The 45,874-nt window shown below is 60.1% G+C and carries 36 protein-coding genes and 1 tRNA gene; 19 read left to right on the forward strand and 18 right to left on the reverse strand.

All coding sequences use genetic code 11. From position 1 onward, the window contains the following. Positions 1 to 60: 60 nt before the first annotated feature. Both AC1D06_RS27700 and AC1D06_RS27705 read left to right on the forward strand, forming a co-directional pair. On the forward strand, positions 61 to 1,323 hold the full coding sequence (locus tag AC1D06_RS27700; protein ID WP_477989028.1) for a Glu/Leu/Phe/Val family dehydrogenase: 1,263 nt from the start codon (positions 61 to 63) through the stop codon (positions 1,321 to 1,323). Positions 1,324 to 1,655: 332 nt separating this feature from the next. Further along, complete coding sequence (locus AC1D06_RS27705; RefSeq protein WP_477989029.1) at positions 1,656 to 2,864, forward strand: hypothetical protein; 1,209 nt, start codon at positions 1,656 to 1,658, stop codon at positions 2,862 to 2,864. 36 nt (positions 2,865 to 2,900) lie between these two features. Here the strand turns inward: AC1D06_RS27705 and AC1D06_RS27710 are convergent, their stop codons facing one another. Next, the gene (locus AC1D06_RS27710) at positions 2,901 to 3,752 is read right to left on the reverse strand and encodes a UDP-2,3-diacylglucosamine diphosphatase (RefSeq protein ID WP_477989031.1); all 852 of its coding nucleotides are present in this window, start codon (positions 3,750 to 3,752) and stop codon (positions 2,901 to 2,903) included. 153 nt (positions 3,753 to 3,905) lie between these two features. Here AC1D06_RS27710 and AC1D06_RS27715 point away from each other — a divergent pair, with 153 nt between their 5' ends. Together AC1D06_RS27715 and AC1D06_RS27720 are read left to right on the forward strand one after the other, a co-directional pair. Beyond that, complete coding sequence (locus AC1D06_RS27715; RefSeq protein WP_477989032.1) at positions 3,906 to 4,991, forward strand: DUF2865 domain-containing protein; 1,086 nt, start codon at positions 3,906 to 3,908, stop codon at positions 4,989 to 4,991. Between the two features lie 193 nt (positions 4,992 to 5,184). After that, complete coding sequence (locus AC1D06_RS27720; protein WP_477878414.1) at positions 5,185 to 6,378, forward strand: glycosyltransferase family 4 protein; 1,194 nt, start codon at positions 5,185 to 5,187, stop codon at positions 6,376 to 6,378. Positions 6,379 to 6,390: 12 nt separating this feature from the next. On the opposite strand, the gene AC1D06_RS27725 is transcribed toward AC1D06_RS27720, so the two are convergent. From AC1D06_RS27725 to AC1D06_RS27745, 5 genes are all read right to left on the reverse strand, one after another. Next, positions 6,391 to 7,902 (reverse strand): tetratricopeptide repeat protein, encoded by a 1,512-nt coding sequence (locus AC1D06_RS27725; protein WP_477989034.1) that lies wholly within the window; start codon positions 7,900 to 7,902, stop codon positions 6,391 to 6,393. Next, positions 7,899 to 12,923, reverse strand: a complete 5,025-nt coding sequence (locus AC1D06_RS27730; RefSeq protein WP_477989035.1) for a tetratricopeptide repeat protein — start codon at positions 12,921 to 12,923, stop codon at positions 7,899 to 7,901. Before AC1D06_RS27730 ends, AC1D06_RS27725 begins: the two co-directional genes overlap by 4 nt. A gap of 100 nt (positions 12,924 to 13,023) precedes the next feature. Continuing rightward, positions 13,024 to 13,413, reverse strand: coding sequence for a DUF6165 family protein (locus AC1D06_RS27735; RefSeq protein WP_477878417.1), 390 nt, complete (start codon positions 13,411 to 13,413; stop codon positions 13,024 to 13,026). 164 nt (positions 13,414 to 13,577) lie between these two features. Further along, entirely contained in the window at positions 13,578 to 18,863 is a 5,286-nt protein-coding gene (locus AC1D06_RS27740) for a beta strand repeat-containing protein (RefSeq protein ID WP_477989037.1), read from the reverse strand. A 179-nt stretch (positions 18,864 to 19,042) separates the two neighbouring features. Continuing rightward, complete coding sequence (locus AC1D06_RS27745; protein ID WP_477989039.1) at positions 19,043 to 20,620, reverse strand: caspase family protein; 1,578 nt, start codon at positions 20,618 to 20,620, stop codon at positions 19,043 to 19,045. Between the two features lie 247 nt (positions 20,621 to 20,867). Between AC1D06_RS27745 and AC1D06_RS27750 the strand changes: the two genes are divergently transcribed. Continuing rightward, entirely contained in the window at positions 20,868 to 22,277 is a 1,410-nt protein-coding gene (locus AC1D06_RS27750; protein WP_477878420.1) for a M10 family metallopeptidase, read from the forward strand. A 150-nt stretch (positions 22,278 to 22,427) separates the two neighbouring features. Here AC1D06_RS27750 and tig read toward each other — a convergent pair whose 3' ends face one another. Further along, positions 22,428 to 23,918 (reverse strand): trigger factor, encoded by a 1,491-nt coding sequence (gene tig, locus AC1D06_RS27755; protein ID WP_477989040.1) that lies wholly within the window; start codon positions 23,916 to 23,918, stop codon positions 22,428 to 22,430. Between the two features lie 312 nt (positions 23,919 to 24,230). Next, positions 24,231 to 24,314: transfer RNA gene (locus AC1D06_RS27760), tRNA-Leu, on the reverse strand. A 922-nt stretch (positions 24,315 to 25,236) separates the two neighbouring features. Between AC1D06_RS27760 and AC1D06_RS27765 the strand changes: the two genes are divergently transcribed. The 3 genes from AC1D06_RS27765 (at position 25,237) to trmFO (ending at position 27,612) form a co-directional block, all read left to right on the forward strand. Continuing rightward, positions 25,237 to 25,380 carry a DUF1127 domain-containing protein gene (locus AC1D06_RS27765; protein ID WP_477878422.1) on the forward strand — a complete coding sequence of 48 codons (144 nt, stop codon included), beginning with the start codon at positions 25,237 to 25,239 and terminating at the stop codon, positions 25,378 to 25,380. 473 nt (positions 25,381 to 25,853) lie between these two features. After that, positions 25,854 to 25,997 (forward strand): DUF1127 domain-containing protein, encoded by a 144-nt coding sequence (locus AC1D06_RS27770; protein WP_477878423.1) that lies wholly within the window; start codon positions 25,854 to 25,856, stop codon positions 25,995 to 25,997. A gap of 202 nt (positions 25,998 to 26,199) precedes the next feature. Next, a complete protein-coding gene (gene trmFO, locus AC1D06_RS27775) occupies positions 26,200 to 27,612 on the forward strand; it encodes a methylenetetrahydrofolate--tRNA-(uracil(54)-C(5))-methyltransferase (FADH(2)-oxidizing) TrmFO (RefSeq protein WP_477878424.1) in 1,413 nt (470 codons plus the stop codon). A 91-nt stretch (positions 27,613 to 27,703) separates the two neighbouring features. Here the strand turns inward: trmFO and AC1D06_RS27780 are convergent, their stop codons facing one another. Continuing rightward, positions 27,704 to 28,630, reverse strand: a complete 927-nt coding sequence (locus tag AC1D06_RS27780) for a carbohydrate kinase family protein (protein WP_477989041.1) — start codon at positions 28,628 to 28,630, stop codon at positions 27,704 to 27,706. A gap of 119 nt (positions 28,631 to 28,749) precedes the next feature. Then, positions 28,750 to 29,208, reverse strand: coding sequence for an iron-responsive transcriptional regulator RirA (gene rirA, locus AC1D06_RS27785; RefSeq protein ID WP_477878426.1), 459 nt, complete (start codon positions 29,206 to 29,208; stop codon positions 28,750 to 28,752). A 176-nt stretch (positions 29,209 to 29,384) separates the two neighbouring features. On the opposite strand from rirA, the gene AC1D06_RS27790 reads away from it, so the two are divergent. Next, positions 29,385 to 30,407, forward strand: coding sequence for an extracellular solute-binding protein (locus AC1D06_RS27790; protein WP_477989043.1), 1,023 nt, complete (start codon positions 29,385 to 29,387; stop codon positions 30,405 to 30,407). 113 nt (positions 30,408 to 30,520) lie between these two features. Further along, positions 30,521 to 30,913 (forward strand): GFA family protein, encoded by a 393-nt coding sequence (locus AC1D06_RS27795; RefSeq protein WP_477989044.1) that lies wholly within the window; start codon positions 30,521 to 30,523, stop codon positions 30,911 to 30,913. Between the two features lie 83 nt (positions 30,914 to 30,996). Here AC1D06_RS27795 and AC1D06_RS27800 read toward each other — a convergent pair whose 3' ends face one another. Then, positions 30,997 to 31,449: a hypothetical protein gene (locus AC1D06_RS27800; protein ID WP_477989045.1), complete on the reverse strand. Its 453-nt coding sequence runs from the start codon at positions 31,447 to 31,449 to the stop codon at positions 30,997 to 30,999. 148 nt (positions 31,450 to 31,597) lie between these two features. After that, the gene (locus AC1D06_RS27805) at positions 31,598 to 33,817 is read right to left on the reverse strand and encodes an OmpA family protein (protein ID WP_477989047.1); all 2,220 of its coding nucleotides are present in this window, start codon (positions 33,815 to 33,817) and stop codon (positions 31,598 to 31,600) included. Positions 33,818 to 34,131: 314 nt separating this feature from the next. On the opposite strand from AC1D06_RS27805, the gene AC1D06_RS27810 reads away from it, so the two are divergent. From AC1D06_RS27810 to AC1D06_RS27845, 8 genes are all read left to right on the forward strand, one after another. Next, positions 34,132 to 34,908, forward strand: coding sequence for an ABC transporter substrate-binding protein (locus tag AC1D06_RS27810; RefSeq protein WP_477989049.1), 777 nt, complete (start codon positions 34,132 to 34,134; stop codon positions 34,906 to 34,908). A gap of 111 nt (positions 34,909 to 35,019) precedes the next feature. After that, the gene (locus AC1D06_RS27815) at positions 35,020 to 35,889 is read left to right on the forward strand and encodes an ABC transporter permease (RefSeq protein WP_477989051.1); all 870 of its coding nucleotides are present in this window, start codon (positions 35,020 to 35,022) and stop codon (positions 35,887 to 35,889) included. Next, positions 35,886 to 36,716: an ABC transporter permease gene (locus AC1D06_RS27820; RefSeq protein ID WP_477878433.1), complete on the forward strand. Its 831-nt coding sequence runs from the start codon at positions 35,886 to 35,888 to the stop codon at positions 36,714 to 36,716. Before AC1D06_RS27815 ends, AC1D06_RS27820 begins: the two co-directional genes overlap by 4 nt. A gap of 156 nt (positions 36,717 to 36,872) precedes the next feature. After that, positions 36,873 to 37,139, forward strand: coding sequence for an usg protein (locus AC1D06_RS27825; RefSeq protein ID WP_477878434.1), 267 nt, complete (start codon positions 36,873 to 36,875; stop codon positions 37,137 to 37,139). A 61-nt stretch (positions 37,140 to 37,200) separates the two neighbouring features. Continuing rightward, entirely contained in the window at positions 37,201 to 38,028 is an 828-nt protein-coding gene (locus AC1D06_RS27830) for a class I SAM-dependent methyltransferase (RefSeq protein WP_477878435.1), read from the forward strand. Positions 38,029 to 38,153: 125 nt separating this feature from the next. Then, the gene (locus AC1D06_RS27835) at positions 38,154 to 39,023 is read left to right on the forward strand and encodes an NAD(P)-dependent oxidoreductase (RefSeq protein ID WP_477878436.1); all 870 of its coding nucleotides are present in this window, start codon (positions 38,154 to 38,156) and stop codon (positions 39,021 to 39,023) included. Between the two features lies 1 nt (position 39,024). Further along, positions 39,025 to 39,384: a cell envelope integrity TolA family protein gene (locus AC1D06_RS27840; RefSeq protein WP_477989052.1), complete on the forward strand. Its 360-nt coding sequence runs from the start codon at positions 39,025 to 39,027 to the stop codon at positions 39,382 to 39,384. 3 nt (positions 39,385 to 39,387) lie between these two features. Then, positions 39,388 to 40,080 (forward strand): DNA alkylation repair protein, encoded by a 693-nt coding sequence (locus AC1D06_RS27845; RefSeq protein ID WP_477878438.1) that lies wholly within the window; start codon positions 39,388 to 39,390, stop codon positions 40,078 to 40,080. 3 nt (positions 40,081 to 40,083) lie between these two features. Here AC1D06_RS27845 and AC1D06_RS27850 read toward each other — a convergent pair whose 3' ends face one another. The 6 genes from AC1D06_RS27850 to AC1D06_RS27875 all read right to left on the reverse strand — a co-directional run bounded on the left by AC1D06_RS27850 (position 40,084) and on the right by AC1D06_RS27875 (position 44,663). Further along, entirely contained in the window at positions 40,084 to 41,898 is a 1,815-nt protein-coding gene (locus AC1D06_RS27850) for a hypothetical protein (RefSeq protein WP_477989053.1), read from the reverse strand. Between the two features lie 185 nt (positions 41,899 to 42,083). Continuing rightward, positions 42,084 to 42,686, reverse strand: a complete 603-nt coding sequence (locus tag AC1D06_RS27855; protein ID WP_477989055.1) for an ATPase — start codon at positions 42,684 to 42,686, stop codon at positions 42,084 to 42,086. Further along, positions 42,687 to 42,896: a hypothetical protein gene (locus AC1D06_RS27860; protein WP_477989056.1), complete on the reverse strand. Its 210-nt coding sequence runs from the start codon at positions 42,894 to 42,896 to the stop codon at positions 42,687 to 42,689. Positions 42,897 to 42,951: 55 nt separating this feature from the next. Then, positions 42,952 to 43,440 carry an Lrp/AsnC family transcriptional regulator gene (locus tag AC1D06_RS27865; protein WP_477878442.1) on the reverse strand — a complete coding sequence of 163 codons (489 nt, stop codon included), beginning with the start codon at positions 43,438 to 43,440 and terminating at the stop codon, positions 42,952 to 42,954. A 63-nt stretch (positions 43,441 to 43,503) separates the two neighbouring features. Then, entirely contained in the window at positions 43,504 to 44,109 is a 606-nt protein-coding gene (locus AC1D06_RS27870; protein WP_477878443.1) for a uracil-DNA glycosylase family protein, read from the reverse strand. Further along, positions 44,106 to 44,663 carry a thermonuclease family protein gene (locus AC1D06_RS27875; protein WP_477989058.1) on the reverse strand — a complete coding sequence of 186 codons (558 nt, stop codon included), beginning with the start codon at positions 44,661 to 44,663 and terminating at the stop codon, positions 44,106 to 44,108. Before AC1D06_RS27875 ends, AC1D06_RS27870 begins: the two co-directional genes overlap by 4 nt. A 137-nt stretch (positions 44,664 to 44,800) precedes the next feature. Between AC1D06_RS27875 and AC1D06_RS27880 the strand changes: the two genes are divergently transcribed. Continuing rightward, the coding region (locus AC1D06_RS27880) for a sensor histidine kinase (RefSeq protein WP_477989059.1) at positions 44,801 to 45,874 on the forward strand (1,074 nt) is incomplete at its 3' end.

Genomic DNA, 45,874 nt, shown 5'->3' on the forward strand with positions numbered 1-45,874 from the left:
ACCGTGGGATTGCCGCCTCCCCGGTCGCGTCGAAATCACCAAGCGGCATGAGGAAACGGAATGTCCAGCATCTATACGGGTCCAGTCTTCGAAATGGCCCGCAAGCAATTCCAGCACGTCGCCGACTATCTTGAAATCGAGGATGGCAAGCGCGATCGGCTGCTTTATCCGAAGCGCGCCATCGCCATTTCCTGCCCGATCAATCTCGACAATGGCGAGACCGCCGTGTTCCAGGGCTACCGGGTGCAGCATCACCTGACGCTTGGGCCGACCAAGGGCGGCACGCGGTTTGCGCCCAGCGTCGATATCGGCGAGGTGTCGGCGCTGGCAATCTGGATGAGCTGGAAATGCGCGCTCGCCGGCCTGCCCTATGGCGGCGCCAAGGGCGGCATCACGGTCGATACGTATTCATTGTCAAAGCGCGAGCTCGAAAGCCTGTCGCGCCGCTATATGCAAGAAATGATCCCCTTCGTCGGCCCCTATGTCGACGTCATGGCGCCGGACATGGGTACGAACGAACAGGTGATGGCCTGGTTCATGGACACCTATTCCATGTATCAAGGACGCACGGTCAACGAAATCGTCACCGGCAAGCCGGTCTCCTCCGGCGGCACCGAGGGCCGGCGCGAAGCAACGGGTCTGGGCGTCGCGCATCTCATCCAGCGCGTCATGGAGCGGCTGCAACTGAGCCCGCGCAACGCCACGGCGATCATCCAGGGCTTCGGCAATGTCGGCTCCTACGCCGCGCTGGAGCTCGCCCAGCAAGGCGTGAAGATCATCGGCGTCTCGGATCACACGGCCTGCTATTTCAATCCCAGAGGTTTCGATGTCGACGCCCTGCTTCGCCATGCCGGCGAGCATGGATCACTGAAGGGTTTTTCGACCGAACTCGCCTTCGACCCCAACCAGTTGCTCGTTCAGCCCTGTGACATCCTCGTGCCTGCGGCGATCGAGCGGGTGATCGACGCCGATGTCGCGGCCAAACTCCAGTGCCGCATCCTCGCCGAAGCCGCCAACGGCCCGACCACGCCCGAAGCCGACCTGGTGCTCGACCAGCGGCGCAACGAGATCTTCGTCATTCCCGACATCCTCTGCAATTCCGGCGGCGTGATCGTCAGCTATTTCGAATGGGTGCAGGACCTGCAGCAATTGTTCTGGCGCCGCACGGAAGTCATTGGCCGGCTCAAGGATCTGCTGGACAATGCTTTCGGCCGGGTGATGGAGCGGGTGGAAAAGGATGCGATCTCGCATCGCGTCGCCGCCATGGCGATCGGCGTCGACAAGGTGGCGCAGGCCAAGGCGACGCGCGGGCTGTTCCCGTGAGATGAGCTCGCCGGACGGCGAATATGACGTGGCGGGAATTGCCTCGCCGCGTCCATTGCTTGGCGAGCGGACACGCCATCGCGCATCCCCTGGCCATTTCCGTCGATGTCGTCCGCGAAGGCTTGGCTGATATAGTCGTGATCGCTTATTTAGTTCAGTTGCACAGACAAAGCACATCTGTTAACTTTTGTCGGCGAGGAAATACTAAAGACGAAGCCTTCCCTCATCTTTCTGCAGTTTCGACCATCACTGATGTAGATGGGCTACGACTGCAGCAATGACACCATACCTGCTGAGAATTGCTGTTCATCCCAAGCCACGGAGACGAGCCAATGGCCGACTTCACCATCAAGGGTACCAAGCATTCCGTCACCAATCTCAATCAGTCCGACAGTACCTGGACAGTCCTTGCGAGCGCCACGATCGACGTCAGGAACAATTCAGCGTTTTTTGAAGATTCCGATGTGTCGGGCAATACGCTGGTCAACAACGGCCACGTAACCGCCAACAACGGCGAGCACACGATCACGTTCTTTCTGGACGGCGAGGGAACCAACGTCACCAACAGCAAGAGCGGCGTCATCAATGGCTTGACCGGCGTCCGGCTGGGCGGCGATCAACAGACGATGGTCAATGACGGCCTGATATCCACGAGCGAAGAGGGAATAATGATCTTTGGCAAGAGGAGCCATGTGACCAATCACGGCGATATCGTCACCGGCGGCACCTCCATCGACCTGATCGATTGCAACCATTCCATCATCGACAATGCGGCCGACGGCAAAATCAAGTCCACCGGCGGCACCGGCATTTCCTTTTCCACGGATCCGGGCACATCGATTACCTTCAGGAATGAAGGCGTTGTCACATCGAAATTCGATGCCATTTCCGGATCGGATGGCAACGACAAGGTCATCAACCACGGCACGATCAACGGAAATGTCAGCCTCGGCAACGGCAACAACCTTTTCGACACGCGCGGCGGCACCTTTACCGGCACCTTCACGGCCGGCGACGGCGACGACACGCTGATCACCGACAATGCGGCCATCGGATTTTCCAATACCTCAGCGGATGACGGCACGGATACGGTCAAATCGACCGTGTCCTACACGTTGAGCGCCAATGTCGAAATTCTGCGCCTGCTCGGTCATGGCAATATCAACGGCACCGGCGCCAGCGGCGCAGAGGGACAGGAGATTTTCGGCAATTCCGGCAACAATGTCATCAAGGCTTTGGGGGTCGACAACACTCTGTCCGGCGGCCGAGGCGACGACACTTTATCCGGCGCAGCGTTTTCGTCCGATACCTTCCTGTTTGCGACAGGCGACGGCAAGGACACCATAAAGAACTTCGTCGAGGGCCAGTTTGCGGATCATCTCGACGTCTCCAAGTGGAGCGCGATCACCGATTTCAACGACCTCATGGATCATCACGTCAAGGACGTCCATGGCGGCGTCATGATCTTCGCCGGTCAGGACAGCGTGCTGCTCCAGGGGCTCGAGAAAGCCAATCTCACCGAGGATAATTTCGTGTTCTGACGAACAGAAAGAGCCGAGTCAAAGCCAGGACAGGCTCTACGCCGCCTGCGGCTCCTTGATCGGCGCGGTCAGCAGGCGGATCGGCACGAGCGGGCCGTCGGTCGGATTGACATTGCCTACATTCTGCCAGCGGATCAGTTCCATGCTGCCATCGAAATGCTCGACGATGGCCGTGCAGCTTTCCACCCAATCCCCCGTGTTGATATAGGTGGTGCCACCTATATCCTCGATAATCGCGTGATGGATGTGGCCGCAGATGACGCCGTCGACCTGATGGCGGCGAGCTTCTTCGGCGACAACGTTCTGGAACTCGCCGATGAAGTTGACGGCCCGCTTGACTTGCTGCTTGGCCCAGGCCGAAAACGACCAATAGGGCAGGCCAAGAACGCGGCGCACCTTGGCGATCCAGACGTTGAGCAGCATGGCCATGTCATAGGCCCAGTCGCCGAGATGAGCGATGAATTTTGCGTTGCGGACGACGACATCGAACTCGTCGCCGTGCAGCACAAGGTAACGCTTGCCGTCGGCCGCCTCGTGGATGATGTTCATCTCGACTTCGATACCGCCGAAATGCACGCCCGGATAATCGCGCATGAAGCTGTCATGATTGCCCGGGATGTAAACGATACGGGCGCCCTTGCGGCCCTTGCGCAACAGCTTCTGGACGACGTCGTTGCAGTTCTGCGGCCAGTGCCACGAGCGCTTCAGCCGCCAGCCATCGACGATGTCGCCGACCAGGATGATCGTCTCCGCATCATGACAGCGCAGGAAGTCCAGGAGGAAGTCCGCTTTCGCCGCCTTCGATCCGAGATGGAGGTCCGAGAGGAAGATGGTGCGAAACCTGCGGGCCTCGACATTGTCAGCGTGGGTTTCTGCTTCTTCGGACATAGCCTGCCTCACGAAAATCTAGCCTCTCGAAAATCAGACTCCTGTATCAGCTTTATGACAGGCCGAGATTTACCCTTGCCATTAAGCCGGCCTTCACGGTTTTCGGGCATGTTTTGAGCTCGAAACGACATTTTTGCCGCTGAAGACCAAGCCATGACCGCTTATCTGAGAACGACCGCCGCGGCGTTGCTGCTCGGGCTTTTGCCGACGGCTCATGCAGTCGCCTCCGATAGCTGTGATCAACTCCGCTTTCAGTTCGCCACGCTGACGGACAATGATGAGCCCAATGTCGAGGCGGAAAAATATGCCCGCGCCATCAATGCGCAGAAGCAGAGCCTTGCCGTGCTCGAACTCACTTTGCGCAAGGTCGGATGTTCCTCCGGCAGCCTGATGGTGATCGGCGGACCGAATGCCATGAAATGCGAACATCTCGGCGCCAAGCTGGACCGGATGAAGCGCAATCTCGAAATCCTCGAAAACAAGCGCGTGTCGCTGACATCGGAAGGCGGCATCAACAAGCGCCAGCAGATCATCGACGCGCTCAAGCAAGAGCGCTGCAACGAGGAGCCGCAACTGGTGAGCACGCCAAGCGAGGACGGCACGGAGCCTTTGGTGCGCGACGATCCCAATGGTTTCGAGACGATCCGCGTGCCCTCGGGTGAACCGGACTACCACGGCAGCCAGTTCGTCGATCTCGGCGGCACGGCGACGAACGGCACCCTGCGTACCATGTGCGTACGGACCTGCGACGGCGCTTACTTTCCTGTTTCGTCGAATGCCTCGCCGCTGAATTTCCAGCGCGACGCACAGGTCTGCTMGATGATGTGCCCCGGCACCGAGACGGAACTCTATTACCATCCGCTGATGTCGGAGAGTTCCGAAATGCGCTCGGCGGTGACGGGCCATCCCTATTCGGACCTGCCGACGGCCTATAAATTCCGCGTGGAAAAGCCGGGGAGCCAACCGCAATGCGGCTGCAACTTCTCACTCTATTACAAGGAGATGATGAGGCGGCAATCCTATGTCGACGATCCCGCGAGCATCCCTAAGAAGGAAAGCGCTATCGTCTGGGTCAAGCCGGCGCTCAGGCCGAGCCTGAAGAAGGATCTGGTGGCGGAGAATGTCGCCAAGCCCAAGGTGCGGGACTATGTGCCGAACGATAGCATCCGGGTGATCGGGCCGAAGTTTTTTCCGGACAAGAAGATCGATTTCACCAGGTCGCAGACAGAGATGCGGTGATGGGTCGCGGTATTTTCTTCTCGTCCAGAGAAAAGGATCGAGTGGCGCTTCACAATCGTTGCATTTGATACTCTCTACCAAGAACAGACTGTGGCTGGCGAAGTATGATGCCTCACCGTCGCCAATAGCCTCTTTCAACGCTGGCGCGCTTTCCGTAAACTCCGCTCCAAACAGAATCGCGCTGCGGGGCATCATGAATCAGAAGGTCGTCATCCACTGGGGTATCTCCAGCTTCTTCGGCTGGGGCGTCTATGGGCTCAATCTGGCGCTCAACTGGGCGCGCGAGGGCGGCATCGATGCCCGCAGTTCGTTTCCGTTCACGCACGAGCAGGTGGTCGTCGATCCGCTGCGCTGGCTGCAGCTCAGACCCTTCGAAATGCAGACCCGGACTTTCGTGCAGCAATTGAAGGAGCGCGAGGGCCAATCCGTCGGCGTCGATGCGATCGTGCTTTCGGCGCTCGGCAATGAATTCCAGGCGGCCAAGGCAACGGCCAATACCGATCTCAACGGCTCGCCGACCGTCGCCGTCGTGTTCTTCGAAATCCCGCAGTTGGCGGCAGAGACACTGGAGCGGGCGAAGAAATATCCGCTGATCGTCTGTGGCTCGACCTGGAACGAACAGATTCTGCGCGCCCATGGCGTCAACAGCGTCACCACGGTCATCCAGGGCATAGACCCTACCCTCTTCCACCCCGCACATCGCCAAGGCGTGCTGTCGGACCGGTTCATGGTCTTTTCCGGTGGCAAACTCGAACTGCGCAAAGGGCAGGATCTGGTGATGGCCGGCTTTGCAAAATTCGCCAAGCGCCATCCGGAGGCGCTGCTGGTCACCGCCTGGCACAGCCCATGGCCGAAACTCGCCAAGACGCTGGACATTTCCCGCCGCACCGAGCCGATGCCCTTTGACGAAAAGGGCAAACCGGACCTGTTCCAATGGGCGCGCAGCAATGGCCTGGCGGACAACCAATTCCTCGATCTCGGGCCGGTGCCGAACGCGCTGATGCCGCCGATTCTGCGCGAAATGGACGCCGCGCTCTTCCCCAATCGCTCGGAAGGCGGCACCAATCTGGTGGCGATGGAAGCGATGGCCTGCGGTGTACCGACCATCCTCTCGGCCAACACAGGCCATTTGGACCTGATCGACGGCCAGAATTGCTTCGCACTCGAACACCAGCGGCCAATCGCCGGAGAAGGTGCTGCCGTCGGTGACGTGTCGGGCTGGGGCGAAAGCAGCGTCGAGGAAATCGACGACAAGCTCGAACAGATCTGGCGCGACCGCAACGGCGCCCGCCGCCGCGGCGAGCGCGGCGCAGCAAAGTTAGCCGGCTACAGTTGGGCGCGGACGGCAGACCAGATGCGGACCATCGTCAGGTCCTTCGCCGGCTAACCAAGGTACTCTCTACGCCATTCGCCGCCTGAACTTGTTGCGTGCCACCTCAACGGCGCGGGCGATCACCGGGGCATAATCCTCTCCCCGCCCCTGCCGCACCAGCCCCATAGCCGGGTACCAGGGCGTGTCCGGCCGGTCGAGCAGCCAGCGCCAGTCCGGCACCGCCTTCAACAGCGCCATTGTCGGGCGGCCCAGCGCACCGGCCAGATGCAGCGGTGCGGTGCAGACCGAGACGATTAGGTCCAGGCTGGCCATGATCGCGGCTGTGTCGACGAAGGCGTTCGGTCCGCGATCCATGTCCGGGCCGGGATGTTCCATCAGGAAAGTCAGCCCCTTCACCCGCCAGCCGGACGGCGTCTCCGCCGGCTCAAGTGCTTCTTCGGAAAGGAATTGCAGGGCGATCAGCCGCACGCCTTCGAGTTCCGCGAACGGTGCCAGCAGGTCGGGCGACGGCAGGCTGCGGCCGCGTTCGGCCGGTGAATTGGGATTGCCCTGCCAGACGAAACCGATCGTCGGCTGCGTACGGTCGAGCGCCAGCCGGTCCTGCCAGCGCAACATTTCGGACGGCTCAGCGGAGAGGAACGTCGGCGCCGGCGGCACGGTGCCGAATGTGAGCTTCAGCCGATGCATGAGGCTCATCAGCGGCACCTGGAAATCACCATCAGTGGCGCCGTGCGCGCCGGTGACCTTGATCGGGAACGGCAGTGTGGAGAGCAGCCGTTCCAGCCTGGCGGGTACGTGAAAGACCACATCACCACCCAGTGACGCCAATAAACCCAAGACTTTAGCGAATTGGATCGTATCACCGAGCCCCTGCTCCGAATGCACGATCAGCCGCTTGCCGTCGAGCTTTTGGCCGGTCCAGACCGGGATATCGCGATAGCCAGGCTTGTCGAAAAAGTCCGGTGTGTCCCAGCGCCATTCATATTCGCGAAAACCGTTGGCGAAATCGCCGAGCTTGAGCAGGACGTGGCTGAGATTGTAATGCGCCTCGGCCAGATCCGGATGATGGCTGATGGTCTTACGCAGATAGTCTGCCGCTTCGTGCAGGCGGCCTTGGTCGGCGAGCAGATTGGCGATATTGTTGAGCGCGATCTGGTGGTCGGGATTGATGGCCAGCGCACGGGTATAGCTGTCGAGCGCCTCATCCAGACGGTTCAGTTTTCCCAGGTTGATGCCGCGATTGGCGAGCGCCGTCGCGCCATTCGGATCAAGAGCGAGTGACCGGTCATAGGCGGCAACAGCTTCCTCGCGCCGGCCGACCTCGCCAAGCGCGTTGCCGCGGTTGAACCAGAAATCGGCCCGTTGCGGATCGCGCTCGGCGATCCGGTCATAGAGGGCGACCGCCTCTTCCAGCCGCCCGAGGCCGCGTTCGGCGGAGGCGAGGAAGATCAGCGCATCGAGATTGTCGGGATGGGCGGCGAGGACCCGTTCGTAAATGCCCCTTGCTTCGGTGAATTTCTCCTGTTGATGCAGGGCAACGGCCTGCATCAACAATTCGGTGATCTCCGCATCGGTCATTGCTTGGACGCACGCTCGGCCAAAGCCGCCTTCACGGGTTCAGCGACGCTCTTCCAGTCGAACACGGTCTTCTGGCGGAAAAGTTTCAGCGATGGATACCAGGGACTGTCGTTACGCTCGTTGAGCCAGCGCCAGTCGGAATGGTATTTCAGCATGCCGAAGACCGGCACGCCGAGCGTTGCGGCCAGATGCAGCGTCGCGGTGCAGGAGGAGATCACCACATCGAGCGCCAGGATGGCAGCCGCCGTCTCGGCGAAATCGCCGAGCTTTGCGCCCGGCACGATCATCCGATTGGCAAATCCTGTGCCTTCAATCTGGTCGAGCCCATCGGTCTTTTGCAGGCTGACGAAATTGACCCCCTCGACATCCAGCAGCGGCGTAAGGTCCGAGAGCGGGGGCGAGCGCCCGGCATCGGCGCGCGCCTTGGGGTTGCCCTGCCAGATCAGGCCGACATTGAGCCCGGATTTCGGCAAGCGCTCACGCCAGACGGCGACGCGCTCCGGGGCGATGTCGAACTTCGCCGGCGGCGGCACGGTGTCGATCGTCGTGCCGAGGATCACCGGCAATGTCAGCATCGGCATTTCGAGATCATAAGCGGGCTTGTCCTTGCCCTGCTCGGCGATCTCGATCGGCATGTCGGTCTCTAGCGTCTTGAACAGGCTGATCAGGGGCGCGCGCACTTCAAGGATCACCTTGCCGACGCGCTTGGCCGCCTCGTTGACGAAGCGAACAAACTGGATGTTATCGCCAAAGCCCTGTTCACCATGGATCATGATGGTCTTGTCGGGCTGACGCGAGCCGTCCCAGCGCGGCATGTCGAGCTTTCGCGGCTTCATCTCGCGGCTGCCCCAGCGCGCCTCATAATCCATGAAGCCGCCGATGAAGTCGCCGGCGAACAGTTTGGCATGGGCGTGATCGAGGATCAGGTCCGCATCCTTCGGTTCGAGTGCCCTGGCCCTTTCAAAGGCGGCCAGCGCTTCCTCAGGGCGATGGATATCGCGCATCAGGTTGCCGATACCGCGATGGGCCTTGGACAAGTCCGGCTTCAATTTGACCGAGGCATTGTAATTTTCCAGGCATTCTTCCCAGCGGCATTCGTCGCGCAGGATATTGCCGAGCGACAGGTGCGCCTCGGCGGTCGGCTTCAGCGTGATCGCTCGGCGCAGATAGGCGAGCGCATCGTCAATCTTGCCGATGCGGCGCAGGCCGATGGAAAGATTGGTGAAGAATTCCGAGCTTGCCAGCCCTGCCCGCTCGGCTTCGCGGAACAGCATGACGGCGCGATGGTTCTTGTCGCGATGCAGCGCGATCACCCCGATCATATTCAGCGCGCCGGCCCTGAGCTTCGGATAGTCCAGCACTTCGGCGAAGCTGGCCTCCGCGGCGGTCTGATCACCCTGGCGTTGCTCCGCAAGCGCGCGATTGTAGATCGCCGCGGCATCGAAAGGCAGGATCTTGCCATGGCTGCTCGGCGCGCTCACGTGCCGTTGCGACAGGTCGCCTGTCACCAGCTTTTCCAGTGCCGCCGCCACGCGTCCCATGACGGCGGCAAACGGGGTCGCCTCTTCCTCGCGGTCGAAGCGGCGGAAAAGCCGGGTCATCGGATACCAGGGGCTGTCGGAGCGCTCCGTCAGCCAGCGCCATTCCGGATGCGACTTGAGCACCACCCAGCAGGGCTTGCCGAGTGCACCGGCCAGATGCGCCACGGCGGTATCGGAGGTGACGATGAGATCGAGATTCATCATCATCGCCGCCGTGTCGGCGAAGGCCTCCTTGCCGGAATCGAAATCCGCGCCCGGCCGGTCGACCTCGAAACGGTCGGCGAGCGCATCGAGCTGTTCTTCGCCCTTGCCCTTCTGCAATGCGATCAGGCGCACGCCCGGCACTTTTGCAAGCGGCTCAAGTGCTGCGAGCGGATAGGAGCGGCCCTTGTCAACCTTGGGATCGGGATTGCCCTGCCAGACCACGCCGACGCGGAAGCCTGGTTTCTGAGCCAGCCATTCCGCCCATTTCGTCACCCGTGCGGGATCCGCTGTAATGTAGCTCTCATAGGCGGGAACGGTTTCCAGCCGCATGCCTGTCAGATGGGGCATGCTCATCATGAAGGCGAAGCAGTCGGCCTTGGGCAGTTTGTCGCCGTCGCCATAGACGCCGTCGACCCCGGGAATGCTGGCAAGCAGGTGGCCGATCAGGCTGCGGCAACCGATATAGACCTTGGCGGCGCCATGCGCCTTCAGCCACACGGCATAGCGCGAGAACTGGAATGCGTCGCCAAAACCCTGCTCCGCCATCAGGAAGATCGACTGACCCTTCGGATCGCCGCCGGTCCAGTAAGGCAGGTTCGGCTTGGTGATGGCAATGCCAAGCTTTTCGGCTTTCAGCCGATGCTCATAACTGGGCAGGCCGTGCTCGTAATCACCGGCGTTGAGGAAGGTCATGCCAAGCGCCAGATGCGCATCGGCATAGCCGGGCCTTGCCTGGATCGCGCGACGGAAGGCCGCTGCCGCGGCGACGTCCTGCGAGGCTTCGAGCTCGGCAATGCCAAGATTGTTCCAGCCCTCGGCATGCTGCGGGTCGCATTCCACGGCGCGACGCTGCAGAAAGATCGACAGGCCGAGCGCACCGTAGTTGCGCTCATAAACGCCAAGATTGCTCCATGCATCGGGATTGCCGGGGTCGATCGTCAGTGCATGCTCCCAGCTTTCGGCGGAGTCGGCGTGACGCTCGGCAGCGGACTGGTTGGCGCCCAACTGCACCCAGAGCTTGGGGTCATCGGGCGCAAGGTCGATGGCGCGCCGCAAAGCCCGCTCCGCCTCCGGCCGCTTGTCGTGGTCTGCATAAACCGTCGACAGCGCCGAGAGCGCCGGCACCGATTTCGGATTGACGGTCAGCACCTGCTGCAGCGTCTGCAGCGCCTTGTCGAAATTGCCCCCTGACGATTCCTTTTTCGCCAGAGAGATCAGCGCGGGCACGTGCTTCGGATTGATGATAAGAGCGTAGCGCAACGCACGGAGCGAATCTTTGCGGCTGCCGAGGTTGTCGAGCAGGACGGCAAAATTGCTCCAGAAATCGACGCTGCCCGGCCTGAGCGCCACGGAATGGGCGGCGAAGGCAAGGCCGGAACGCGCGGCAGCCGGACTGCGACGGCCGGTATCGAGCAGGATCATTCCATGRAAATTCAGAAGCTGTGCATCGCCCTTGCGCGAGCCGAGCGCCGGCTCATAGATGTCCAATGCCTCCTTGAAACGGCCCGACGAATGCATCTCGATTGCCGCAGGCATGCGCGCCGCAGCAGCCTCGGACCGCTTGTCGGGCCGCACGATCAGTCTGTCCAGATCATCGGCCGCTTCCTCGAACAGGCTCTTCCAATCGCCGCGCGCGCGCTGGCGGAAGATGCGCATCGTCGGATACCAGGACGTGATTACCCCCTCACCGCCCCAGCGCCAGTCCGGCACGCTCTTGAGGAACAGCCAGACCGGCCGGCCGAGCATGCCTGCAAGATGCGCCACGGATGTATCGGAGGTGATGATCAGATCGAGCGACATCATCATCGCCGCCGTGTCGACGAAACCGTCCTCACCAGCATCGAAATCAGCCCCGGGGACCTGCACATCGAGCCCCGGCGGCAAGGGCTTATCGACCCCGACAAAACGCTGCAAGGAGATGAATTGCACCTTGTCACCGACCCGTGACAACGGCGCCAGTTCGGCAGCCGGGAACGAACGGCCGCGGTCGACGGCGGCAAGCGGATTGCCCTGCCAGGCAAGGCCGATGCGCCAGAGCTTACCGGCTGCGTCCTTGCCGGCGCCGAAGGCACGCCATTTGTCGACGCGCTCCGCCTCCAGTTCAACCTTCATCAGCGCGGCCGGCACCGTCTCGGGCGTCGTTGCCGCCAGTCTGAGCAGTGACAGCAGCGGCAGATGTACGTCGTGGGCCGGGAGCGGTGCTTCGTCCGAAACCAGTGTCAGCCCGGGGCCGCGGAACAATTCCAGGCAGGACAGCATCGAAAAGAGGCGTTTCGGACAGACGAAAATCACCCGGTCAGTCTTCGTGCGCGCAAAGCCGAGCATGCGAATGAACTGGAAGACGTCGCCAAAACCCTGTTCATGGATGACGAGCAGGGTCTTGCCGCTGATATCGCCTCCGTCCCAGCGCGGACTTTCCGGCCGCGGCGCCTTCTCCAGCGAATGGGCGACCGCGGCTCGGAGTTCATAGTCGTTCCAGCCGGCCAGCCAGTCGCCGGCATAGAGCCGGGTGAGCGCCAGATTGAAGCGCAGCGCGGGCCAATCGGGCCAGATCTTCAGGCCCATGGTAAAATGGCGGATCGCCTGGTCTATCCGTCCGATATTGCGCAGCGACACGCCGGCATTGATGAAGGCGGGCTGATGGTCCGGCTGGGCCTTCAGCAGGATGTCGAATTCCTTGAGCGCCAGTTCGTCACGCCCGAGATGCTGGTTGAGCATAGCGGCATTGAAGCGCGCGTCGACACTGTCGGGTGCAGCCTTGATTGCCGTGGCCACCATCTCCTCGGCATCCTGCCAGCGCTGCGTCTCGATTGCGATATGGCTTGCCTGGGTCAGAAGRCCGGCATGGCCGGGCGCTACGCTAAGGCCACGCTGGATGGTGCGCCAGGCATCGTCCATCTTCTTCAGCCGGAGTTCGGCGAGTGCCAGGTTGACATAGCCGCCGACGGCCTTGGGCCTGAGCTCGATCGCTTTCTCAGCGATCGCGGCCGCCTGTTCAGCATCGCCAGCCATCAGCAGCGCGATCGAATGATTTTGGCAGACGACCGGCTGATCCGGTTCGAGCGCATGCGAACGATCGAAATGCTCCAGCGCCTCGCGTGATCGGCCCGACAGATGCAGCGCTACGCCGAGATAGTGATGCAGAGCGGCATTTTCGGATTGGTCGAGCTCCAGCGCCTTCAGCGCCTCGAGCCCTTCGGCGATCCGCCCTTCCCCGAGCATGCGGCGGCAATCCTCGACGGACAATCCCTCGACGCCGATCCTCTGTTCTCCCATGCGCACATGCTCCTGCACCGTTTTCCGGCGAGCAGACTACACGGTCGCGCATTGCTCGAAGCTTGATGACGTCAGCGCCGGATATGCCTTGAACCGAAAACTACTGGATCTTGTATTTCTGATAGGATTTTTCTTCAATCAATTCCGAGCCGAGCGCAGCATTGACTTCCCGCTTCAGTTCGGCCCGCTTGTCATTGGTGATGTAGACGGAACGCGCCAGCCTGATGAATTTCTCGCCGAAATCGCCGCTATTCTCGCAGTCGCGGATATGGTCCTCAATGTCCCAGAGCGCGGCGTTGACGTCATAAAGCGCTTTCGTCAGCCTGATGACTTCGGCCTCAGACGCGTGGCGGCCGAGCTTTTCCGTCAACAAAGTCAACTCCTTGCGGACGTTGGCAAGCTTGCCTTCATCCGTCATCCGGTCCGACTTGATCTGCAGGATGGTGATCTTATCGACCAGCTCACCCCAAGACACCGGCACTTCGATCATCGATTTCCCCATGGCAGCCAAGAATCACGCTGGACTCATCCTAAAGAGTAAAGTCCCCGATTGGAATTTATTCTGCCGTGACGGCAAGATTTCCGCAGCGGTGTCGGCGCCATGCGAAAGGGCGCGGCTTGCGCCGCGCCCTTTCCTCATTCGTTGGTCTACGCTTAGTTCCAGGAGATGTCCGAGGAGTCCAGCACACCCGAACCGACGCCCGTCAGAGTGATCGAGATGTTGGCGGTGCCGTCACCATCGGTATCGATCTTCAGGAGGTGGTTGGTTGTGTCGAAGGTCGCCTGCGCCGAGCCGCTGCCGGAGAACGTACCGTCGTCGCCGAGATAAGTCAGCGAGCCGGAGATCACGCCACTATCGAGAACAACCAAGTCCGAACCTTCGGCCCAGTCGGTGATGGTGTTCGTACCCGTCGAGGCCGTCGTGAAGTGGAACTCGTCCGAACCCGAACCACCGGTCAACACGTTGGTGCCGCCCTGGACATGGATGATGTCGTTACCGCCACCAAGGTCGGCAACCACACCGTTGGTCGAGACCGTCACCTCGTTGTCGCGACTGCTGCCGGTCACAGTTTCGACGTTCGACACCGTTGCCGTGCCCGAACCCAGGAATACCAGGGTGTCGTTGCCACCAGCGAGGTCGAAAGTGCCGTGATCGTAGTTGGCCTTCAGGCTGACAAGGTCGTCGGCAGCACTGCCGGTGACAGTCTCGACCGAGGAGAGCGTCGCGGTCGCACCGACCGAGAAGATCACCGTGTCGTCGCCGTCGCCGAGGTTGAAGCCCGCAGCAGTCGAAGTGCTGACGGTGATCTTGTCGTCACCGGCGCCACCGACAACCGATTCGATGTTGCTGATCGTCAGCGTCGCACCGGCATCCGCCAGCGTCAGCTTGTCGGTACCTGCATCGAGATCGAGCGACATGTTGGCTGCACCGAGGAAGGTGACTTTGTCGTCGCCAATGCCGCCGACCAGAGCTTCCACACCGCTGACAGTGACCACAGCGCCGTCGGCGCCAAGGTTCAGCGTGTCGCCGGAGCCAGTGCTCAAGTCGATCGTGCCGTAGTAGACGCTGCCGTTGCCTTCGAGGGTCACCACATCGGTGCCTGCACCGCCGTTGATCACTTCAATATTGCTCACCGTGACCGCGCCGCCGAGAGCACCGAGGTTCAAAGTGTCGGTGCCGCTGCCGAGGTCGATGACCGAAGCAGGAGCCGCCGAGAAGGTGATCACGTCATCGCCCGAACCGCCGGTGAGAGTCTCGATGTTGGCGACCGTCGCCGTCACCGCGGTGCTGCCCCACAACAGGGTGTCGTTGCCGTTGCCGAGGTCGATGCTGGTGGAGATACCGCCACCGAGCGTCACGGTATCGTCACCTGCCACGCCTGTGATCACTTCTGCACCGGAGACGGTGATCGTCGCGGCGCCGAGGATGTTGAGCGTATCGCCAGTGCCGGCACCGAGAGCAATCACGCCACCAGCCCAGTTGCCGGAGAGCGAGATGACGTCGTTGCTGCTGCCACCATTGATCGTCTCAGCCGCGAAGATGGTTGCGGTGTTGGCGAAGTTGCCGAAGTTGACGACGTCGTTCGTACCGACAGCGAGGTCGATCGAGGCGCCCGTCACCGAAGCGGTGAAGGTGACCACATCGTCGCCCGCGCCGCCCAGGACGCTTTCGACACCCGAGAGGCTGATCGTTGCGCCGGCATCATCGAAGGTGACGACATCCACGCCGCCGCCCAGGTTCAGGTTGCCGCCGGCATAAGCACCGCCGAGGACGATGTTGTCGACGCCTGCACCACCCGTAACAGTTTCGATGTTCTGGATCGTCGCCGTCACACCGCCAGCAGCCGTGATCAGGGTGTCGTTGCCGCCAGCCAGATCGATGACGAGTGCCGATGGGCTGTCGCCGAGGGTAACCTTGTCGGAGCCCGCGCCGCCGGTGACCGTTTCCGCACCGCTGAGCGTGAGCGTACCGCCAGCCGCGGCGAAGGTCAGGGTGTCACTCGTGCCGGCACCGAGATCGAAGGTCGCACCAGTCACTGCCGCACCGAGGGTCACAGCGTCGTTGTTGGCGCTACCGGTAAAGGTTTCGACGTTGGAGACCGTCAGTGTGGTGTCGGCGGTCGCCGCGCTGATGTCGAGGCTATCGCTGCCCGCGCCCAGGTCGACGGTCACCGCAGTGATCGAGCCGGAGAGCGAGACGATGTCGTTCAGCGTATTGCCGTGTACCGTTTCGACGTTGATCAACGTGATGGTGTTGACGAACTTGCCGAGGTTGACGGTGTCGTTGCCGGCGTCGAGGTCGAAAGTAGCACCGGTGACGGCGCTGCCCGTGGAGACCACGTCGTCATGCGTGCTGCCGAGGATCGATTCGACGTCCGAAACCGTCAGCGTGGTGGCGATGTCAGCGAAGGTCACGACGTCGGCGCCAGCGCCGCCGCTGATGCTGACCGTGGCATTCGTCGTCGAGTCATTGAGGACGATATTGTCGACCGCAGACCCACCCTTGATGGTTTCGATATTGGCAACCGTCACGGAGTTCACGCCGGCACCCGAGAGTGTCAGAGAGTCGTTGTCTGCACCGAGGTCGATCGCGCCAGTATAGGCCGAGCCAAGAGTGATGACCTGGCTGGATGCACCGCCGGTGATCGCTTCAGCATTGGAGATCGTCGCTGTTACGATCGCGCCGCCGATGGTGACCGTGTCGCTGTCGCTCGCGGCGGTGCCGAGGTCGATGGTGATGCCGGTCGTCTTGACGTTGATGACCACGGTATCGTTGTTGGTGCCACCGAGGACTGTTTCGACATTGGAGATCGTGACCGAGGCGTCCGACGTCATGCCCGAGAGGTCGAGCTTGTCGCTGCCGGCAGCGAGGTCGATGACGGCGCCCGTGTCTCCGTAGAGATACACGGTGTCGTTCAGCGCACCACCGGTGAGGGTTTCGACATTGGTCACCGAGACGAAGTTGGTGAACTTGCCGAGAGTCAGCGTGTCGTTGCCACCGGCGAGATCGAAGACCGCGACACTGCCGCCGGTCGGCAGGGCACTGCCCACGGTGATCACGTCGCTGCCGGCACCGCCGGTCACGGTTTCGACATCGAGGACGGTCAGCGTCGCACCGCTGGCTCCAAGCGTCAGCGAGTCATTGCCGCCGCCAAGGCTCACGTAAGCGGCATTGCTATCGACTGTCACCAGATCGGAGCCCGCACCGCCCTTGATCGTCTCGACATTGGCCACGGTGAGCGTATTCGGCCCCGCGCCGGCGAGCGTGACAGTGTCGTTTCCGGTGCTGAGGTCAAGCGTACCCTCGAACGTGCTGTCGGAGACGATAAGTACCGTATTGCCCGAGCCGCCGACGACCGTTTCGGTGTTGGCGATCGTGATCGTCGCATTGATATTGCCGAGGTTCAGGGTGTCGTTGCCGGCGCCGAGATCGAAGGACAGGGCCGCAGACTGGTTGACGGCGAGCGTGACGACGTCGTCATTGGCGCTGCCGGTGAGGGTTTCGACATTGTTGACCGTAACCGTCGCACCGCCGGTGGCGTTCGACAGGTCGAGCGTGTCGGCACCCACACCGAGATCGACGATCGTGCCGGTCACTGCGCCGCCAAGATAGACCTTGTCGACCATCTTGCCACCGGTGATGGCTTCGACGTCCGAAACCGTCACGGTGTTGACGAAGTTGCCGAGGGTCAGGCTGTCACTGTCGGTATCGGTGATATCGCCGCCGAGATCAATGACGACGCCAGCAGCCTGAGCGCCGAGCGTCACGACGTCGTTATGCGCGCCACCGCCAGTGATGGTTTCGACGTTGGACACCGTGAACGTGCCACCGAAGCCAGTGATATCGAGGGTGTCGTTGCCCGCGCCGAGGTTGATCGTCGAGCCGGTGGCGGCCTGGTCGATAAAGACCGTGTCGTCGCCGGTCTTGCCGGTAATGGTTTCGACATTGGCGATCGAGATGGTGTTATTGACGCCGGTCAACAGGGTGACCGAGTCCTTTCCAGTGCTGAGGTCGATATAGCCGTCGCCGGTCTGCTGAGTGGCGAGGATGACATCTTCAGACTTGTTGCTGCCGGTGATGGTTTCGACATTCGAGACCGTCAGACCGGACGCGCCAGCCAGCGTCAAGCTGTCGGAGCCAGCGCCGAGGTCGATCGAGCCCTTGGAAATGGTGCTCGTGGCAACAACAACGTCCACATCGGCATTGCCGGTGATGGTCTCGATGTTGGCGATGGTGACGGTGTTGGCGAAATTGCCGAGGACGAGGCTATCGTTGCCACCGGCGAGGTCGATGGTCCCAGCTGCCTGAGCGCTGAAGGTAACGATATCGACGGCCGAACCGCCAGTGACCACTTCAATGTTCGCGACGGTGACGTTGTTGGCGAATTTGCCGAGGACGAGAGTGTCGGTACCAGCATCAAGATCGATGGAAAGGGCGGCAGCCGTGGTGAAGACAACCTTGTCCGTACCCGTACCGCCGACGATCGTTTCGACATTGCCAACCGAGATCGTGCCGCCAGCCGTGGCGTCGAGATAGACTTTGTCGTTGCCGCCGGCGAGATTGTAAACGCTGCCGGTGGTGGCGCCATTGATCGAAACCGTGTCACTGCCGGTACCGCCGGTGACGGTCTCGACATTGGCGACGTCGATTGAATTGGTATAGTTGCCGAGCACGACCTTGTCGGAACCAGTGCCGAGGTCGATGTCGATCGCAGTAGCACGGCTGCCGATGGTGATCGTATCGTTGCCCGTGCCGCCGGTGAGGGTTTCGACACCCTTGATCGTGATATTGTTGACGCCATTGGCGAGAGTGAGCGTGTCGTCACCTTCACTCAGATTGAAGAAGCCACCCTTAAGTGCGCCCTGCACGGTGACGAGATCGTCGCTTTCTCCACCAACAACCGTTTCGACATTGGCAACAGTCAGCGTCGCACCATCGTCGCTCAGCGTCAGCTTGTCATTGCCGGCCTTCAGGTCGACGAAGGTGGTGTCAGCGTCATCGAGCGTGACATTGTCGACAAGGATGCCGCCATTGACGGTCTCAACGTTTGTCAGGAAGACCGCATTGGCAAACTTGCCGAGCGTGACCGTGTCGTTGCCGGCGCCCAGGTCGATGTCAACGCCATTGGCAGCCCCGCCAAAGACAACGTTGTCAGTACCTGTATTGCCAGCGATCACCTCGATATTCGAGACCGTGACTGTGCCGCCAGCGGTTCCGAAGTTGAGCGTGTCGTCGTCGGCACCACCGTTGACAACGTCGGTGTTGGCGTCGGCGAGGGTGATGATGTCGCTGCCCGATCCGGCAATCACCGTTTCCGTGTTCGACAGCGTAACATTGTTGCCGTCGCCCTTGAGCGTCAGCTTGTCATTGCCGGTGTCGAGGTCGATGTTACCGCTGACGCCATCGGTGATCGTGATGGTGTCGTTGCTGCTCGTCAAGGTCAGGCTTGACAGATCCGAGATGCTACTGATGGTTTTGGTTTGAGACGAAGTTGGCATGTTAATACGGCCCCTTTTCACGTATTCCTGGCGTGATCCTAGGGGCAAAAACTTACTTAAGTCTTACTGTTGGTTACCTCGATTCTCATAATTCTGGCAGCCTTATATTAGCGGTTCGCTCAATTGTTGCGTGTGTAGATCGGAGTGATGGAAACCGCGGTATCGGTACCGTCGATCCGGCTCTGCAACACCTGCAGAAGTTCCTTCGGCGACACCCCGCGCTGCACCACGCGGCCGATCGGTTCGAGCGGCTGGTTGGAGGCGATGGTGATCAGGTGATCCGAGCCAAAGGGCGCCACAACCTGCATTTCCTTGAGGAATTCCTTGCTCATCGGCTGGCCGTCGACCATCATGTCGAGATACTGCACCTCGCCAGTATTGGCCAAGTTGAAGACCAGCATATTGCGGTAATTGCCGCGCAGGGCGTCGAACTTGATCCTATCGCCGGCGCGATAGAGCGGTTTTTGCGGCGAGATCATTGTGTGACCTGGCTTCTTCGACGCAACAGCCTTGAGGAAATCGACGAGGATGAACTTCGAGACGACGTCGTTGACCGTATAGGCGCTGACATTCTCCGCCGCGATATCGCCGTTCGGGGTCCTGAACACGCCCTTCTTCGCATCCCAGATATAGGGAAGGTTGCCGTTGACGGTATTTTCCAGCTTGACATTGCTGCCCTCGACGACGACAGGCAGCACAGGCTTGAAGCCGAGGTCCCGCGCCAGTGGAGCCGGCCTGACGGCGCCCTGCCCGGCCGTTTCGCTCGCCATCTGCACATTGGCCTGCGCCGTGAGCGGGATCATCGCCTCGTCGGCCGAGCGCGCCGCAAGCGGCGTGAAGACCGGCGTCTGCAGCGACTCGGATCGCATGCGGACATTGGCCATGATATAATCTTCCATCTCGTTGCGGCTGACGATGCCGTCGCCGTTCTCGTCCGCCATGCCTTCGATGGCGCGGGCAAAGCTCCAGCTCAGCGCGCCCCGTGCCTTGCCGTCGATCGCCACTTCCGGCACGGACTGCGCCTCGGGCGTGGCGGCAAGCAGCGTCACATTGGCAGGCAGCACCGATTCACTGATATTGGAAACCTGGCCGGTACCACTGTCGCTGCCCAGCATCCGCGCCATCAGGTCGCTCATCGATCGGTTCTTGCTGAAATCGAGGAAGCGCATCTTGCCTGTGACGGACCGGTCCATGCCGCCGGCATGGCAGGAGTCGGCGACCACGACCACGTGTATGCCGCGCCGCGAGGCGTCCGTCACCCAGTCATAGAGTTCGTTGTCGAAGATCGTCTCGTGCCAGGTGTCCCGCACATRCTGCGGGTCGAAACCAGTCAGCACCCAGAACTCGTCGAGATGGTCCTTCTCTTCGCCGGCATTGCGCTCCGGCGCCTGAGCGCCGTGACCGGCATAGGACAACACGACGACGTCACCTGGCTGTGCCTCATTCATCAGCGTTTGCCAGGCCCCGGTCACATTCGCCTTCGTCGCGTCGTCGTCGAGCAGGGTCACGACTTGCGTGGCGCCGTTGCGTTTCAGCGCCTGCGAAATATCGATCGCATCGGGGCGCGCGCCATCCAGCGTCTGGACAAAATGATAATTGTTGATCCCGATCACGAGACCGAAGGTGCGCTCGGCATGGGCAAGAGCGGGTGTTGCCAGGAGGAGTGCAGTCGCGGCAAGGCGCGTGACGACGGACATGGAGAGGCTCCGAAATCGGGCGGAAGGCGGTTGACGATCCCTATCGTGGCAGATGACGTGCGAGCCTCCAAGTCTATTCTTCACGATGGCCATATGTTCGGACAGCGTCTCGAAAGAAGAAGGGCAATAGGGCAGATTTATTTGCCTGGTATCGATGAAAATCATCACCGAAACGTCATATAATATAATGTCTCGCAATCGCGTCCTCAGCACTGATGCTGAGGACCAAACTTCGGGGGGAGTGACGATGAGCGATCAGCAGGATAGTAGCGCCAACAAGATCGGCGCGCACGGCATACTCGGCATCAAGCACGTCCAGAATATCGGCAGCGATTTTGTCGACGGCGTCATGAGCGGTCTGGCATGGCAAGGCAATGTACTCACCTATGCCTTCCCGAACAGCCATAACGACTATCATTACCACCACGAGCCCGACAAAGGCTTCGGCGCTGTCAGCGGCGCGATCAGGAACGCCGCCGAATTCATCCTCGACCGCAGCTACGGCAGCGCCGCCAATGACGGCTTTTCGGTCGAAGGCTTTACCCAGCTGCATATCAGCCACGGCTCGGATACGGGCTCGGTGATCCGCTACGCGGAATCCTCCTACAAGAACCCGACCGCGATGGGCAACTTTCCTGCGGGCAACGAAAAGGGTGGCGACGTCTGGTTTGGGCCGAATTATCACCATTATTCCGGTGCGCGGGAAAACAATTACGAATTTGCCACGGTCATCCACGAAACCGGCCACGCGCTCGGGCTGAAGCACGGGCACAGCTTCGACTTCGGCCAGCCGAAAATACCTGAACAGTGGGATTCGCTCGAATATTCTGTGATGACCTATCACAGTTATGCTTATGACGACGACACCGGCGGCTACCACAACGAAGTCTATGGGTACCCTCAGACCTATATGATGGCCGACATCGCTGCCCTGCAGCACATGTATGGAGCAAATTTCAAGGTCAACAGCGGCAGCACGACCTATAGCTGGAGGCCCGGCAACGCCAATACCTGGGTCAACGGCCACCTGGCGATCGACGGCACCGGCGACAATATTTTCGCCACGATCTGGGACGGCGGCGGTCACGACACCTATGACCTGCACGCCTATCGCAGCAATCTGGCAATCGATCTGCAGCCCGGCGCCTATTCGACCTTCGCCCACAGCCAGCTCGCCAATCTCGGCAAATATGACCATAACGGCCTGCATCTGGCGGCCGGCAATATCTATAATGCGCTGCAGTATAACGGCGACTCGCGCTCGCTGATCGAAGATGCGATCGGCGGATCGGGCAGTGACGTTATCTGGGGGAATACCGCACGCAACCGGCTGGTCGGCGGCGCAGGTAATGATGCGCTCTCCGGCTATGAGGGCAGTGACAAGCTGATCGGCGGCGCAGGCAAGGACGATTTCGTCTTCAAGTCAGGCTGGGGCCATGACGAGGTCAAGGATTTCGGCAGCCAGGACAAGATCGATGTCAGCAGCTATAGCGGCTTGGTGTTCTTCGACAGTGCAGTCTACCCCGATTACAGCGTTATGCACTATGCGGAGAACCACGGCCATGGCGTTCGGTTCAACTTCGGCAACGGTGACGTTCTGACCATCGATGGCGTCCACATGAACAATCTGAATGCCAACGATTTCATATTGGCTTGAATCACTTGCGGTGCTGACTTCGGACGGCAAGTGAAGCGGCTGACGCAACGTGAGGCGCATGACCTTCGCAGCTGTTCAGGTCGTGCTCCCAAAAACACAACGCCGCCCCTTTCGGAGCGGCGTTGTGTTTTGCATCAATGAGGATGCTGATTACTCAGCACTCTCGTCGGTGGCCTTTTTCTTCGGCGCAGCCTTCTTCTTCGGAGCAGCTTCCTCGCCTTCGGCGCTGGCTTCAGCGGCTTCGGTCTTGGCGGCGGCCTTCTTCTTCGGCTTGTCGGCCTTCGCCGAAGCCTCGGCGGCGTCCGCCTCATCCTCGGCCAGGAGTTCTTCCTTGGTGACCGTCTTGTCGGTGACGTCGACCTGCGTCAGCAGGTGATCGACGACCTTTTCTTCGAAGATCGGGGCGCGCAGGCCGGCAATGGCACCGGGCGTGTTGCGGAAATATTCGATGATTTCCTTTTCCTGGCCCGGGAACTGCTGGATCTGCGCATAGAGCGCCTTGTTCATCTCGTCCTCCGAGACTTCGACGCCGATCTTCTCACCGATCTCGGACAGAACCAGGCCGAGACGGACGCGACGCTGGGCAAGCTTGCGATATTCGTCGCGCGCCTTTTCTTCCGTCGTGTCTTCGTCTTCGAAGGTCTTGCCCGACTGGGCGAGGTCGGAATTGATCTGGCGCCAGATCTGCTCGAATTCGGCGTTAACAAGGGTTTCCGGAATGTCGAATGAGTAGAGTGCGTCCATCTGGTCGAGCAACTGGCGCTTGACCTTCTGGCGGGTGATGGTGCCGAACTGGCTGACGAGCTGGCCGCGGACGATTTCGCGCAGACGGTCGGCCGATTCGATGCCGAGCTTGGAGGCGAGTTCGTCGTTGATCTCGAGTGCTGCGGCACTGGCAACAGCCTTGACCGAGACGTCGAAGGTGGCTTCCTTGCCGGCGAGGTTGGCGGCCGGATATTCGGTCGGGAAGGTTACGGTGATGGTCTTGTCGTCACCGGCCTTGAGGCCGACCAGCTGCTCTTCGAAGCCGGGGATGAAACGGCCGGAACCGAGCACAAGTTCGGCACCGGAATCCTTGCCGCCTTCAAACGGCACGCCATCGACCTTGCCTTCGTAGTCCATGGTGACGCGGTCGCCGTCCTCGGCCTTGCCATCCTTGTCGGCATAGGTACGGGCGCTGTCGGCGATCTTGAGGATCTGCTCGTCGACTTCCGATTCCGGTGTCTCGACGACTTCGCGCGTCACCTTGATGCCGCTGACGTCCTGGATCTCGATCGCCGGAATAACTTCGTAGGCAACCTTGAATTCGAAATCGGCCTGGGCGGCGAGAATCTTCTCGGCTTCGGCCTGGTCTTCGGTCATGCTGATTTCAGGCTGCGTGGCGGATTTTTCGCCGCGCTCGGTGAGGATTTCGTTCGGCTGCTTCTGGATGATCTCGTTGACGAGTTCAGCCATGACAGATTTGCCGTACATCTTCTTCATGTGGGCAAAGGGCACTTTGCCCGGGCGGAAACCATTGATGCGGACGCGGCCCTTGACCTCTTCGAGACGCTCGTTCATGCGAGCTTCCATGTCCTTGGCCGGGATGACGACCTTCAGTTCGCGCTTCAGCCCATCAGCGAGCGTTTCGATAACCTGCATGTTCCTACCTTTATCTATCACGGCGGCTCGGTTGACGCGCCTGCCTGTTGACATGAACCCGTAACGTTCATGAGCCGGGAACGGCTTTATGCAAATTCACAAAAGTTTTGCAAGCGAAATGGGTCCGGCCGCACCGCAAACCCACGTTTTCGAGCGCTGTCATAGCATAAACGGGCGCCGCGGCCTACCCAAACAAAGCAGATCGCGCCGTTAACTGCCCATTCGCCGACCTGAACGCGCATTGGGCGTAAGCCGCAGCACCGTTTTCCCCGGTGCTACAGCCCAAAAGGTCAATCTGCATTCCGAGGCACTTGGTGCGGGTGGAGGGACTCGAACCCCCACGCTTTTGGCGCCAGAACCTAAATCTGGTGCGTCTACCAGTTCCGCCACACCCGCATCGCAAAACACGCTCGGCGCCGGGGCGACTTGAACGTGATTGCGGGCGCCTCCATATCATCGCCGCAGGCCACTGCAAACAATAATTTCAGCTGCGTGAGAATCTCGCGCGAATTTTCCAAAGTCGACCATTCATTAATATCTGATAAATTATTTTCGTCTAATGTCTCTGATATGGGCGTTTCGGGCTCCTAAAGAGCCATGCAGTCAACGCATGAATAGTATGAGTTTTTTGCGCTGCACAAAACGAAACAATCATACTATATTCAAATCATCGAGGGGGGATAAACACTCCTCGATGCAGCGGCCCTGGCAAGCCGCGCCCGGTTCTCCGGATGATCCGCCCGCTCAATTTGAGCGTAATGGAATTCGGAGCAGCGCACTCCTCCTCCCAGCGCTCTCCGATAGACTGACGACACTCCTCCTCCCAGTCGTCAGTCACACTCAACGACGCCCACCGGATCTCCTCCCCCGGTGGGCGTTTTGATTCTCGGGGTTTTCACAGGAAAGCGCGACGTCCTCCCGAAAGACGTCCAGCGCGTCCGGACATGTCCGGCCAAATATGCAGGGATAGCGGCCATGCTTCGGCCGCGACCGGTATCGCGCGATAGTGGCTTGTATTTTTCAGACCCTACCGCCACGGCAGGAATGCAAACAGGCGACACGCTCAGACCAGACTGTTAACGAGCGAAGTAAACATTTCACTAAACACACAGAAACGCCGCATTTTTGACGCCAAAACGAACATTTCTTGAACAAAAATTAAGCATTATGAACCACTTAAGGCAGTGAATTGCATGTGACGCATAGGTGTATTGCGGCATTGGCTCTGGTTTATAATGCGGCGCAGCATTATCTTACGACCATGAGATCTGAAGGGCGGCACAAAGACGGATGCGGCCCATATTGAAAGGAAATGACCATGAACATCACTCGTGCTTACAACAACTGGGTCAAGTATCGCCAGACCGTGTCTGAACTCGGCCGCATGACCAACCGCGAACTCGGCGACCTCGGCATCGCTCGCGAAGACATTCGCAAGATCGCCCGCCAGGCCGTTCTCTAAGCACTACAGTCCTCCCAAGACTGACATTCAAGTCCTCCCAAGACTGACATTCAAGTCCTCCCAAGACTGCAGGAACCGCCGGAGCAATCCGGCGGTTTTCGTTTGCGTACAAATTATTTCTCCAAATCCTGGCTTCTCTCTTGCACCGCACGGACGGCCGCATTGCGCCGCACAGGCCGGATAAAGGCTTTGGCCGAAGCGCTTTCCCGCACATATTTCCATCGCCGGTCCGGGGCAAAATTGAGGCGCGACGAATTAACTCTATATAACAATAGCTTGGTCGGAAAATCGGATCGCGTTAACGAAAGGCGCGATTTTGATCTTCGCCTGAAAAATCAGCAATTTATGCTTAAACGCATAGCAGCTGCATATTTTTCGCACTGCACATTTGGATTATTCAGGCGTATAACGAAAACCAAGTTAAGGCGCTGCACAATGCAGGTGCACAAACAAAGTCTGAAGAGGAAACAACCATGAACCCGCTCCGTATCGTAGCCAACTACGTCAACTACCGCCGCACGATCTCCGAACTGTCCAACCTGTCGAACGAGACTCTTTCCGACATCGGTGTGAACCGTTATCAGATCCGCAACATCGCCGCTCGCTCGTTCCGTTGAGACGGGCCGTATGAGCGCCTTTTAAACGCCGCCCCCATCGAGGCGGCGTTTCGGTTTTCAAAGCATGCCTCCCGAAAGTGGTAACCGGTTTCGAGATAAGACATGCTCGAAATCAGGAGGGAAAGCGCCGGAAGCGTCCGCCGAGATCGCGACGCGCTTTACCGATTGGTATTGCCTGCCGGGCGTGATATTGAGCCCGCCCATGACGACAGAACGCCCCTCTCCCATCCATATTGTCGGCGGTGGCCTTGCAGGCTCCGAAGCGGCCTGGCAGATCGCCAAGCGCGGCGTACCGGTCATCCTGCATGAAATGCGCGGCCTGCGCATGACCGATGCCCATAAAACAGACGATCTTGCCGAACTCGTCTGCTCCAATTCCTTCCGTTCCGATGATTCCGTCTCCAATGCCGTGGGTGTACTGCATGCCGAAATGCGGCTCGCCGGCTCGCTGATCATGCAGGCCGCTGATCGCAACCAGGTGCCCGCTGGTGGCGCGCTCGCGGTCGACCGGGACGGGTTCTCACAGGCGGTGACGCACGAAATCCTGCAGCATCCGCTGATTTCTGTAGTGCGGGAGGAGATTTCCGCCTTGCCGCCGCAGGAGTGGGACAATGTCATCGTCTCCACCGGTCCGCTGACGGCGCCATCGCTGGCCGAGTCGATCCGCACCGCGACGGGGGCCGATTCGCTCTCCTTCTTCGACGCCATCGCGCCGATCGTGCATCGCGACACGATCAACATGGACGTCGCCTGGTTCCAGTCGCGCTACGATAAGGTCGGGCCGGGCGGCACTGGCAAGGACTATATCAACTGCCCGATGGACCGGAGCCAGTACGAGACTTTCGTCAATGCGCTGATAGCCGGCGACAAGACGGTGTTCAAGGACTGGGAGCATGTGCCCTATTTCGACGGCTGCCTGCCGATCGAGGTGATGGCCGAGCGCGGCTTCGAGACGCTGCGCCACGGCCCGATGAAGCCGATGGGGCTGACCAATGCGCATAACCCGACCGTCAAGGCCTATGCCGTCGTGCAACTGCGTCAGGACAATGCCCTCGGTACGCTTTACAACATGGTCGGCTTCCAGACGAAGCTGAAATATGGCGCGCAGACCGATATCTTCCGGCTGATTCCGGGCCTGGAAAATGCCGAATTCGCCCGCCTGGGCGGCCTGCACCGCAACACCTACATCAATTCGCCTGTCCTGCTCGACCCATCGCTGATGCTGAAATCGCGGCCCGGCCTGCGCTTCGCCGGCCAGATCACCGGTTGCGAGGGCTATGTCGAAAGCGCTTCGATCGGCCTGCTTGCAGGACGCTTTGCCGCAGCCGAGCGGCTCGGCAAATCGATGTCACCGCCACCATCGACGAGCGCTTTCGGGGCGTTGCTGGGCCATATCACCGGCGGCCATATCGTCAGCGACGAGGAACCGGGCAAGCGCTCGTTCCAGCCGATGAACATCAATTTCGGGCTGTTTCCCGAGCCTGAGCCGGGGAGCGTCGTGACTGTGGTCGACGGCAAGCGGCTGAAGGGCAAGGACAAGACGGTGGCGAAGCGGCGGGCGGTTGCAGCACGGGCGCTCAACGATTGCCGTACATGGCTGGATGCAGCCGGGTGAGCGGAATTTAGGCCCTCACCTACTCCATTTCTAAGTATGCCGCCGAGAGATCGCTTGGCTCAGTTGATATCGACAGAGCCAACCCAGCTCCTCAGAGCCCGATTTCCTTCGCCCATGGCGGATTGGCCCCTGCCCGCGACACCGTCACCGCCGCAGCCTTCGCCCCTAGCGCCAAGGCATTGCGGATCGCCGGCTCAGCCAGCGCAGCGACCTGGCCCTTGGTCAGCAGACCGTCACGCTTCAGCGAGGCCAGTACACCGGCATCGAACGTATCGCCTGCGCCGACCGTGTCCACAACCGTCACGCGCTCGCTCGGAACCTCGACCTTGTGGCCCGCGGTATAGCCCACCGCGCCCTCGGCGCCCTTGGTGATCACCACCAGTTTCGGGCCGACCTTGAGCCATTGAGCAGCCAGCGTGTCATGATCGCCGGGAACGCCGAACCACTCCAAATCCTCGTCCGAGAATTTGATGATGTCGGCCTGGGCAGCCATGCGCATGATTCTAGCCTGGTGCGCCGCCTTGTCCCTGATGAAGCCCGGGCGGATATTTGGGTCGAGCGAGATCACGCGTTTGGCGTGCTCGCGGCCGCAAAGCGCCTCGTAGGTCTCGCCGGCCGGGTTGGGAATCAGGCTGATGGCGCCGAAATGCAGCGCCTCGATATCATCGCCCAGCACCGGCAGGTCATCGATGGTGATCATCCGGCCGGCCGTGCCTTCGTCGTAGAAGGCGTAAGTTGCCGAACCATTCACCAGCTTGACGAAAGCGACCGTGGTCGGGCGCGACGAGATCACGCAATGGGTATAGTCGACATTCGACGACGCCAGCGTCTCGCGCAGCACATCGCTGAGCATGTCGTCGGAAAGACCGGTGAAGAAGCCGGTGGAAATGCCGAGCCGGCCGAGCGCGATGGCGGTGTTGAAAATCGCGCCGCCAGCATAGGGCGCATAGGCCGCCTCGCCCAGTGTCGTGGTGCGCGGCAGCATGTCGATCAGCGCTTCGCCACAGCAAAGGATCATCGCGGAATCTCCCCATTCTCATGATTATTCAATCGATTTAGAATATCGCGCCGACAAAATCCAGCGCCCGCGGACGGTTTCCGCAAGCGCCGTGCAAAAATGTCTCAGGGATGACGGGATCAGGCGGCCGATTTCGCGGTCGGTTCTTCCAGGCCGAGGAGGAAATGGATCTGCGGCCGCGCCTTGACAAGGTCGTCGATCGTATATTGTTCGAGCACTTCGAAGAAGGCGTTCAGTGCCTTGCGCAGTGCCGAATTCAGGCCGCAACTGTCGACCAGCGGGCAATCGGCCGCGCCGTCATCGAAACATTCGGCCATGGAAAAGCTGTCTTCCGTCACCCGCACAACATCGAACAGCGTGATCTTGTCGGCCGCACGGCCGAGGCGGACACCGCCGTTGCGGCCGCGCAAAGTTTCTACCAGGCCGGCCTTGTGCAGCGGCTGCAGGATCTTGAACAGGAAGAGTTCGGAAACGTTGTAGGCCCTGGCGATCTCGGGGATGCGGCTGAGCTTGTCGCAATTCGCAGCGCAGTACATCATGATCCGCACAGCATAGTTGGTTTGCTTGGTCAGCCGCATGCCATACTCCTTGGCCGTTTCGCTTGCCTGGAAACCTATATAGACCGTCGCCTAGTTTGGAACAATTCCAAAAACGTGAAAATCACAATCATGTTATAGCCTTTTGCCGTGCCCTCCGGCTAATATGGGAAATAATGGAATAAAAGAGTCAAGTTTCGGGACGAACCAACATGCGCATGGCTGCCGCTTCAATTTTTCTCCTTCTTGCCAGCACGATCGGTGTCGCCCACGGCGCCGAGACCGGCGGGGAAGTCAATGTCTACACCTTCCGGCAACCGGGTCTCCTGAAACCAACCTTCGATCTCTTCACGCACCGGACGGGAATCACCGTCAACGTGCTGTTCATGGACAAGGGCTTGATCGAGCGGATGCAGGCTGAAGGCGACAATTCGCCCGCCGATCTGGTGATCGCCGGCGATCTGGCGCGGCTGGAGGCGCTGAAGGCGGCCGACGTGACACAGAATCCGAACAATCCCAGGCTTGCATCGATGCCGGTTTCGCTGCGCGACGCCGATGGGCAATGGTTCGGCCTGTCGCAGGATATCAGGGCGATCTATGTCTCGCGCGCCCGCGTCAAGACGGCCAGGCTCGGCTACGAGGATCTCGCCGCGCCGGCCTGGAAAGGCAAGGTCTGCATGCGGGATGGGCGTCACCTCTCCAATCTCGGGGTCATTGCCGCGATGACTGCGGCGCGCGGGGCTGCCGACACCAAGGATTGGCTCTCGAAGGTCAAAGCCAATCTTGCCGGCCAGCCGAGTGGCAGCGACCGGACGCAGATCGAAGCGATTGCCGAAGGCAAATGCAGCGTGGCGCTCGGCAATCTGACGACGTTTGCCGAACTTCGGAGCCAAGGCACGGATGACGAGCGCAAATGGGCCAATGGCATCCGGTTGATCTATCCGCACGGCGACAAGGGCGGCTTTGCCAATCTCTCTGGCATGGCGCTGGCGCGGCATGCGCCGAACCGCGACAATGCAGTGAAACTGATGGCTTTCCTCGCCTCGCCCGCGGGTCAGGAACGCTATGTCGCGCAGACGCTGGAATACCCGGTCGTCAAGGGGGCGAATCCCGCAGTGGTCATTCGCGCCTTCGGCGTGCCGGAAGCAGCGACGATTCCGATCGCAAAAATCCTCGATGGCCGCGACGGTGCGGCGGCATTGGTAGACGAGAGCGGCTTCAACAACGGACCGGCAAAATGAATTCCTCTGCGAGCGAATAGGTATCTGCCGATTCCCGCCGGACGCGGGCAATTGCCATGATCAGGCTGTTGCCGGTAAACATTCGGCTCGGTTGATTTGAGAGGAGGCGCGGCATGGACCGCTTCACTGGTGGCTGCCTGTGCGGCAAAGTCCGGCTTGTGGCGTCGGGACGCCCATACCGGGTCGGTATTTGCCATTGCCTCGACTGCCGCAAACATCATGGGGCGCTTTTTCACGCGTCTGCGATATTCCCCCAGGATGCCGTGACGATCGATGGCGAGACGCGCGATTATGCCGGCCGGTTCTTTTGTCCCTCCTGCGGTTCGTCGGTCTTCGCGCGCACCGATGACGAAATCGAGGTGAACCTGGGCTCTCTGGATGCGCCGGACCAAATGACGCCAACCTACGAGCTGTGGACGGTCCGCCGAGAGTCGTGGCTGCCGCCGTTTCCGCTCATGAGACGGTATGACCGGGATCGTGACGCAACGAGCCGTTTCGAGCAATAGTCGCGCTCGACGAAGCAGGCCGTGCGGATGCCATGTCACACGATTGCCTTTCGGTACCGTCTTGGTGTCAACAGCCTTCCGACTCAGGCATGGCTCGGCATCGCTGCGTCCTGCGAGGCACGCGCTGCGAAACTGCCGAGAATCCACAGCGACACTTCCGCTGCCTCGCGCTGCGAGCGGAACTCGAATGTGCCGGTGAGCGCCCTGAGCGACGGGAATTCCAGCGTCAGGGCCTTGCCGTCGGCGGCTGGCGTGACGGCGACCTCACTCGGATCGATGATGTGGCAGAGATAGCCCGAACCCTTGCTGCGCATGCAGCCGGTCAAGCCTTCCCAAAGTCTCAAGAAAACCATGTCGCCATCGGCGGAGATGATGACGTTGCGGATCGCCTCGTTCGGATAGGCGCGGCCGAACTCGACAATGGCGAGACCGGCATCGAAGCGTTCGTTCGCCTGGTCCTGCTGTACGAGACCGGTGGCCCAGAAAAAGAAGATCAGGGCTGCGCCGATGGGGATCAACCAAGCCAAGAGTATCATGACATGCTCCATTCCTGTCTGGAGTCGGTGTCTAACCGGCTAAGCTTGCGCAAGGTGGGAATTCCGCCTTGCATATAAGTATATACGTAAACAGGCGCCCGGATTGCAGTCCGGGCGCCCGATTTTTGTACAATTGGTTTAAGAAGACTTATTCCGCATCCGCCTGGGCATCGGCCGGACGAACCAGCGGCGTGATGCGGCGGATGGTGACCCGGCGGTTGAGCCGCTCCGGCCCGTCGGTGTTGACCTTCAGGTAGCGCTCGCCATAGCCTTGGGTCGTGAGGTTCTCCGCCGGGATTTCGAAAGCGTCGGAGAGCACGTTCGCCACGGCCTCGGCGCGGCTGTCGGACAGGACGAGATTGGATTCGTCTGAGCCAACCGCATCGGTATGGCCTTCGATGAGGAAGGTTTCACCTGGGTCCTTGTCGATGATCTTCTTGATCGCCTCGCCGACCTTCTGCAGACTCTGAACCTGATCTTCGGCAATCTCGGAGCTGCCGGTGTCGAAGGTGATCGTATCGAGGTCGATGCGGCGCATCTTATCACGGATACGGGCCGAATTCTTCACCTCGTCGACCGAATAGACCCGCTCGACCCGCTCGACCGGCGGCTCGTCGAGGAAGTCTTCGTAGTCGCGGTTGCCGCCACCCGAGCCCGAAACGTCGATGATATAGTCGCGCAGCGGGACAGTCAGCCGCATCGGCGGCAGATCCTCGCCGGGATCGCGCAGGAAGAGGCGGTCGCGGCCACGTTCGAGCTCAGGCGAGTAGAAGATCACCACTTCACGGTCGTTGATGATGCGCGAGCGGCGGACGATTTCGCCCCAGCGATTGCGAACGGTGACGATGCGGTCGCCGTTCGGCATGACGATGACTTCACGGATCTGGTCGTTGGACAGGCGGTCGTAGCGGATCTGCCGGTCGCGGGCCAGACGACGGTCGTCGTCGCCGCGGATCACCAGCCGGCCGCCGATATTGATGACGACGCGATTGCTGCGATCGTCGACCCTGCGGCCGCCGGCATCGTCGTAGCCCTTGAAGCCGGGAATGCGCTCGCCTTTGTCCTGCAGCACCGGCCGGATGCGGACCTCTTCGTCGTTCTTGAAGCCGCGCTGAGCGTCCTTGTCGGACTTGGGCGCCTGGACGTCCTTGTTCTCCTCGCGCTGCTGCCGGCGGCGATTGCGATCGGCGCCACGATTGTCGGCGTCCTTGTCGCTGTCGAGCACGGCGGCGCCGTTGTCGACCGGCAGCACGACGGTGTCAGTCGTCTTGGCCGGGTCGGCGGCAATGTCCTTGGCTTTCTTGACGTCGACCGGCTGGGCGTTCTTACGCGGCTTGTTGTTCTCGTCGCTCGTGGCGTTCTCGTCGGTCTGCTGCTGATCCTTCTTCTTGGTCTGGATCTTCTCGATCGAGCTGCCGGAATTGTCGGTCGGCTGGTCGGCCTGATCCTGGTTCTTGTGGTGCTTCTTGTTGGACTTTTCGATCGCGTTCTTCAGCTTGTCGTTCTCGGATTGGCCCTGATCGGACGACGCATTGTTGTTGTCGTTCTGCTCACCGGTATCGGCGTTCTGGTCCTTCTTATGCCGCGGCTTCACCTGATTCTGGTCGCCCTGCTGGCTCTGGTCGGTGTTCTGCTGCGTCTCGGCATTGTCGTTATTCTTCTTGTGGCGCGGCTTCACCTGATCCTGATCGCCCTGCTGGGTCTGATCGCTATTCTGCTGCGTCTCGGCGTTGTCGTTGTTCTTCTTATGACGCGGCTTCACCTGATCCTGATCGCCCTGCTGGGTCTGATCGTTATTCTGCTGCGTCTCGGCGTTGTCGTTATTTTTCTTGTGGCGCGGCTTGACCTGCTGCTGATCACCCTGCTGGGTCTGATCGCTATTCTGCTGCGTCTCGGCGTTGTCGTTGTTCTTCTTATGACGCGGCTTCACCTGCTCCTGCTGGTCGCCGTTGTCGATCGTCTGGACGGTATTGTCCTGGCTCTGCTCATGCTTCTTGTGGCGCGGCTGCTGCTGCGAATCATCCTGCTGCTGCATGCCCGCATCATTGTTCTGCTTGTTGCGGCGCTGGCGGGTGTTGTCCTGCTGCTGCTCTTCCTGGCCGGCGTTCTGATCCTGGCGGTTCTTGCGCTTCTGGTTCTGGTCGTTCTGCTCGCTGTTCTGGTTCTGCTGTTCCTGCTGCCGGCGTTCCTTGCGCTGCTGCTTCTTCAGCTGTTCCTCGTCATCGCTGGACTGGACCTTGACGACCAGCGATTGCGCCTCTGCGGGGACCGCAGGACGGATGAATTCTGCGGCTGAAACCGGTCCGAGACCGATCAGTGCGACAAGGGGGATGGCAGCGGTGGCAAGAAGCCTGTTCTTGAACGCCATGGATGTCTTCCTCTTCGTTTTGTGGTCGTTGAAGCCAAGACCTGCTTATTTTCCGGGCTTTTTTGTGATTCTTACGGTGTCATTTCACCGTGACATTATTTCGGCTCGGATTTATCAACCATGAACCGGCGGTTCAGTTCCCGTTCATCGGCACCGCCGAGGCTTAAAAGTTTTGTAACGAACGCTTCTTTGCTGTTGCATTTGCGCTAAAATCCGTACGAATAATGTTTCAGAGCGCGGCAAGAGCGCCTCGCCAAAAAGCCATCCTGTCCGCATCCGCAGCGCGAGGCAGGTATTGAACAAGGGGAATCACCATGCGCACGACTGCACGTTTTGCCTTTGCCGCCGCATTTACCGTCTTCTCGGCCGTCGCGGGCCTCAGCCATGCCGGCGATAAGATCATCATCGGCACCGAGGGTGCCTATCCGCCTTTCAATAATCTCGAAGCCGACGGCTCGCTGACCGGTTTCGATGTCGACATCGCCAAGGCGCTCTGCGCCGAGATGAAGGCCGACTGCACCTTCGTCGCCCAGGCCTGGGATGGCATCATCCCGGCGCTGCAGGCGAAGAAATTCGACGCCATCGTCGCCTCCATGTCGATCACGCCGGAGCGCAAGCAGAAGGTCGATTTCACCGACAAATATTACAACACCCCGCCGGCCATTGCCGTGGCGAAGGATTCGACCATCACCGCAGCGACGGAAGAGGCGCTGGCAGGCAAAGTGCTCGGCGCGCAGTCCTCGACCACGCATTCCAATTATGCCGAAGCGCATATGAAGAAGTCTGAACTCAAGCTCTATCCGACCACGGAGGAATACAAGCTCGACCTCGCCAATGGCCGTGTCGACGCGGTGATCGACGACGTGGTCGTGCTGTCGGAATGGGTCAAGACCAAGGATGGCGCCTGCTGCAAGGTGCTCGGCACGCTGCCGCTCGATCCGGTGATCAATGGCGAAGGCGCCGGCATTGCCGTGCGCAAGGGCGATCCGCTGCGCGAAAAGTTCAACAAGGCGATTGCCGCGATCCGCGCCAATGGCGAATACAAGAAGATCAACGACAAATATTTTTCYTTCGACGTCTACGGCAAGTGATCGGCGGAAAACCGCGTAAATCGGTGGCGACAGGACAAGCCCATCTTGCCCTGCCGCCATTTTTGCTTTTCTAGATAAGAACAACACCGGGAACCGGGACAGGGGAAAAGGATGCAAAGTGACGTCGCCGTGACGGCGAGCACCAATGAGTCATTTATGGCGTCGGTCGGGGGGCTGTTCGACGCCATCGGCTCGGCGATCTGGTCTGTGCTGCATCCGATCCTGACGACCATCGATCCACTTTGCGGCCCAGTCGGCCTGTTCACGCTTGTGGGCGGCACCGGCCAGCTTTCCTGCGGCGCCACGGGCTGGGGTGACGAGATCGCCTCTGGCTTCTATGTCACCGCAAGCCTGGCGCTCGCCACCCTGCCCTTCGGCCTGCTCGCCGGCTTTTTCCTGGCGCTCGCCAGGCAGTCCGACATCCGCCAGCTTCGTCTCGCGGCCGATATCTATACATCGCTGTTTCGGGCATTGCCGGAACTGCTGACGCTGTTCATCATCTATTTCGGCCTGCCCAACGTGTTGCAGGCGGCCGCAGCGCGACTCGGCATCACCGATGCGATCGGGATCGATCCTTTCATCTCCGGCATGATCGCCATCGGCATCGTGTTTTCCTGTTACTCTTCCGAAGTCCTGCTTTCGGCGTTCCGGGCCATTCCGCATGGCCAATATGAAGCCGGCTATGCCGTCGGCCTGACCTATGGGCAGACGATGCGGCTCGTCGTCGTGCCGCAGTTGATCCGTATCGCGCTGCCTGGCCTTGCCAATCTCTGGATGGTGCTGCTCAAGGATACGGCGCTGGTCTCAGCGGTCGGCCTGAACGATATCCTGCGGCAAACCTTTGTCGCGGCCAAGGTAACGAAGAACGCCTTTGCCTTCACTGGCATAGCTTGCCTGCTCTTCCTGGTGCTCGCCATCCTCTCCTCCTTTGTCATCAACTGGCTTGAGATGAGATCGAAACGGGCGGAGGTGCGCCGATGACCATCGCCACCGAGATCATCCCGCCGCAGCTGCCGCCGCTGGCCGCGGAAAAGCCCTATTCGTTGCCGCGTTTCCTCGGCAGCCTGTTCATGGGCATCTGGATTGCCGTCTTCGTCGGCATCGCCTGGACACTTTATTCCGGCTTCGACCCGAACGCATTCTGGAAATACGGGCCGAAAATGCTGGCAGGCCTGCCGGTGACGCTATCGCTTGTGGCAATATCAGTGACCGTCGGCGCCGTGCTTTCGGTGCCGATCGCCATAGCCCGCATGAGCGGGTCGCGCATTCTCAACCGCATCGCCTATGTCTATATTTATTTCTTCCGCGGCACGCCGCTGATCGCYCAGCTCTACCTTGTCTATTATGGGCTGGGCAATCTCCGCAGTGTCTTCGACAGCGTCGGTCTCTGGTGGTTTTTCCGCGAGGCTTATTATTGCGCGCTTCTGTCCTTCTCGCTCAACACCGCGGCCTACCAGGCGGAAATCCTGCGCGGTGCCATCGAAAGCGTGTCGCGCGGCCAGTGGGAGGCGAGCGACGCATTGGGCCTCCACAAATGGCACGCTTTCCGCAAGGTCATCCTGCCGCAGGCGCTGATTGTCGCGCTCCGGCCCTATGGCAACGAGATCGTGCTGATGATCAAGGCATCCGCAATCGTGTCGATCGTCACCGTCTACGACGTGATGGGCGAAACCAGCCGCGCCTACTCGCGCACCTACGACTCCAACATGTATCTCTGGGCGGCGATCCTCTATCTGATCGTCGTCGAGGCGCTCCGACATTTGTGGAACTGGATGGAAGCGCGGTTGACGCGGCATCTGAAGCGATGACTGCATTTTTAGCAGCACTCACCAACATCTGCTGCTAACACGCTGATTTTTCATCGGAATGTCATAAATCACACCGAGCGTTAAGCTCCGGTTAATCATGCTGTCGTTCAATTAAAAAGGCAAGCTCAGCAAACTCAAGCATGGAGAGATTGCCAAATGTCAAAAGAAATGGACTTGCGGATGCAGGGCTACGGCCTGACCACCGCCGAAATCATCTACCGCCTACCCGATCACCCGAGCCTGCTGCAGACCTTTGTCTGGCAGCACTACGATCTGGCGCCCGAGTTCCCCGAAATGATGAATTTCCTGAAATTCTGGCGCGAAACGCTCGATGGCATGCTGCATTCAGTACGCTATGTGCATAACCGGCTGATCACGCCGACCGAATGGCGAGCGTTGAAGGGCGAATTGATCCTGCACTGATTGCTTTTGCGCCACTGTCGTCTTAAGAGCCGACGCATTCGGTTCCAAGGACGTTCGGCGCATGGCAAGCAAGAAGAAGATCGACGAGAAGGCGCTCGCGGACGCTTACGACAAGGCGCTGGCGCTGGAAAAATCCGGCAAGTTCGAAGAGGCTGCGGCGGCCTACCAGAAAGTGCTGGCGCTCGATCCGGAAGATCATGGGGGTGCCGCGGTGCGCATTGCCTCGATGGGTTTTGGCGAGACGCCACCCAAAGCGCCGGATGCCTATGTCGCCACTCTGTTCGACCAGCATGCCGAAGCGTTCGAATCGATCCTCGTCGATCAGCTCGAATATTGCGTGCCGCTGCTGGTGCGCCAGCGCATCCAGGCGCTCGGGCTCGGACCGTTCAAGAAAATGCTCGACCTCGGCTGCGGCACCGGACTTTCCGGCGGCGCGATGCGCGACATGGTCGATGACATTACCGGCCTCGACATTTCCGAAAACATGGTCGAGATCGCCCATGAGAAGGACCTTTACGAGACCCTATACGTCGCCGAAGCCGCCGATTACCTCGAGGACAACGAGGACGGCCCCTTCGACCTCGTCACCGCCACCGATGTGCTGCCCTATCTCGGCTTCCTCGAAGAACTGTTCTTCGGCGTCGCCGATAATCTCGAAACCGGCGGCCTGTTCGTCTTCTCCTCCGAGACACTACCGGATGACACACTCGCCGGCCGCGATTTCATCGTCGGCCCGCACCAGCGTTTCGCGCATGCGCAAGCCTATGTCCGCAAGGTGCTCGGCGATGCGGGCTTCGAAGTGGTGGAAGTCGGCGACATCACCGTGCGGCTGGAGGAAGGCGAACCGATCGCCGGGCATCTGGTGGTCGCGCGGCGTCTCGCATCATAGCGCGGCGCGGCGCGAGACCCAACCCTTGCTGTTGATGGAATTGAACGTGGCAAGCCGGGAGGAGCACTTTCATCGCCGCGTTCGATCCGCTACATGCTCCATATCACTTATTGAGGAGCGTGAGCATGGCGAAGGTGGCTTTCATCGGTCTGGGCGTGATGGGTTATCCCATGGCGGGACATCTCAAGGTCAAGGGTGGGCACGACGTCACCGTCTATAACCGCACCATTGCCAAGGCCGAGAAATGGGCGACGGAATTCGGCGGCACCTTCAAGCCGACGCCGGCAGAAGCCGCTCATGGTGCCGACTTCGTCTTCACCTGCGTCGGCAATGACGAAGACCTGCGGTCGGTGACGACAGGTACTGATGGCTGCATTGCGACGATGAAGCCGGGCGCCATCCTGATCGACAACACCACGGCCAGCGCCGAAGTAGCACGCGAACTCGAGGCTGCAGCCGAGGCAAAGGGCTGCTTCTTCATTGACGCGCCGGTTTCCGGCGGCCAGGCCGGGGCTGAGAACGGCGTGCTGACCGTGATGTGCGGCGGCAAGCCGGATATCTTCGAGAAGGCCAAGCCGGTGATCGACGCCTATGCCCGCATGGTCGGGCTCATGGGCTCTGCCGGTTCCGGCCAATTGACCAAGATGGTCAACCAGATCTGCATCGCCGGCCTGGTGCAGGGGCTCGCGGAAGGCATCCACTTCGCCAAGCGCGCCGGCCTCGATGTCGAGGACGTGGTCAGCGTGATCTCCAAGGGYGCTGCCGGCTCCTGGCAGATGGAAAATCGCCACAAGACCATGAACCAGGGCAAGTTCGACTTCGGCTTCGCCATAGACTGGATGCGCAAGGACCTGGCGATCTGCCTCGACGAGGCGCGCAAGAACGGCGCTCGGCTGCCGGTGGCGGCGCTCGTCGATCAATTCTATGGCGATGTGCAACAGATGGGCGGCAATCGCTGGGATACGTCGTCGCTGCTGGCACGGCTTGAGAAATAGGATGCGCATCGTTCCGGCGCTTACGGGATTGGCTATCGCCGCTTGCGCCGGGCGTTCAGCCCAGGCTGCAGAATCCAATCTTGCAAGTCAGTTGAAAGCGGAGATCATCCGCTGCTGGAATCTTCCTTCCGGCTACGATCCGGGACCGTCCAGAATCATGCTTCATGTGCGTCTCGCGCCTGACRGAGCGGTGCTGGATGTGGAGACCGTGATGCTGGAGCCGAATACCAGCAAGGTCCAATTCATCGCCGCCTCCGCAGTCGGCGCCATTCGCCGATGTGGCCCATTCAAGGATCTGCCGTCCGGTCAATATTCGGATTGGAAGAGCGTATGGATCAATTTCAGACCGATGGCGGAGTAAGTGATGGAAAGCCCCTCGCGCGATTGGACCGCATCCCAGATCGTCGATTATCTGAAATCGCTGCGAGACGGCCGCAATATCGAGGGCATGCAGCGGTTCGGCATCGACACGGGCGCGGCGCTCGGCATCAGCAACCCCGTTTTGAGATCGCTTGCACGCGCTATCAAACGCAATCATGAACGGGCGCTCGCGCTGTGGGAGAGCGGCATTCGCGAAGCCCGACTGTTGGCCGCTTTCACCGACGAGCCGAAAAAGGTGACGCTCGACCAGGCACGGCGCTGGGCGGATGATTTCAATTCCTGGGAGATTGTCGACACTGTCAGCGATCTCTACGCCGATGCCGGGCTGCAAGACATCTTGATCCCGGAATTTGCCGACGACGAGCGCGAATTCGTCCGCCGCACCGCCTTTGCCATGATGGCCTGGAGCGCCGTACACCTGAAGAAAGAGCCGGATGCGACCATGCTTGCCTGGCTGCCGTTGATTGAACAGCATGCCTCCGATCCGCGCAATTTCGTCAAGAAGGCAGTCAACTGGGCGCTCCGGCAGATCGGCAAACGTAATCGGGCTTGCCATGGGCCGGCCCTGGCCATGGCGGAAAGGCTGGCCGCGAGCTCGGACAAGACGGCGCGTTGGATAGGCAAGGATGCCGTCCGTGAACTCACCGATCCCACCACCGTCGCGCGGCTGAAATAGCCGTCACTGCGCAACCGAATGGTCGATGCGGAAGAGCATGACTTGCGTCGGCACCGGTGCCCGGATCATGTCGAAGCCCGGAACCCTTTCGCCAGCAATCAGGGCGGTAAACAGCGGCAGGAAATGGCCGCCAGGCCTTGGCGTCTTCGGCCGGCAAAGCGCCAGATAGTCGAAATTCTTCAGATAGGCCATCCGCTCCGCCGTCGTCGACGCCATGAAGGTCCGCGTCAGGCGGCTGATCGCCGGCGTACTTCGATGATAGGGGATGCCCGACACCGTCACGCCTGGCGGAACACGCTCTGCAATCTCCAGGCCAATGCCAGGGGGGGTCATGATGTGGCCTGGCGTCAGGCCGGTAAGCACTGAAAAACTCTCCGTGCCGCAATCCTCGGCCAGGAGATCGTCGAAGGCATCCTTGGACGCCGGCCGAAAGGGTACGGCAGCGAACAGTGCTTCGAAGGCAAGCACGAGGATGACGACCGCGCCAATCGCTTTGGCCAGCCCCGATGTCCGGCTGCGGGAGGCGACGAGCATGCATCGAGCCTCGCCGATTGCGACCGGCGTGAGCAGGATCGAAGTCGCCAGCGTCTGCGGCAGGAAACGATTGGATATGTAGGCAAGAAGGACGGCGCTGCACAACACCACGAAGATTGCCGGCAGTCCCGGCTGTCGCCGGCGAATGTCGCGAACCACAGCTGGCACGCTGAGCATAAGGAGTAGCAATGGTATGATTGCCAAAGCGATCACGAGCGGCTTGCGCCGCCCGACGATTGCCAGGATGCTCTTCTCCTGCAGGATATGGTCGAACCAATATCTCTTGGCAACCGTATCCATCATCGGATACGGCCCTTTCAGATAGTCGGGATATTGCAGCAGGATCGCCACGATAATGACGACGCCGACGCCGGCAAAGATACCGAAGCGCAACATTGGCGATGGGCGATTGCCGGTGAAACGCGGTCCGAGCACCGCCAGGAAGCCGAAGCCGACAAGCGCTTCGATATAGGGTGCCGAGAATTCGTCCGTATGCAGGACAAGATAGTCCGAGGGCGCGATCAGTGCCAGCATCAGCAGAATGGGCAGAACCGCGCAAACCGCACCCGTCGCCTGCAGCACCGATCGGCTCGCCGGCATATCGAACCACCAGGCAGCGCTGACGGCGGCCAGCGCGACCGCCAGAACCGGCAGGGTTTCGAGCCCGATCGCAGTGGCGACGCAGGTGGCGATGCCGATCAAGACCCCTCCCATGGCGTCGAAGCGGACAAAACCATAGATCGCCGACAGCAGGCAGAGGATCTGCGCGTTGTGGTGGTCGATCCGACCAGGGCTGAACTCCCAGATGCCGTAGAAGGCGACGAGCGCCATGATCGGCAACATATAGGCCGGCAGTTCCGTCCGCCGCGGCGCCAGTCTCTGCAAGATGGCAACCACCAGCATCACGTAAAGGCAGGCCATGCAGGCCGGCCAGGCATGAAAGGCGATTGCAAGCGCCCGCTCGAGCCCGAGAACGGGTTTCAGCGCCAGCGTCATCATCGCATAGGGCAGGTCGATGATGCGTGACCAGTGGGAAAAATACGGCTCCGGCGACCAGATCATCGGGATCGACATATCGAACCAGCGGCCGGTCGCAAACAGCGTCCGTATTTCAAGCGCACGCAGACCGTCATCCGGATCGAGATTGTTGGGTCCGCCACTGTCGATGTCGAGCGCGATCAGTGTGCCGACCGAGATCGCGAAGATCAAGAGATAGAGGCCGAAATGCCAGCGATCGGTCTCGGCAGGGACGACAACGCGGTCTGACGTGGCTGCGGTCGTCATTCTAACCCTCCGAATATCATGTCGGCGGAGGGCAAGTTATCCCGCTTCGTTGAACTTTCTCTTAAGTGGTCAGCCACTCGATCTTTCAGCGACCCGTCAATCCATGTCCATCGAATGGAAGTTTCTTTTGCTGAGGCTTTGACCATCGGATCAAACCCATGATCACTGGTTTCGGCTCTGTGTCATTACAGCTGGCGTCGCAACGCGCTCGAGACAATCGTCGCAAGACGATCGTCGAGCGGATTTGCAGCCTCCAGCTTTCGATACACAAGCTCGTGATCATTGATCTCGATTTTCAGTTCCGGCCCCTCCGGGCCGCTGTTGTCGTAAACCGCCACTTCGTCGGAAAGTCCTATGGCGGGTTCGAGGTTTTGCAAAGATTGATCATATCGGCGACGGATGATGTTTTCCGGTATTGAATGTCCGCCTTTCAATACCCTTGACGCGACCCGCAAGACATGCAGGTCGGGGCTGACAAGGGCAACAAAGATGAGGCCTATGCGATAGTGAAGCCGCCTCGCCTCCTTCATCAGGTTGATCGCCTGATGGCTGGACAAGGTCGTTTCATATGTGAAATCAAGCCGATTCAACAGCGTACTTGCCAGCATCGACAACACCCGACGACCGGCCGCAATCGAAGCCGCCTCGGGTCGCTGATCATCGATCTCTCTTGCGACCACGTCGGCGTTGATGAACTCGCCCGGCAGAGAGAGCTTGCCGTAGAGTGACGTCTTGCCGGCGCCGTTCGGGCCAGCAAGAATGACGCATCGCGGCGGTACGCCTTGCAATCAAGCTGCCTGATCGTTGTTCGTCCCAGAAGACGTTTTCAACGATGTCAGCCTTTTACTGCCGTCCGACAGTTCTTCGACGATGCCGTCACCAATGTTGGCATCGACATAATAGGACGGAGCGCCGAGCGCGCGCGCCTCGGCCCTGGCTTCCGCCCCGATCTTGCCTATCAAATCTGCTTTGGCACGCAATTCCTGCAGCAGCGTCATATCCGGTCCTCAAATATAGAACGAATATACTGGAAATCCGCCAATTTGCACCTTTTCATTCCTCCGAGCTCTTCGGCTGTTCCAGGATCATGTAATCAAGCGGCAGCTCCGTCGAATATTTGATCTGTTCCATGGCGAAGACGGAGGAGACGTCGCGGATCTCGATCTTGGTAATCATGCGCTTGTAGAAAGCGTCATAAGCCGCGATGTCGGGGACAACGACACGCAGGAGATAATCAACGTCGCCGCTCATGCGGTAGAATTCCACGACTTCGGGGAATTCGACGATCACTTCGGAAAAACGCTTCAGCCATTCGATCGAATGCGAATTGGTACGGATCGACACGAAGACGGTGACTTTGGTGTTGACCTTGATCGGATCGAGAATGGCGACGCGCCGCTTGATGACACCGTCCTCTTCCATTTTCTGGATGCGGCGCCAGCAGGGCGTGGTCGACAAGCCGACCTTCTTAGCAAGGTCGGCCACGGCGAGTGTCGCATCTTCCTGCAGCAACCTGAGGATCTTTCTGTCAAGGCGGTCCATACTTACCTCCGGGAAAATTTTGCTCACTATTATACGAATTTCTGAAAAAGGAAGAATGCTATTTCAAGAAATCCACGAAGAAACCAGACGACGGAGTTCTGGCAGCAGTTCAGTTTCGAACCATGGATTCTTCCGGATCCAACCGGTATTGCGCCAGCTTGGATGCGGCAGCGGCAGCACGCCCCTTTCGAGATGGCGGCGCCAGTCGCGGACAGTTTCCGTCATCGAGCCGCCGGGCTTGAGCGCGAGATGCCAGGCCTGCGCATAGCCGCCGACGGCGAGCACCAGCTCGATCTGCGGCATGACGGCCACTGCACGAGCGCGCCAGAGTGGCGCGCACTCTTTGCGCGGCGGCAGGTCAGAGCCATGTGCATCATAGCCGGGAAAGCAGAAACCCATCCCCATGACGGCGAATTTGTCGGGATCGTAGAATTGCGTGCGGTCGACATTGAGCCATTGCCGCAGCCGGTCACCGGACGCATCGTTGAAGGGAATGCCGCTTTCATGCACGCGCAAGCCCGGCGCCTGGCCGGAGATCAGGATGCGTGCCGTGGTCGACAGCACTGCGACCGGCCGCGGCTCATGCGGCAGGGGTTTGCCAACCGGATTGTCGCGGCAGACACGGCAGGCCGCGATCTCCGCCTTCAGGTCATCGATCGCGTCGGTCAAGAGCCTGCGCCTCCGAATATCCAGTCAAGCAAGGGTAGCCGGTGCGGTTCATCCTCCTTCACCAAATGATGCGACCGGCGCCAATCGACCGGCCGGACGAACTCCGTGGCCCAGACGCCGATATGTGCTTGCTTCGCCTCGGCCTCTTCGCGTTCATAATCCCCGAACGCCACGGCGAGACCGCGTCGGACCATTTGCCGGTTGATATCCATGCCGCCGGATATACAGGCGACCAGCAGCCGGCCATATTTATCCCTGCGGTCGCCTTTGCAGATCATAACGCCCCGGCCGACCAATGTTTGCAGCATGGCCTTTGCCGCCTCTCCGCAGCGCCATGACGTGGCGTGAAGCATGCAGGTCTGGGTCAATTCCGGCGCGTCTATGCCTGTTAACCTCAAGCGCCGCTCGCCGAGTGCCAGACTGTCGCCGTCGACGACGCGATAATGCCCGCCGAGTGTTTCGACCGCGTCAGTCTTAACCTTCAAGGCGATAAGCGCGAGTAGAACGAGAAAACACACCGTAATAACAATATCGCGCAAGAGATTGATTTTCATTACGTAAATTTTCCGGACAAGACTGTCCCACGTGTCGAATCGAGACCACGCATGGCAAACAAATCCTTATCACGGAAGCATCTTCTTAAGGATTGCGCTTTATTCTCGCGGCGAAAGAGCCAGTTCCAGTCCGTATCATGAGTCAACGAGCCAGTTCGTCGCCCGACAAGATCATCGTCGATCGCTCCCGCACCTCCAGAAACCAGGCGGTGTCGCGGACGGTGAAGACGACGCGCGAGCGGCTGCAGATGAACAGCAATGCCGCCAGCAGTTTCGACAAGGACATGTTGCTGCTGCATCTGTCGTCGATACAATACTCGGCCTCGCTTGTGCCGCTGTTCGTGCTCCTGATCGGCGTGTTCGCCAATTATTTCTTCGATTCGGTCAATCTCTTCCCGTGGATGTTGGGGTCGCTGGCGCTGCATTCCACGAATATGGTGGTGATCCGGAGGGCGCAGAAAGCCGCGATCACCACGGAGAACGCGCGCAGCTGGCACTTGAAGCTGCTCGCCGGCCAGGTGCTCGCCGGCATCGGCTGGGGCTGGCTAGCGCTCATCGATTGCACCACATGCGGCACCGGCTTTTTCTATTTCAAGGGCGCAGTGCTGATCATTGCCATGTCGGCGACGTCGATGGCGCAGTTCATGCTGCGCGGCTCGACGCTGTATACGTTTCTGCCGGTCGTTGCGGCACTGGCGCTGGCTTCGGTTCTTGACCGCAATTCCCTCGACCTGGCGCTGACGGCGGTCTTCGCCATCACCATGGCGTTCTTTTCCTTCATCACCGACCGGCTTTACAGTTCCAATATCAAGCTGCTCTCCTTCCAGTCGGAAAAGGACGACTTGATCGCCGAGCTCGAAACGGCGAAATCGATGTCCGATGAGGCGCGCCGCCGCGCCGAGGAGGCCAATCTTGCCAAGTCGCGCTTCCTCGCCTCAATGTCGCATGAACTGCGGACACCGCTCAACGCCATCCTCGGCTTTTCCGAGGTGATGTCGACGGAAGTGCTCGGTCCGCTCAACAATCCGACCTACAAGGAATATGTCAACGACATCCACACATCGGGCCAGCACCTGCTCAACCTGATCAATGAGATCCTCGACCTCTCGCGCATCGAGGCCGGCCGCTACCAGTTGAACGAAGAAGCCGTGCAGCTCACGGATATCACCGAGGACTGCATCGGCATGATCCAGCTTCGGGCACGATCGAAG

Source organism: Rhizobium sp. P2_G2 (assembly GCF_056403555.1).

Coding starts and splice junctions, on each gene's coding strand:
- AC1D06_RS27790 (WP_477989043.1), top strand. CDS start 29,385: ATGGCTGCCGCTTCAATTTTTCTCCTTCTTGCCAGCACGATCGGTGTC.
- AC1D06_RS27825 (WP_477878434.1), top strand. CDS start 36,873: ATGTCAAAAGAAATGGACTTGCGGATGCAGGGCTACGGCCTGACCACC.
- AC1D06_RS27865 (WP_477878442.1), bottom strand. CDS start 43,440: ATGGACCGCCTTGACAGAAAGATCCTCAGGTTGCTGCAGGAAGATGCG.
- AC1D06_RS27875 (WP_477989058.1), bottom strand. CDS start 44,663: ATGAAAATCAATCTCTTGCGCGATATTGTTATTACGGTGTGTTTTCTC.
- AC1D06_RS27720 (WP_477878414.1), top strand. CDS start 5,185: ATGAATCAGAAGGTCGTCATCCACTGGGGTATCTCCAGCTTCTTCGGC.
- AC1D06_RS27805 (WP_477989047.1), bottom strand. CDS start 33,817: ATGGCGTTCAAGAACAGGCTTCTTGCCACCGCTGCCATCCCCCTTGTC.
- AC1D06_RS27770 (WP_477878423.1), top strand. CDS start 25,854: ATGAACCCGCTCCGTATCGTAGCCAACTACGTCAACTACCGCCGCACG.
- AC1D06_RS27700 (WP_477989028.1), top strand. CDS start 61: ATGTCCAGCATCTATACGGGTCCAGTCTTCGAAATGGCCCGCAAGCAA.
- AC1D06_RS27845 (WP_477878438.1), top strand. CDS start 39,388: ATGGAAAGCCCCTCGCGCGATTGGACCGCATCCCAGATCGTCGATTAT.
- AC1D06_RS27780 (WP_477989041.1), bottom strand. CDS start 28,630: ATGATCCTTTGCTGTGGCGAAGCGCTGATCGACATGCTGCCGCGCACC.
- AC1D06_RS27850 (WP_477989053.1), bottom strand. CDS start 41,898: ATGACGACCGCAGCCACGTCAGACCGCGTTGTCGTCCCTGCCGAGACC.
- AC1D06_RS27765 (WP_477878422.1), top strand. CDS start 25,237: ATGAACATCACTCGTGCTTACAACAACTGGGTCAAGTATCGCCAGACC.
- AC1D06_RS27800 (WP_477989045.1), bottom strand. CDS start 31,449: ATGATACTCTTGGCTTGGTTGATCCCCATCGGCGCAGCCCTGATCTTC.
- AC1D06_RS27815 (WP_477989051.1), top strand. CDS start 35,020: ATGCAAAGTGACGTCGCCGTGACGGCGAGCACCAATGAGTCATTTATG.
- rirA (WP_477878426.1), bottom strand. CDS start 29,208: ATGCGGCTGACCAAGCAAACCAACTATGCTGTGCGGATCATGATGTAC.
- AC1D06_RS27735 (WP_477878417.1), bottom strand. CDS start 13,413: ATGATCGAAGTGCCGGTGTCTTGGGGTGAGCTGGTCGATAAGATCACC.
- AC1D06_RS27705 (WP_477989029.1), top strand. CDS start 1,656: ATGGCCGACTTCACCATCAAGGGTACCAAGCATTCCGTCACCAATCTC.
- AC1D06_RS27795 (WP_477989044.1), top strand. CDS start 30,521: ATGGACCGCTTCACTGGTGGCTGCCTGTGCGGCAAAGTCCGGCTTGTG.
- AC1D06_RS27725 (WP_477989034.1), bottom strand. CDS start 7,902: ATGACCGATGCGGAGATCACCGAATTGTTGATGCAGGCCGTTGCCCTG.
- AC1D06_RS27830 (WP_477878435.1), top strand. CDS start 37,201: ATGGCAAGCAAGAAGAAGATCGACGAGAAGGCGCTCGCGGACGCTTAC.
- AC1D06_RS27860 (WP_477989056.1), bottom strand. CDS start 42,896: ATGACGCTGCTGCAGGAATTGCGTGCCAAAGCAGATTTGATAGGCAAG.
- AC1D06_RS27710 (WP_477989031.1), bottom strand. CDS start 3,752: ATGTCCGAAGAAGCAGAAACCCACGCTGACAATGTCGAGGCCCGCAGG.
- AC1D06_RS27750 (WP_477878420.1), top strand. CDS start 20,868: ATGAGCGATCAGCAGGATAGTAGCGCCAACAAGATCGGCGCGCACGGC.
- tig (WP_477989040.1), bottom strand. CDS start 23,918: ATGCAGGTTATCGAAACGCTCGCTGATGGGCTGAAGCGCGAACTGAAG.
- trmFO (WP_477878424.1), top strand. CDS start 26,200: ATGACGACAGAACGCCCCTCTCCCATCCATATTGTCGGCGGTGGCCTT.